This window comes from Chloroflexota bacterium (assembly GCA_026708035.1).
GTDB lineage: Bacteria > Chloroflexota > UBA11872 > UBA11872 > UBA11872 > JAJECS01.
In genome coordinates, this window is the sequence record JAPOVQ010000021.1 from 1 (window position 1) to 57384 (window position 57384).

Annotated in this window: 51 protein-coding genes and 2 tRNA genes (1 of these 53 only partly in view); 22 read left to right on the forward strand and 31 right to left on the reverse strand. The window is 68.8% G+C overall.

Translation table 11 applies throughout. The features are described from left to right. Positions 1–467: 467 nt before the first annotated feature. Positions 468–1931 carry a hypothetical protein gene (locus OXG33_09180; protein MCY4114092.1) on the reverse strand — a complete coding sequence of 488 codons (1464 nt, stop codon included), beginning with the start codon at positions 1929–1931 and terminating at the stop codon, positions 468–470. A gap of 255 nt (positions 1932–2186) precedes the next feature. Here OXG33_09180 and OXG33_09185 point away from each other — a divergent pair, with 255 nt between their 5' ends. Together OXG33_09185 and OXG33_09190 are read left to right on the forward strand one after the other, a co-directional pair. Further along, positions 2187–2609 (forward strand): CopG family transcriptional regulator, encoded by a 423-nt coding sequence (locus tag OXG33_09185; GenBank protein ID MCY4114093.1) that lies wholly within the window; start codon positions 2187–2189, stop codon positions 2607–2609. Next, positions 2606–2959: a DUF5615 family PIN-like protein gene (locus OXG33_09190; GenBank protein ID MCY4114094.1), complete on the forward strand. Its 354-nt coding sequence runs from the start codon at positions 2606–2608 to the stop codon at positions 2957–2959. Before OXG33_09185 ends, OXG33_09190 begins: the two co-directional genes overlap by 4 nt. Before the next feature lie 44 nt (positions 2960–3003). On the opposite strand, the gene leuS is transcribed toward OXG33_09190, so the two are convergent. From leuS to OXG33_09215, 5 genes are all read right to left on the reverse strand, one after another. Beyond that, entirely contained in the window at positions 3004–5655 is a 2652-nt protein-coding gene (gene leuS / locus OXG33_09195; GenBank protein MCY4114095.1) for a leucine--tRNA ligase, read from the reverse strand. Positions 5656–5828: 173 nt separating this feature from the next. Beyond that, the gene (locus OXG33_09200; protein MCY4114096.1) at positions 5829–7178 is read right to left on the reverse strand and encodes a HAMP domain-containing sensor histidine kinase; all 1350 of its coding nucleotides are present in this window, start codon (positions 7176–7178) and stop codon (positions 5829–5831) included. 2 nt (positions 7179–7180) lie between these two features. Further along, positions 7181–7864, reverse strand: a complete 684-nt coding sequence (locus tag OXG33_09205) for a response regulator transcription factor (GenBank protein ID MCY4114097.1) — start codon at positions 7862–7864, stop codon at positions 7181–7183. A gap of 77 nt (positions 7865–7941) precedes the next feature. Then, positions 7942–8748, reverse strand: coding sequence for a hypothetical protein (locus OXG33_09210; GenBank protein ID MCY4114098.1), 807 nt, complete (start codon positions 8746–8748; stop codon positions 7942–7944). Positions 8749–8941: 193 nt separating this feature from the next. Further along, positions 8942–10294 (reverse strand): MFS transporter, encoded by a 1353-nt coding sequence (locus tag OXG33_09215; protein ID MCY4114099.1) that lies wholly within the window; start codon positions 10292–10294, stop codon positions 8942–8944. A gap of 353 nt (positions 10295–10647) precedes the next feature. Between OXG33_09215 and OXG33_09220 the strand changes: the two genes are divergently transcribed. Beyond that, entirely contained in the window at positions 10648–11700 is a 1053-nt protein-coding gene (locus OXG33_09220; protein MCY4114100.1) for a Gfo/Idh/MocA family oxidoreductase, read from the forward strand. Between the two features lie 209 nt (positions 11701–11909). Here the strand turns inward: OXG33_09220 and OXG33_09225 are convergent, their stop codons facing one another. After that, positions 11910–12173, reverse strand: a complete 264-nt coding sequence (locus tag OXG33_09225; protein MCY4114101.1) for a type II toxin-antitoxin system RelB/DinJ family antitoxin — start codon at positions 12171–12173, stop codon at positions 11910–11912. 455 nt (positions 12174–12628) lie between these two features. Between OXG33_09225 and OXG33_09230 the strand changes: the two genes are divergently transcribed. After that, positions 12629–12838, forward strand: a complete 210-nt coding sequence (locus tag OXG33_09230) for a hypothetical protein (GenBank protein ID MCY4114102.1) — start codon at positions 12629–12631, stop codon at positions 12836–12838. Next, on the forward strand, positions 12825–13271 hold the full coding sequence (locus OXG33_09235) for a GNAT family N-acetyltransferase (protein MCY4114103.1): 447 nt from the start codon (positions 12825–12827) through the stop codon (positions 13269–13271). Before OXG33_09230 ends, OXG33_09235 begins: the two co-directional genes overlap by 14 nt. Positions 13272–13406: 135 nt before the next feature. Here OXG33_09235 and OXG33_09240 read toward each other — a convergent pair whose 3' ends face one another. From OXG33_09240 to OXG33_09265, 6 genes are all read right to left on the reverse strand, one after another. After that, positions 13407–13691, reverse strand: a complete 285-nt coding sequence (locus OXG33_09240; protein MCY4114104.1) for a hypothetical protein — start codon at positions 13689–13691, stop codon at positions 13407–13409. A 154-nt stretch (positions 13692–13845) separates the two neighbouring features. After that, a complete protein-coding gene (locus OXG33_09245; GenBank protein MCY4114105.1) occupies positions 13846–15306 on the reverse strand; it encodes a hypothetical protein in 1461 nt (486 codons plus the stop codon). After that, positions 15303–17144 (reverse strand): NAD(P)/FAD-dependent oxidoreductase, encoded by a 1842-nt coding sequence (locus tag OXG33_09250; GenBank protein ID MCY4114106.1) that lies wholly within the window; start codon positions 17142–17144, stop codon positions 15303–15305. The genes OXG33_09245 and OXG33_09250 overlap by 4 nt, the downstream gene beginning before the upstream one ends. A 1-nt stretch (position 17145) precedes the next feature. Continuing rightward, positions 17146–17907, reverse strand: coding sequence for a DM13 domain-containing protein (locus OXG33_09255; GenBank protein MCY4114107.1), 762 nt, complete (start codon positions 17905–17907; stop codon positions 17146–17148). Between the two features lie 261 nt (positions 17908–18168). Then, entirely contained in the window at positions 18169–18918 is a 750-nt protein-coding gene (locus OXG33_09260) for a glycerophosphodiester phosphodiesterase family protein (GenBank protein MCY4114108.1), read from the reverse strand. Positions 18919–18959: 41 nt separating this feature from the next. Continuing rightward, the gene (locus OXG33_09265; protein MCY4114109.1) at positions 18960–20420 is read right to left on the reverse strand and encodes a DEAD/DEAH box helicase; all 1461 of its coding nucleotides are present in this window, start codon (positions 20418–20420) and stop codon (positions 18960–18962) included. Between the two features lie 23 nt (positions 20421–20443). On the opposite strand from OXG33_09265, the gene OXG33_09270 reads away from it, so the two are divergent. Together OXG33_09270 and OXG33_09275 are read left to right on the forward strand one after the other, a co-directional pair. Next, the gene (locus OXG33_09270; GenBank protein ID MCY4114110.1) at positions 20444–20959 is read left to right on the forward strand and encodes a flavin reductase family protein; all 516 of its coding nucleotides are present in this window, start codon (positions 20444–20446) and stop codon (positions 20957–20959) included. A gap of 63 nt (positions 20960–21022) precedes the next feature. Next, entirely contained in the window at positions 21023–22810 is a 1788-nt protein-coding gene (locus OXG33_09275) for a family 10 glycosylhydrolase (GenBank protein MCY4114111.1), read from the forward strand. A gap of 73 nt (positions 22811–22883) precedes the next feature. Here the strand turns inward: OXG33_09275 and OXG33_09280 are convergent, their stop codons facing one another. Continuing rightward, positions 22884–24431, reverse strand: a complete 1548-nt coding sequence (locus OXG33_09280; protein ID MCY4114112.1) for a DUF2961 domain-containing protein — start codon at positions 24429–24431, stop codon at positions 22884–22886. 228 nt (positions 24432–24659) lie between these two features. Beyond that, the gene (locus OXG33_09285; GenBank protein MCY4114113.1) at positions 24660–25670 is read right to left on the reverse strand and encodes a Gfo/Idh/MocA family oxidoreductase; all 1011 of its coding nucleotides are present in this window, start codon (positions 25668–25670) and stop codon (positions 24660–24662) included. A 234-nt stretch (positions 25671–25904) separates the two neighbouring features. Between OXG33_09285 and pyrE the strand changes: the two genes are divergently transcribed. After that, positions 25905–26504, forward strand: a complete 600-nt coding sequence (gene pyrE / locus OXG33_09290) for an orotate phosphoribosyltransferase (protein ID MCY4114114.1) — start codon at positions 25905–25907, stop codon at positions 26502–26504. A 3-nt stretch (positions 26505–26507) separates the two neighbouring features. On the opposite strand, the gene OXG33_09295 is transcribed toward pyrE, so the two are convergent. After that, entirely contained in the window at positions 26508–27227 is a 720-nt protein-coding gene (locus tag OXG33_09295) for a methyltransferase domain-containing protein (protein MCY4114115.1), read from the reverse strand. A 181-nt stretch (positions 27228–27408) separates the two neighbouring features. Here OXG33_09295 and OXG33_09300 point away from each other — a divergent pair, with 181 nt between their 5' ends. From OXG33_09300 to OXG33_09315, 4 genes are all read left to right on the forward strand, one after another. Then, positions 27409–27906, forward strand: coding sequence for an AbrB/MazE/SpoVT family DNA-binding domain-containing protein (locus tag OXG33_09300; GenBank protein MCY4114116.1), 498 nt, complete (start codon positions 27409–27411; stop codon positions 27904–27906). Between the two features lie 8 nt (positions 27907–27914). After that, entirely contained in the window at positions 27915–28778 is an 864-nt protein-coding gene (locus OXG33_09305; GenBank protein MCY4114117.1) for a type II toxin-antitoxin system VapC family toxin, read from the forward strand. A 211-nt stretch (positions 28779–28989) separates the two neighbouring features. Then, positions 28990–30213: a phytanoyl-CoA dioxygenase family protein gene (locus tag OXG33_09310; protein MCY4114118.1), complete on the forward strand. Its 1224-nt coding sequence runs from the start codon at positions 28990–28992 to the stop codon at positions 30211–30213. 209 nt (positions 30214–30422) lie between these two features. Then, positions 30423–30503: transfer RNA gene (locus tag OXG33_09315), tRNA-Leu, on the forward strand. A gap of 10 nt (positions 30504–30513) precedes the next feature. On the opposite strand, the gene OXG33_09320 is transcribed toward OXG33_09315, so the two are convergent. After that, a complete protein-coding gene (locus tag OXG33_09320) occupies positions 30514–31251 on the reverse strand; it encodes a sugar phosphate nucleotidyltransferase (protein MCY4114119.1) in 738 nt (245 codons plus the stop codon). A 137-nt stretch (positions 31252–31388) separates the two neighbouring features. On the opposite strand from OXG33_09320, the gene OXG33_09325 reads away from it, so the two are divergent. Next, entirely contained in the window at positions 31389–31973 is a 585-nt protein-coding gene (locus OXG33_09325; GenBank protein ID MCY4114120.1) for a LysM peptidoglycan-binding domain-containing protein, read from the forward strand. A gap of 146 nt (positions 31974–32119) precedes the next feature. Further along, positions 32120–32521, forward strand: a complete 402-nt coding sequence (locus tag OXG33_09330) for a methylenetetrahydrofolate reductase C-terminal domain-containing protein (GenBank protein MCY4114121.1) — start codon at positions 32120–32122, stop codon at positions 32519–32521. 31 nt (positions 32522–32552) lie between these two features. Here the strand turns inward: OXG33_09330 and OXG33_09335 are convergent, their stop codons facing one another. From OXG33_09335 to OXG33_09370, 8 genes are all read right to left on the reverse strand, one after another. Beyond that, positions 32553–33191, reverse strand: a complete 639-nt coding sequence (locus OXG33_09335; protein ID MCY4114122.1) for a DedA family protein — start codon at positions 33189–33191, stop codon at positions 32553–32555. A gap of 261 nt (positions 33192–33452) precedes the next feature. Then, a complete protein-coding gene (locus OXG33_09340; GenBank protein ID MCY4114123.1) occupies positions 33453–34196 on the reverse strand; it encodes a glycosyltransferase family 2 protein in 744 nt (247 codons plus the stop codon). A 99-nt stretch (positions 34197–34295) separates the two neighbouring features. Continuing rightward, a complete protein-coding gene (locus OXG33_09345) occupies positions 34296–35969 on the reverse strand; it encodes an ATP-binding protein (protein ID MCY4114124.1) in 1674 nt (557 codons plus the stop codon). An 8-nt stretch (positions 35970–35977) separates the two neighbouring features. Continuing rightward, positions 35978–36544: a hypothetical protein gene (locus OXG33_09350; protein ID MCY4114125.1), complete on the reverse strand. Its 567-nt coding sequence runs from the start codon at positions 36542–36544 to the stop codon at positions 35978–35980. Positions 36545–36558: 14 nt separating this feature from the next. Next, the gene (locus OXG33_09355; GenBank protein ID MCY4114126.1) at positions 36559–37731 is read right to left on the reverse strand and encodes a DNA double-strand break repair nuclease NurA; all 1173 of its coding nucleotides are present in this window, start codon (positions 37729–37731) and stop codon (positions 36559–36561) included. Continuing rightward, complete coding sequence (locus OXG33_09360) at positions 37728–40661, reverse strand: SMC family ATPase (protein ID MCY4114127.1); 2934 nt, start codon at positions 40659–40661, stop codon at positions 37728–37730. Before OXG33_09360 ends, OXG33_09355 begins: the two co-directional genes overlap by 4 nt. A 1-nt stretch (position 40662) precedes the next feature. Further along, entirely contained in the window at positions 40663–41952 is a 1290-nt protein-coding gene (locus tag OXG33_09365) for an exonuclease SbcCD subunit D (protein ID MCY4114128.1), read from the reverse strand. A 99-nt stretch (positions 41953–42051) separates the two neighbouring features. Continuing rightward, positions 42052–42612 (reverse strand): superoxide dismutase family protein, encoded by a 561-nt coding sequence (locus tag OXG33_09370; protein MCY4114129.1) that lies wholly within the window; start codon positions 42610–42612, stop codon positions 42052–42054. Positions 42613–42741: 129 nt separating this feature from the next. Here OXG33_09370 and OXG33_09375 point away from each other — a divergent pair, with 129 nt between their 5' ends. Beyond that, a complete protein-coding gene (locus OXG33_09375; protein ID MCY4114130.1) occupies positions 42742–43515 on the forward strand; it encodes an isochorismatase family protein in 774 nt (257 codons plus the stop codon). Here OXG33_09375 and OXG33_09380 read toward each other — a convergent pair. From OXG33_09380 to OXG33_09400, 5 genes are all read right to left on the reverse strand, one after another. After that, positions 43512–44393: an oxaloacetate decarboxylase gene (locus tag OXG33_09380; protein MCY4114131.1), complete on the reverse strand. Its 882-nt coding sequence runs from the start codon at positions 44391–44393 to the stop codon at positions 43512–43514. The two genes, OXG33_09375 and OXG33_09380, sit on opposite strands and share 4 nt — an antisense overlap. 340 nt (positions 44394–44733) lie before the next feature. Then, positions 44734–46002 (reverse strand): ATP-dependent Clp protease ATP-binding subunit ClpX, encoded by a 1269-nt coding sequence (gene clpX / locus OXG33_09385; GenBank protein MCY4114132.1) that lies wholly within the window; start codon positions 46000–46002, stop codon positions 44734–44736. A gap of 42 nt (positions 46003–46044) precedes the next feature. Beyond that, entirely contained in the window at positions 46045–46671 is a 627-nt protein-coding gene (locus OXG33_09390) for an ATP-dependent Clp protease proteolytic subunit (protein MCY4114133.1), read from the reverse strand. Positions 46672–46698: 27 nt separating this feature from the next. Then, positions 46699–48108, reverse strand: coding sequence for a trigger factor (gene tig / locus OXG33_09395; protein MCY4114134.1), 1410 nt, complete (start codon positions 48106–48108; stop codon positions 46699–46701). A gap of 51 nt (positions 48109–48159) precedes the next feature. Next, positions 48160–48243: transfer RNA gene (locus OXG33_09400), tRNA-Leu, on the reverse strand. Between the two features lie 181 nt (positions 48244–48424). Between OXG33_09400 and OXG33_09405 the strand changes: the two genes are divergently transcribed. The 7 genes from OXG33_09405 (at position 48425) to OXG33_09435 (ending at position 56348) form a co-directional block, all read left to right on the forward strand. Then, positions 48425–49030, forward strand: a complete 606-nt coding sequence (locus OXG33_09405) for a superoxide dismutase (GenBank protein MCY4114135.1) — start codon at positions 48425–48427, stop codon at positions 49028–49030. Between the two features lie 115 nt (positions 49031–49145). Continuing rightward, a complete protein-coding gene (locus OXG33_09410; GenBank protein ID MCY4114136.1) occupies positions 49146–49958 on the forward strand; it encodes an SIMPL domain-containing protein in 813 nt (270 codons plus the stop codon). A 171-nt stretch (positions 49959–50129) separates the two neighbouring features. Further along, complete coding sequence (locus OXG33_09415) at positions 50130–51569, forward strand: Trk family potassium uptake protein (GenBank protein MCY4114137.1); 1440 nt, start codon at positions 50130–50132, stop codon at positions 51567–51569. A gap of 21 nt (positions 51570–51590) precedes the next feature. After that, entirely contained in the window at positions 51591–52244 is a 654-nt protein-coding gene (locus OXG33_09420; protein ID MCY4114138.1) for a TrkA family potassium uptake protein, read from the forward strand. 355 nt (positions 52245–52599) lie between these two features. Then, positions 52600–52932, forward strand: a complete 333-nt coding sequence (locus OXG33_09425) for a hypothetical protein (protein ID MCY4114139.1) — start codon at positions 52600–52602, stop codon at positions 52930–52932. Between the two features lie 120 nt (positions 52933–53052). Beyond that, complete coding sequence (locus OXG33_09430) at positions 53053–55698, forward strand: vitamin B12-dependent ribonucleotide reductase (protein MCY4114140.1); 2646 nt, start codon at positions 53053–53055, stop codon at positions 55696–55698. Positions 55699–55733: 35 nt separating this feature from the next. Next, positions 55734–56348, forward strand: coding sequence for a YIP1 family protein (locus OXG33_09435; GenBank protein ID MCY4114141.1), 615 nt, complete (start codon positions 55734–55736; stop codon positions 56346–56348). Between the two features lie 22 nt (positions 56349–56370). Here the strand turns inward: OXG33_09435 and pckA are convergent, their stop codons facing one another. Continuing rightward, positions 56371–57384, reverse strand: the 3' portion of a protein-coding gene (gene pckA / locus OXG33_09440; GenBank protein ID MCY4114142.1) for a phosphoenolpyruvate carboxykinase (ATP). The gene runs 594 nt beyond the window's last position; the window shows 1014 of its 1608 coding nt (coding positions 595–1608); its start codon lies off the right edge, out of view; the stop codon is at positions 56371–56373.

Genomic DNA, 57384 nt, shown 5'->3' on the forward strand with positions numbered 1-57384 from the left:
GGCGGTGCCGAGGCCCTTCCCCACGCGCCCCGCCCCCAATAATTCAAAGGTCTCCTCTGGGAGAGGGTCAGGGTGAGGGAATCCGGCGGCCCGCACCGCGTGCAGCGTGGGACCGCCACCCCCGCAACCGGCCGATGCATTCGATGTAGGGGCGCCCCCCGTGGGCGCCCGTTCCCCTCCGTTCGTGGTGAGCCCTTCGGCAAGCTCAGGGCAGGCTCCGTCGAACCACGTCTTTTGGATCGGGGCTAGCCGGACGTCCAAACGCCCTGTAGGGGCGTCCCTTGTGGGCGCCCGCTTTCTCCTCGTCGCCGCAAGCCGGCCTCTCTCTTGAAGAGATCCTCGCGAAACCACTTCGTCATTCCGGCGAAAGCCGGAATCCAGTCCGGTCAGGTCTGGAGGCGTTGGACCCTTGCCCGGTGGCCCGCGCAGGCTCCGACGGGGCAGGCTTCAAACCTGCCCCTGCCAACCTACGATCCCCCCGCGAACCACACCTCCACCCAGGTGCTCACGAACAGCGACCCGTCCGCCTCGCTCACGTCTCGCACCTCGATGCGCAGGCGTCCCGGCGCGGTCGTCCCCGTCACGGCGATCGACCGCGCAAACGTGCCCGGCCCGTCGAGATCGCCTTCCACCGTGATATAGCTCTCGCCCACCACCGTTCCGGCCTCGTCGTAGATGCGATATGTCAGGTTCTTCTCGAACGGCATCACGCTGATCCGCCCGCGAACCTCGATCTCCGTGCCCACCGTCGCGCCGCTCAGCGGCGCCTCCAGCACCAGCTCGCGCACCGGGCGGTCCATTTCCTCATCCGGCTGTGCGCCGTACATCGACGGAGTGGCCTCCAGGACCACCAGCACATTCGTCCGAGCCACCGCCGAACCGGCGCCTGCGTCCACGATCTCGATGCGTCCCGGTACACCCTCGCCCGCGATGAACTCCACCGGCGCGGCGAACGTCCCCAGAGAGCCCTCGAAGCCCTCGACCGGCAGCGTGCCCATGCCGATCACCCCGCCGCGAGCGTCATAGACCAGGTAGCGAAGGCCGTCGCCCGAAGGGCGCATGGTCGTCGTACCTCGAACCTCGAACCCGCTAGCAACGGTCTCGCCCGGCAGTGGGGACTCGACCACCAACGCCCGCCGCTCCGCCAGCTTGCCGTCCCGCAGAGCGAAGTCACGAGTGATTTCGAGCGTCGGGCAGCACAGTCCATCGCCGGCGCGGTGTGTCACCGTCTCGGCGACGATCCGTCCGCCGGCGATCGTCAGGCTCCGCACCGGCACCCGGTCTCCCAGGTACGTCCGCGCCGCCTGCACCGGCTCACCGTCCCGATCGAGTACGGCGACCAGATGCTTGAACGTGCCGCTGCCGCCGCCGGAGGTAAAGAGAACCACGGCCGCATCGGCGATCCCATCGCCATCGAGGTCGCCAAAGGCGACCGTGTCGTTGTCGATGCCCGTGTAGTCCCGTTCCGTCGCGCCCTCGCCATAGGCGATCGATCCCTCGCCGTCCTCGAGCCGGATGGGGGTGTTTTCCTCACCGAGAAGCGGCAGGCGGTATTCGGCGTTCCGCAGCTGCTCCAGCGTCAGCCGCTGCGTAGTCATGGTGGAAGCTATTGGGGATTCCCAATCGAAACGCTCGCTGTTCGGCCGCTGCTGCAATCCCTCCGGACCGTTAATCCAGGTGCGCGAACCGTCGGTGAACCCGGTCCAGTTATCGGACTTGCGCCAGATCAGCTCTCCGTTGCTCGTGGATTGCCGCGTCGTACCCGTTTCCGGATCGTGCCGCTCGTCCTCCAGGCAGTCGCCCACCACGTCCGGAATCAGGTCGCGCAGCGCCTTGAACCCCAGTTGAAACGAACAGTCCTGGGCCACAACCGGCTGAAACGAGAACAGCAGGGCGATCAGGGCCACCGCCAGCAAGAGCCTAGTCTTCATCGATCAGGCCTTCCCGCTCGTCCATGAGCGACGACTTGAAGGGATGCCTACGTTAGCAGCGTCCGGCTCAGGCCGCTGAGGACCTGCCCGACGACGAGATTGATCAGCCGTCCCTTGCGATAGAACACTCTGCGCACCTGGCAGCCGTTGAGGTGGGCGTGGGCGCCGCGGAGGCCCGTCCAGCCTCATACTCGCCGTGCGGCGGAGTCGTACTACACTGTGTGACGCCAGCATACGGACGAGGCGACCAGTGCGATGAGCCGGCATCTGTCGGTACGCGTGGGCGATGACCTGTTCGAGCAGTTGGAGACCCAGAGCCGGAGAAGCGGGCAGTCACGATCGGCGGTCGCCAAGCAGTTGCTCGATGAGGGCCTGCGCATGGAGCAACATCCCGGGATCGTCTTCCGCTCGGGCCCCGGGGGGCGCCGCCCGGGATTGATCGGCGGTCCGGACGTGTGGGAGGTGGTCGGCGCGCTTCGCGGAGCGGATGGCGGCGATATCGACAGTCTGGCAAGCATTGGCGAGCGGACCGGACTGACCGCCGATCAGGTGGGAACTGCCCTGCGCTACTACGCCGACTACACCGACGAAGTCGCCGCCTGGATTCGGCGAGTCGAGGAAGAGGCTGAACGAGCCGAGGCCCGCTGGCGACGGGAGCAAGCGCTGCTCGGCAGGTGAAGCTGCTGCTCGACGAGATGTGGGCGCCCGCGATCGCCGAGGCGCTGCGGGACCGCGGGCATGAGGTTGTGGCCGTGGCCGAACGGCGCGACCTTCGAGGCATGTCCGATGCGGCAATCTTCGATGCGGCGCAGGCGGAATCTTGGGTGATCGTGACGGAAAACGTCGTGGACTATCGACCGCTCGCGGCAGCCGCCATGCGCGCCGGTCGTGCCTCGCCGGCGCTCATTTACACCAGCAACCGAGCCTATCCGCGAGCCAATCGGCGGACGGCCGGGCGGCTGGTGGCGGCTCTGGACGCCTTGCTTACGACACGCGACGCGGTCGAGAGCGAGCACTGGCTCGAATAGCCAGGGATTGAGCCGGGGCTACGAAAGCGTCGAATCGCAGCCGATCATCCGACCACCAGGTTGATCAACCGCCCCTCGCGGTAAAAGACCCTGCGCACTTGGCGGCCGTTCAGATGGGCCTGGGCGCGCTCGCTGGCCAGCGCCAGTTCGCGCGCGCCGTTTTCGTCGATGGTCACCGGCGCCTCGATGCGGTCGCGCACCTTGCCGTTCACCTGCACCACTAGGGTGAAGGTCTCATCCGCCGCCAGGTCCGGGTCCCACTCCGGCCAGGGCTGCAGGTGGATGCTCTCCGTGTGACCGGTGCGCTCCCACAGCTCCTCGGCCATGAACACCGCGCTGGGCGCCAGCAGCACCAGGAAGGTCTCGATCGTCTCGGTCCAGATGGGCCGGGCGCGGAGCTCCTCGTCGCCCACCTCGACCAGGAAGTTCGTGAACTCCATCAGCGCCGCGATCATGGTGTTGAACTTGAGCCCGTCGATGTCCTGGCTCACGCGGCGGATTGTCTGGTGCAGGCGGCGGCGCAGCTCGACCTCGACATCGGCATATGCCGCGCGCCGCCGCTCGGTGTCGCCCACCGGCTGGTCGAGCACCACGTTCCAGACGCGGCCTAGCCAGCGCGAGACTCCCACCCGCCCCTGCTCGCTCCAGGGCAGCGTGCGATCGAACGGTCCAATGAACAGGACGTAGCAGCGCAGCGCGTCGCCGCCCGCGGCGGCGGCAACGTCGTCGGGTGACACGACGTTGCGCCAGGACTTGGACATCCGGGTCACGCGGAACTCGACCAAGGCCTGGCCGTTGCGCTGCGCGCGCTCGCCGGTCAGCTCGAAGCGGGCCTCCAGGGGAAAGCGGCGGAACGGCTGTGCCGACTCGGGGTGCTCGTAGGCGTCGGCCCCGTCGGCCGCGCCGATGCGCGCGCCGCCCTGGCTGTCGATCCGCAGGGCGGCCTCGTCCACCCAACCGCCCTGGGCCAGCAAGATGCCCTGGTGGCGCAGGGCCTTGAATGGCTCGGTGAGATCCACCACTCCGGCGTCGCGCAAGGCCTTGGTCCAGAAGCGGGCGTAGAGCAGGTGCATCACGCTGTGCTCGGCCCCGCCGACGTAGAGGTCCACCGGCATCCAGCGCCGGATCGCGTCGAGATCGAAGGCCTGGTCCTGCTGGTCCGGGCTGCAGAAGCGCAGGAAATACCAGCTCGAGCAGGCAAAGCCGCCCAGGGTGTCGGTTTCGCGCCGCCCCGCGCCGCCGCAGGACGGGCAGGCGGTGTTGACCCAGTCCTCGGCGGCATCGAGGGGCGCGCGCCCGCCCAGCTGCTGCGGGTCGATCTGGTCGAGATGCGGCAGCAGCACCGGCAGCTCGTCTTCCGGCACGGGGACCTCGCCGCAGTGGTCGCAGTGCACGATCGGGATCGGCGTGCCCCAGTACCGCTGGCGCGAAATCAGCCAGTCGCGCAGCTTGTAGTTGATGGCGAAATCGCCGGCGCCTTGGTCGCGCAGCCACTCCGTGACGGCACGGATGCCCTCGCCTGAGGGCAGGCCGTTGAACCGGCCCGAGTTGACCATCGCACCTTCACCCAGGAAGGCCTCGGTCAGCGCCTCGCCTTCCCATTCGGGGGGAGTGATGACGGTGCGGATCTCGATGCCGTAGCGCGTGGCGAAATCGAAGTCGCGCTGGTCGTGGGCCGGCACCGCCATGATGGCGCCCGAGCCGTAGGACATCAGCACGTAGTCGGCGATCCAGATAGGCAGGCGCTCGCCGTTGACCGGGTTGACCGCGTAGCCGCCGGTGAACACGCCCGTCTTGTCGTCGTCCAGCGCCACCCGCTCCAGCTCGGCCTTCCGCGCCGCGGCGGCCACGTAGGCAGTCACCTCGTCGGCGCGCTCCGGCGTGGTGACCTCGGCCACCAGCGGGTGCTCCGGCGCCAGAACCATGAAGGTGGCGCCGAACAGCGTGTCCGGCCGCGTGGTGAAGACCGGCATCTCGTCCCCGGCCTCGGTGGTGAACACCACGTCGGCGCCCTCGCTGCGGCCTATCCAGTTCACCTGCGCGCTGCAGGTTTCGTCAGGCCAATCCAGCCCTTCCAAGTCTTCGATCAGCTGGTCGGCGTAGTCGGTGATCTTGAAGAACCACTGCGTCAGCTCGCGCTGGCTGATGTCGGTGTGGCCGCGCCAGTCGGTGCCGTCGGCGTTGACCTCTTCGTTCGCCAGCGCGCCGCAGATCGGGCACCACCACTGCATGCCGGTGGCGCGATAGGCCAGCCCGCGCTCGTAGAGCTTGAGGAACATCCACTGGGTCCAGCGGTAGTACTCGGGATGCGTGGAGTTGATCTCCCGCGCCCAGTCGAAGGACGCGCCCGCTAGGTCCAGTTGCCGCTTGTAGTTGGCGCTCCACTCGCGCGTCAGATCGGCCGGGTGGCGCCCGGTCTCGATGGCGGCGTTCTCGGTGGGCAGGCCGAAGGCGTCCCAGCCCATGGGGTGCAGCACGTCGTAGCCCCGCATGCGCATCACGCGCGACAGCACGTCCGTGGGCACATAGTTGCGCAGGTGACCCACGCTGATGCCGTCCCCCGAGGGATAGGGGAAGAAATCCAGGCAGTAAAACGTGGGCCGATCCGAGGGCTCGGGCGTGCGGTAGAGGTCCTGCTCGGCCCAGCGCGCACGCCATTTGGGATCGATTTCGGCGGGAGAAAACTCGACAGTCACGGGTGCCTGCGGCGGATGGACGCGGACTTCATTCTAGGGCAGTCGGCGGTCGATGGTCCGGTAGGGGCAGGTTTCAAACCTGCCCGTTCGGGTGATGCGGTGTCTGGCGGGCGCCGGTCCGGTCCCCTCTCCCTCTGGGAGAGGGTTAGGGTGAGGGCGCCGGTCAAGGGCATCTAGTTCGCCGCCGGCAACTCAATCCGAAACGTCGAGCCCTCGCCCGGCGTGCTCGTCGCCGTCAGGCGGCCGTCCATGGCCTCGATCAGAGCCCGCGCAATCGCCAGACCGAGCCCGCTGCCGCGGGTCTTGCGGCCCGAGGCGTCCGTGCCGCGGTAGAACCGGTCGAAGATGTGCGGCAGGTCCTCGGCGGGGATGCCCTCGCCCGTATCCGTAACCTCGATCCAGCCGGCCCCTTCGTCCTGCGTGCCCGAGCGAACGCAGATCGCGCCGCCCGACGGCGTGTGGCGCACCGCGTTGTCGAGCAGATTGGCCAGCACCTGGCGCAGCCGCGCCTCGTCGGCCCGGGTCGTGCCCGGCGAAGACTCCGACTCCAGTGCCACGCCTTTGGCCTGCGCCTGGCTCCGCATCGCCGAGGCCGCGTCATTGAGCACGCGATCGAGGGAAACTTGCTCAATCGAGAGGTCCAGCTTGCCTACGTCCGCCAGTGAGAGATCGCGAATGTCTTCGACCAACCGGTGCAGCCCCTCGGCGCGGTCCAGCGTCGACCGCAGCGTCTCGTCCGAGCGGTCGTAGACGCCGTCCAGCATGGCCTGAAGATTGCCCTCGATCACGGTCACCGGCGTGCGCAGCTCGTGGGCGATATCGGCAAACAGGTTGCGGCGCGCGGCCTCCTGGGCCTGCAAGCCGGCCGCCATGTCGTCGAAGGCCGCGCCGACGGTGGCCAGTTCGTCCCGGCCGGCAAGCCCGCTGCGCGAGCGCAGATCGCCTGACGCCACGCCGCGCGCCGCCGCCGTCAGCCGCCGCAGCGGCCGGGTGATGCCGGCAGCGATGACAACACCGACCATGAGCGCCACGCCCACGGCGATTGCCAGGCCAATCAGCAACGACCGCACCGTCTCGTTGATGAAGGCTCGTTCCAGCACGGCGCGAGCGTCGGATCCGATGGGCAACGGCCCCGCCGGGCCCAGCGCTTGGGGCATGTGCAACTGGCCGATTTCTCGGCCCGCCGCTACTAGCGGCGTCGCCGGCCAGGCGGCGATGGCCAAGCGGGATCGGATGCCGCCTGGGCCCCAGACCAAGTCGCCCTCGGTGTCCACCACCGCCAGCGGCAACCCGCGCGGCTGGCCTCGGGAAAACACCTCGCGCGCCGCCTTCCGAAGATCGCCCGTGCGCTCGTAGGCCGCCGCGAGCCGGTCGGCCGTATGCTCGGCTTCGTGGTGGCGAACGTCTGACGCGAACCTCTCGAACCGGCTGGCCGTCGTCAGTCCCACCACCAGCGCGGCTGTGCCCACGGCCACCGCCGCCACCGCCACGAAGGCCAGCACCAGCCGCAGCGACAGCCGCATGGCTACGTGTCGCCCAGCCGGTAGCCGACCCCGGTGACGGTCACGACGTAGCGCGGCTCGCCGGGATCGGGTTCCACCTTGCGCCGCAGGTTGCGGATGTGGCTGTCGATCGAGCGCTCCAATGTGATGCTGTCCGGGCCCGCCACCGCGTCCAACAGGTCCGCGCGTGACAGCACCCGTCCGTCGGCACGCGCCAGCGTCGCCAGCAGATCGAATTCGGTGCGCGTCAGCGCCAGCAGATTTCCGTCGCGCCTGACCTGGCGGCGGTCGACGTCGATTTCCAGCGAGCCCACGCGCGTGGACGCGGCGACCGGCTCCGCTTGCGCTCGCCGCAGGATCGTATGCACGCGGGCCACCAGCTCACGCGGGTGAAACGGCTTCGTCACGTAGTCGTCGGCGCCCAACTCGAGGCCCAGCACGCGGTCCGTCACCTCATCTCGCGCCGTCAGCAGCACCACGGGCCGCGGTCCGCGTTCCCGGATCGTGCGCAGCACGTCGAGGCCGCCGATGCCCGGAAGCATCAAATCCAGCACCACGATGTCGGGCTGCTGCGTGGCCTCGTGCATCAGGGCGGTCTCGCCGTCCTCCGCCGTGATGACCTCCATGCCTTCGCGGCGGAGGTAGGCGCTCACCAGGCGGCGAATGTCGGGGTCGTCGTCCACCACGAGGACGCGCTGGTGTTTCACGGACAGTCTCCCGGAATCGTCACGGCGGCGGGAGCCGGCCGCCGACCGGCTCCCGCACACCGTACGCCTGGGGGAGGCTACAGAGCCAGCCGGCTCGCACTGGCGTCCGCCGGTGTCGATTTGGAGGAGTGGCAGCCGCCGTGCTTGCCGCCGGACTTCCCGTGGCCGAAGCCGCGGCCCCAGCCGTGACCCCGCCCCGGCTCGTCGGTGTTGGTCACGATGGATTCCACGCGATCCGCCAGCCCGTCCTTCATGGTCTGGGCGCGCTCCTCGCTCAGGCGTCCGGACTCGACCGCCGCGTCAATTGCCGCCGTTGCGCGGGAAACAAGCTCGGCAATGTAGGCGTCCTTGGTCACGCCGTTGGCCTCGCCGATGTCCGCCAGCGACGTACCCTCGACCCGGCCCGCACGGATCTCCTCGACCGAGAGGCCCGACAGCTCGCTGAGCACGACGACCGGCGACGGCTTGCCGTCGAGCTTGACGGCCCAACCGCGGCTCCGGCCGTGCCAGCCGGCCTCACTGGTGACCATGGCCGTCACCTTGTCGGTGAGACCCTCTTTGATCTCCGCGGCGCGATCGTCGGAGAGCTTGCCGTCGGCGACCGCGTCATCGATCGCCGTTGTGGCGGCCTCCACCACCGCCCCCACGTAGTCGTCGGTCGTGACGTCATTGGCCTCCGCGATGTCGGCCAGCGAGTCGCCGCTCTGCCGCGCGCCGCGGATTTCCTCGACCGAAACACCAGTCAGGTCGCTCAGGATCTCTACTGGTGAGACCCGCTTGCCGCCAAACCCGCCGCCCCCGTGCGCCAGCGCGAGGCTCACGGCCACCACCGACACCATGGCGGCGCCCGCTGCGGCGAGCGCCAGTTTCCTCCACCGACCCATCCACATCCTCCTTGCCGTCAGGCGAGGGCATCTGTTCACGAGATTGACGATAGAAACGGCCTGTCAACCCGCCCCGCAGACGCAATGCAGAGCGTGTGCAGTTTTCGGAGCCGTATTCCCGCCGCGCTGATCGGCCGGACGTAGGGGCGGTTCGCGAACCGCCCCCGCACCCGCGCCCGTTCGCTAGCAACCCTCAGTCGCGGGCGGTGGCCTCGGCTGCCGCGCGCTCGGGAGTGGAACTCGGCTGCTCGCCGGCCGCGTGCATCCCCGCCGCCGTGAGTCCCCACAGCTGGCGGCCCCACAGCGCCACGAACACCCCCACGCACAAGCTCAGGCTGCCGCCGATCGCCATGGCCACGGGCGTTCCCAGACGCTCGGCGGTCGCCGACAACGGCAGCAGGCCAAGCGGCATCAATCCCCAGTTGATCATCCACACCGCCATCACGCGCCCGCGCATATGCGCCGGCACCAGCAGCTGCACGATGGTCTGGGACAGCGCCATGTGAATTCCCTGAAACATGCCGACGCACGCCAGGACGAGCGCCACGAACGGGAGGAACCGCGTGAACGACAGGACCACGTACAACGCGCCGTTGATGACGATGGCGGCAATGGCCAGCCGGCCGGGACGGCGGACTTCCGGCGCCGCGACCAGGGCCAGTGCCCCGAGCACCGCGCCCGCACCCAGCGCGCTGGTTACCAGGCCCAGGTCTTGCACGCCGGCCTGCAGGTCCTGCTTCACGAAGGCCGGCAAGAGCATCGTGAGCGGGTAGCTGAACAACGCCGGCGCCAGGGTGAGCACCATGAGCGAGCGGATGGGCCCGTGACTCAGTACGTAGACGAATCCGGCGCGCAGGATCGCCACCGGCGATCCCTGCGCGCGCGGGCGCTGCTCGTCGGCGTCGATGCGCCGCACGTTCAGGATGCTCCAGATGTAGCCGCCGACCATGGTGAAATAGGCCGCCGCGATGCCGGCCGCGCCGACGATCAGGCCGGCCAGCGCGGGGCCGATCACCCGGGCCAGGTTCATCGTCGTCGCGTTCAGGGCCACGGCGTTGCGCACCAGCGCGCGGGGAACCGCCTCCGAGATCAGGGCGTAGCGGGCCGGAACGCTCAGGGCGAACATGGCGCCGGTCAGCGTGGCGCTTATCGCCAGATGCCATACGGCAATGGCGCCCGTGGCCACCAGGGCCCCAATGGTCAAGGCGGTCAGGCCGTTCACGCTCTGGGCCATCATCAGCAGCCGCGGTCGGCTCAGCCGGTCGGCCAGTAGTCCACCCACCGGCGACAGCACCAGCATGGGCAACGACATGAAGAAGGACAGCAGACCGAGCGTGAAGGGTGAATTCGTCAGCTCGACGACCAACCACCCTTGCGCCAGGAACTGCACGAAGTGAGCCGTCATCGCGCCCGCGTTGGCGCGCCAGAGCCGGCCGAAATTCGGGTGCGCAAACGACGGAAGGAAGCGCTCGCGGGTCGCCCGCCAGAGACGTGGCAGCGCCGCCGGCCGCGCGACGGGCGGGTCGGCGGCGTTCTCGCGGGTCATCGCGGGCACCTCCGGCGCAGCGCGTTCACCTGCCAAACCACAGGGACTCGGTGCAGCGCGCTGCCCTCACGATACTCCGACCGTGCTGGGGAGCGAACCTCGGCATTTGCTCCGACCTCTTCTCCCCTCGTGGAGACCCTTGGGTATTCCCTCCACATGGAGATGGGAGACCGGGCCTGGTCCCCTCTCCCTGGAAGGGAGAGGGTGAGGGTGATCCGTGGCTCCGGCGCGAGATGACGCTTCCTGGTGACGGAAGGCTTGCATCAAGGGTGTCCGGCGGATCGGAACCCGGCTGCCGGCCACGTCCGTGGCATCATGCGCCCGCGTCGATAGCCTCGGTAGTGAGGTCGGCAATGCCCTCAGACATCGTGCGAATCGGGATCGTGGGCGCCGGCGGGATCGTGCGGCAACGGCATATGCCGGGACTTCAGGCGATACCGGGAGTCGAGATAGTCTCCGTCTGCAACCGGCGCCGCGACTCGGCGGAGGCTTTCGCGGACGAATACGGCATCCCGCGAGTTGTCGACCATTGGCGCCAGGTCGTGGACGACCCGGACGTCGATGTCGTCTGGATCGGCACCACGCCCTACATGCACGCGCGCATTTCCATCGCCGCGCTCGACGCCGGCAAGCACGTGTTCTGCCAGGCGCGGATGGCGCGCAACCTGGCCGAGGCGCGGGCGATGGTCGCCGCCGCCGACCGGCATCCGGAGCTTGTCGTGGCCATTTGCCCGCCGCCATTTGGCATGGCCGGCGAAGCCACGATGAGGCGCCTGCTGCGCCGGGAGCGCGTCGTGGGCGACGTGCAGCAGGTGCGACTCACCATGCTCGCGGCGAGCCTGACCGCCGGCGAGCCCGAGCTGCACTGGCGCCAGGACATCGAGCAGAGCGGCAACAACGTGCTCACCGTTGGCATCTACGCCGAGGTCATGCACCGCTGGGTCGGCCGCGCCGTCGAGCTGCAAGCCCGCACCGACCTCTACACCCGCCAGCGCCGCGATCCGGCCACCGGCGAACTCGTCAACGTGCAGATTCCCGATTCCGTCAGCGTGATCGGTCAACTCGCCTCGGGCGCCGACTTCGTCTACCAGTGGTCCGGGGCGGCGCATCTCGGTCCCACCGGCGAACTGTGGATCTTTGGCGACGCCGGCACGCTCACCTACGACTTCGGCGCCGACCGCATCCGCCACGCCGCGCTCGACGACTCCGAGCTGCGCGACGTGCCGATTCCCGACCACGAGCGCGGCGGCTGGCAGGTCGAGGCGGACTTCATCCGCGCCGTTCGCGAAGGCGGCGACACCGGCCTGTCGCCCGACTTCACCACCGGCGAGCACTACATGGAGTTCCTCGAAGCACTCACCCACTCGGCCCGCCACGGCGAGCGCGTCTACCTGCCGCTGGCCTAGGAAGTCTGTGACCTAATTCCTTCCCCCTGGAAGGGGGAAGGCCAGGATGGGGGTCTTCGGCGGGCATCCCTATGCTCCGAGGAATGCACCGCCGCGCGCTGGCGCGCCCCAAATCCGTCATTCCCGCGAATGCGCGAATCCACGCGGCGACTCGGGGAGGCGCGTTCCGCGTCTGGTGTAGGGGCGGGTTTCAAACCCGCCCGTGCTGCTCACTCCGGCGCGTGCAGGTCGTCAAGCAACTCATCCACGCTGTCGAACTGCTGAAGACCGCCCGCGCGGGCTTCCCGCATCGCCGCGATCGTGGTGTCGTTGGGCGTCAGCGGCGCGAACGGCAGCGCCTTGTCGTGCGCCACCCGCGTCAGCAGCAGCCGCACCGCGTCAGACACGGTCAGGCCCATGGCGGCCAGCACCGCCGCCGCCTCTTCCTTCACCGCCCCGTCGATACGTGCCTGCACCAGCTTGTTGGCCGGCATCGATGCCCCTCGTCTGGGTGCGCCACCCAATAGTGTGAATGACGTTGTAATGCACATCGGCCCAGGCTGCGGTCCGCCTGGGGAAACTCAAGCGCGGCTGGTCCGGTCCCCTTGTATGTGCCAGGGCGCGCATGTTCCCAGGACTCCCGGAACGTCCGAGGGCAGACGCCGGGCCGGGACAGACCGATTAGCCCTGGGTCCCTTGCGAGACCGTGGGAGAGCGGGACCGCCCCGGCCCGTAGTGCTCTCCCATCCCAGGGAGAGGGGGTCGGAAGTTGCTCGACTCAGTTCGGGTTTGGTCCCTTCTCCCCCGGTGGGATAAGGCTAGGATGAGGGGGATTCGGGAATGGCCGAAGGGTTGCGCGCAGGCTTCCCTTTGTGGGAACGATGAAACGACCCGGCCGCCCACAGATGAGTCGCGAAACCCGCCGAGCGCCCACCGTCCGCGATCAATCGTGCTGGTGGTGGTGGACCAGTTGTCGGCGCGGTGGGTCGAGGAATGCCTGGCCGGCGCGGCGCCGCTGCCCAACCTCGCCCGCTTGCAGGCGCGCGACCCGGCCTGCGACGGCACGCGGCGCGACCTGCGCGACCGGCTGCTCGAGCTGCTGATCGAGCAGGACTACCCGCACTCGCCGCGAGGGAGGTTTGCCTATGGCGTGCCCTGACGGGCCGGCCGGGATCGAGTACCGCGACACCGCCGAGGGGCTGGAGGCGCGCCAGCTGGCGACGGGCTTCTTCGTCGATTGGCTGCGGCAGCCGACGCCCGAGGCGCATCTCGACATCCTGCGCGGGAGCGCAAACGTGGTGGTGGCGATCGACGAGGAGTCGGATCAGGTGGTCGGGTTTGTCACCGCCATCAGCGATGGGGTGCTGAGCGCCTACATCTCGCTGCTGGAAGTGCTGCCGGAGTATCAGGGCCGCGGGATCGGCTCCGAGCTGATGCGGCGGCTGCTGGAGCAACTCAAGGACCTCTACATGGTGGACACGCTCTGCGATGTGGACGTGCAGGCGTACTACGCGCGATTTGGCATGAAACGGGCGACGGGGATGCGCATCCGGCGGTATGACCGGATTCCGAGCGGGGAGACGGACGGATAGATCGGACGGGCCGGTTTGAAACCGGCCCCTACCGTCCAGCCGGCGCGCGTCACGACGCGGCGCAGCCCTGGACCAGAAATGCGGAGTCGGGTAGGGGCGGGTTTGAAACCCGCCCGTAAGTTTCAATCGTCTGCATCACGACGCGGAGTCTCCGTAGCACACAACCTCGACGCCATACTTCTCAGCCAAGGGCCCAAGAACTGCGTCGTTCCACTCGCACACGGCAACGGACATGACAGTCCTGGGTCGAAAGGCACGCATCAACTCCCTGGAGAACAACGCCTGTCCCAGCAGATACATCCCGAGCCTGCCCGTCTTGGTCTGGACGACGACTATGTCCTTGTCCCTGAGGTCCTGCTCAGCGTGTTCGGCCCGATCCAGAATCCGCTTTGGTCCGCCAAGAATGATCACCCCGTCCAAATCCCGATAGCCTTGTTGACCCCGCACCGCCCTGACTGCACGGAACTCCTCCATGAGTGTCCCGCCGACTGACTCCCAGTAGCGGCGAGTTAGCGGCGTCTCATACTTGCTAACCGGCGACCTCCCAAAGGCGTAGCTACCGAGTCGGTACAGCCTACGCCGGCGCTCCCAGGATCACAGGCAGGGTGAGGCCCACCACGAGCACCAGCGCCCAGAGGGCCGGGGCGGCGCTTTGGAGGGCCTCGCGGCGGCGCTCAAGGCGCGCCTCGTCGGCCTGGCGGCGGGCGATCCACCAGGGGTTGTGGCGGGTCTCGAACCAGTGATAGGTCAGCCCCAGCCCCGCGCCGTAGGCCAGGTGCCCGACCAGGCTCGCCGTCAATGAGGCGGCGCCGGCCGCCGACCACGCGGGCGTGGCGCCGAGCAGCATGGGCATGAGGATCTGCGGGCCGAGAATCCAGAGGAAGAAGCCGTAGGAGACTCCCCAGCCCACGGCTGAGCCCGCGTCGTAGCTCTGGCGGCGGAAGAGCAGGCCGTAGGCCGCGCCGAAGAGCATGGCGATGACGAGGTGGATCACCAGCCCTGCAATGTCGGACTCGCCGCCCATGAGTCCCGCCACGCCGCGCAGCGCGCCGACCTGGACCATGACGTAGGTGAAGAGCAGTCCGCCGACGACGCCGGCGGCAATGCCGCGTCCCAGGGCGCGCAGGCCGCGGGTCCCCACGCCTTCCTCGTCGTCCGAGCTGTCGACCTCATCGAAGAGGACGCGCCAGAGCCCGCGCAGCCATTGATAGCCCACGCCGAGAAAGCCGCCGAAGACGAGATAGCCGAGCAGCGCGGGGTAGGCGTCCGCGGCGGCGCCTGCCGACCAGGGGAGGCCACCCTCCAGGATGAGCGGGAGGACCGTCAGCCGCAGCACGACCCAGAGCAGGAAGCCGTACATCGCGCCGCGCACGAGTCCGGCCCCGGCGCTGTCGCTGGGGCGCTGGGCCAACGCCGCGAATCCCGCCCCGGCGACCGCGCCGACGATCAGCGCGGCCAGCCAGGCCGGCGCCCCGGCCGTGTCGGCCGGCAGCGCGGCGAACGTGGGCGTCTGCCCCTGGTCGTTCAGCAGGCCCGCCGCGATCGCCGCCGCCGCGAGTCCCGCGGCAGCCCCGAGACCGATCCCCGTGAGCGACGGCCGGTGCACCACCGGCCGGCTGAGGACCAGCAGCGCCAGGCCCGTCGTGGCGCCGAAGAGCAGGAAGCCGAGCAGCAGGTCGAACGACGACTGCGCGGCGGCCAGCGACCAGGTGACCGGCTGTCCGGAGGTGAGCGGGTAGAGCGTGAGGGGGTCGAGGAACCAGACGACCGCGCCGTAGGCGAGGCCCCAGAACACCAGGGCGTCGTTGCGGCGCGCCTGGTTGCGCACCAGGGCCGCGAACAGCACGCCGAACACCGCCGAGAGCGCGAAGTGCACCACCAGCCCGACACCCAGCGACTCGCGGGCGGTGACGATGAGCGCCATCGACGCCATCATCCCGAGCTCCAGCATGGCGAGGGCCAGCACCACGCCGCCCACCAGCCCGGCCAGCGCGCCGGTCAGCAACCATGCGCCGAGGCGATCGGAGCGGATCATGCGTCCCGCCCCACCGGCATCACCGGCTCGGGTGCGCGAGGGGTGTCGGCATCACCGTCACCAGCGCCAGCACTCGGCTCCGCCGCATCCGACGGCCCGGGCAGCAGCACGATGTCGCGCGGGAACAGCAGGTCGATGGCCCAGTCGAGCGCCACCCGCACCTTGCGGTCCATGCCCGGCAGCTTGGTGAAGTAGATCGTGCGCCACATGACCCAGGCGACGAATCCGGAGAACTTGCGGCCGGCCACTTCGGCGGCGGCGGTGCGAGACCCGAGCGCGACCAGCGATCCGATGGCGCGGTAGCTGAACGGCTTCGGCGCTTGCCCGCGGGCAACGGCCACGACGTTGTCGGCCACGGCCTTGCCCTGGCGGATCGCGTGCTGCGCGGTGGGCGGGTGAAAGGCGCCGGGCCGATTCACGTCGGGCACCTGCGCCCCGTCGCCCAAGGCCCACACGCCGTCGAGGCCCGGCACTTGCAGCGTGGGCTCGACGACAAGTTGACCGCGCCGGTTGCGTTCGCAGGGCATCCCGCGCAGCAGTGGGCTGGGCTGATTGCCAGCGGTCCAGACCAGCGTGCGCGTCGGAATCCGGGTGTCGTCGTCGAGGGTCACGCTCTCGGCATCGGCGGCGGCCACGCGCTGGCCCAGCACGAACTTGATCCCGCGGCGCTCCAGCTTTTCGCGGGCGTAGTCGCCGAGCTCGCGGCTGAGCTCGGGGATGATGCGGTCGCTCGAGTGCACCAGCACGAACCGTGGCTCGTCGCGCCCAATGCCGGGGTAGTAGCGGCGCACGCTGCGCACGAGGTCGAAGAGCTCGGCGACGGCTTCGGTGCCCGCGAACCCGCCACCGGCGACGACGAAGGTCAGCAGCCCTTGCCGCGCGGGCGCGTCGGCCTGCTGCTCCGCGGTCTCCAGCGCCGCGATGACGTGGTTGCGCAGGCGGGCGGCGTCTTCGAGGGTCTTGAGGGTGAAGGCGTGCTCGGCCAGCCCCGGGAGCCCGTAGAACGCCGGCACCGAGCCGACGGCCACAATCAAATGGTCGTAGGCGATCCGCTCCGTCCGATCGGAACCTATGGGGATCGCGGTGATGCACTTGGCGTCGGCGTCGACCGCCTGGACGTCGGCGTGGCGAAAGCGCGTGTGCGGGCATGCGACGCGGATTGGAGCCGAGATCGCCTGGGCGTCCAGGCCGCTCGACGCGACTTCCGCAAGCATCGGAGTGAAGAGCAGGAAGTTGCTGCGGCTCACCAGGGTCACGTCGAGACACACGTCTCTCCGGTGCAGCTCTTCGAGGCGCTGCGCGGCACCCATGCCGGCAAAGCCGCCGCCGAGGATTACCACGCGCACGGGTTGGCCGGCCGCGCGAGCGGACGTGGGCGACTCGGCGCCGTGGCCGACCCCGGCGCGAGCCGCCAAAGCCAGCAGCACGCCGAGCCCCCCGCCGAACATCAGATGCGCGATGAGGCTGGGGAAGTGCCGCGACGCGGCCTCGACCGACCACGTGGGCGCCGCGCCGTCCAGCGCCGGACCGATGGTGAGCGGACCGACGACCCAGAGGATTAGCCCCGTCATGAGCGCCAGCGTGATGCGCGAGGCGTGCTCGCCCTGCCGACGCAGCGGAATCACGCGCGCAAATGCCCCGCCCACCGCGCCGCCAATGACCAGGTGAACGGCAAGCAGCGCGCCTTCCACCGGCGATCCCAGCAAACCGTCGAACCCGCCCATGGGCGTCGCCGGAACCAGGAACACGAGCGCGGCCGCGGCTCCCGCCAGGGCGCCGATCGGCACAGGCTCACGCGCGATGCGCGTCACCAGGCGACCGGCGCGCCGGCGGCGCACGTTACGCGGGGAGGGTGGCGGTCGCGAACACGACGTGGAACGGCACGCAGTAGATGACGACGCTGTTGTACGCCGAAAGGTCGGTGCCGGCCGGGATCTCGTAGTTCTGGTTGCCGATGTTGCCCTTCAGCGCGCCCACGTCGATGTAGTCGCCCAGCTGCTGGCTCGACGCCGGCGCGGGCGACGACGACAGCAGCACGCTCAGCGCCGGACCGTTGGTGACCTTGAAGTCCGTCAGGCGCAGCACCAGCTTGTCGTCGGGCGTGCGGAAGATGGTGGCGGTTCCGGAGCCGCGGTGAAAGTCGTCGGCGCCGCGGAACTGGCCCTCGCGCAAGAGCTCAGGCTGCGGCGCGGGTTCCGGCTGCGGCGCGGGTTCCGGCTGCGGCGTGGCCTCCGGCTCGGGCGTGGCCTCCGGCTCGGGCGTGGCCTCCGGCTCGGGCATGGCGGGCATCGGCTCGTCCATCATGGTGTCGGGCATGGCGGCGGCCGCCTCCATCACCCGCTCCTGGACCACCATGCGGTCCGCTTCGGCGAGAGCCTCGATCTCCATCAATGTGGGCATGGCGGCCTCGAAGTCGGCGACCATCTCCTGCTTCTCTTCCTCGGTCATGGTCTCCATGGCCGCGGGTTCCGGAAGCTCGAAGGGGAACGCCTCGTCCACCACGGTGTCGCGAAAGAGCGGCGACACAAGCCACCAGGCAATCGCCACCGCCGCGATGATTCCGACTATTCCGCCGCCGATCAGCACTCGTCGTCGAGTCATATCAGCCTCCTTCGTACAGCCCTACGTGCGGCTGTCGAGGGCAGATTCAATTGGACGTAGTGTGTACCTCCGACACCATATGCCGCCAGTCGGTAGGAATCCTCTGAATGTGCCCGTGGGCCGCGCCCCAATCCGTTCGCCCTGAGCGAAGGCGAAGGGCCGTTCATGGTTCGACAAAGCCTGCCCTGAGCCTGCCGAACGGCGCACCGCGAACGGCAGGGGCACCTGTATGCCAAGGTCTCCTGCTTGTCCATAGCCGTCCTAGGCACTGCTGTCTCCCACCATAGGCAGCGCCAGATCGAGCCGAGACGTGGTGAACTGGTCCACGCCGCACTCGAGGGCTCGTTCGATGGCGGTCGCGTCGTTCACATTGGCTCCGTGCACCAGCATGCCCGCGCCGTGCAGCCGTCCGACGAGCCCCGCGTCGATCATGCCTATGGGCAGATGCGCGATGCGAGCGCCCGCAAGGGTCATCAGTTCAATGACCTGCCGGCGGCCCAATTCCGGTCCCATCCACTTCGGCCACGGTTCGACGAAGAACATGCCGATGGGAATGCGGGGCTCGCGGCGATGCATGTGCCACAGGAGCGGACGGTGCCCAGTCGTCAGTTCCACCGACGCAACGGCGTCGGCGGCGCGGACGGTGTCGAGCACCCGATCCAGGAACGCCAGCGTGGTCCCCTTGAGCTCGATCTCGAGGCGCACGCGCCCGCCGGCGAGGCCGAGCACATCCTCGAGGGTGGGAATGCGCTCGCCGGCGAACTTCTCGTCGAACCAAGAGCCCGCGTCCAGCGCCTGAAGCTCCGCCAGGGTGTAGTCGCCGACGAGCCCCGCGCCGTCGGTGGTGCGGTCGAGGTAGTAGTCGTGATGCACCACCAACGCTCCGTCCCGGCTCGGGTGGACGTCCAACTCGATGCCGTCCGCCCCGGCCTCGATCGCGGCGGCGAAGGCCGGCAGCGTGTTCTCCGGAGCCGCAACCGTGTCGCCGCGATGCGCGATGACCAGCGGCATGTGGGGTGCCATGCCCTCGCCGCCCGAGGCCCCCGCGACGGCTAGCGCCCGCCGCCCGCCTGAGCCCCCGCCTGGCGGGGACGACGCCGGCGACGGTTCGACCGAGGTTTGTGCCCATTCGCGCCGTTCGCTTTCGCCTTGCCGCCGCTCAGGCGTTCGCCGGGCATCACGCGTTGGCCGTTGGCGGCCGAGGCTGCTTCGGCGGGATCGTCGTCGACCGGCAGAAACTCGGTCTTGATTTCGTCCCAGTACCGACGCGGGATGCGGCGCTCGAGCGAATACTCGATCGAGGCCAGCCGGTCGAGGCCGGCGCCGCTGACCAGGGTGACGGAGCGCCCCGCGCGTCCCATGCGGCCGGTGCGTCCGGTGCGGTGGGTGAACATGTCGGGGTGGTCGGGGATGTCGTAGTTGATCACCTGGGCCAGACCCATGATGTCCAAGCCGCGGGCGGCGACGTCGGTGGCGATCAGCACATCGATCTCTTCCCGGCGGAACCGGTCCATCACGCGCTGCCGCGAGGGTTGGGGCATGCCGCCCTGGATGGCGTCCACCCGCAGGCCGCGGCGGCGCAATCGGTCGCGCAGGCGGTCGACCCCACGGCGGGTCCGGCCAAACACGATGGTCGGCACGCCGGGCGACTGCTGCAAGATGCCTTCGACGGCCGTGGCCTTTTCCATCTCGGGCACGACCCAGATCTCGTGGTCGATTTCGGGGAGGTCCTCGGGCCGGGTGTCCAGCGCCACGTGCTCGGGGTCGCGCAGATGCCGCAGCGTGAGCCGCGCCACCCAGCCCGGCACGGTGGCCGAGAACAGCGCCGTCTGCCGGGATGCCGGCGAATATCGCAGGATCGACTCGACCTGGGGCGCCATGCCGATGTCGAACATGCGGTCGGCCTCGTCGATGACGAGCATGCGTAGGTCGTCGACGTTCAGATCGCGGCTTTCGATCAGGTCCAGCACGCGTCCCGGCGTGCCCACCACGACCTGCGCGCCCTGGGCGAGCGCGCGGCGCTGCGGGGTGTAGCTGAGCCCGCCGACGATGCGCACCGAGGGCGGGGCGTCCGGACCGAGCAACGGATCGATGACGGTGCCGATCTGCTCGGCGAGCTCGCGGGTCGGCGCCAGCACCAGGGCCTGGACGCGCGGATGATCGGGGTCGAGTCCTTCAACGAGCGGGATGGCGTAGGCCAGGGTCTTGCCGGAGCCGGTTCGGGCTTGGCCGACGACGTCGCGGCCTTCAAGCAAGTGCGGAATGCAGGCGGCTTGGATGGGTGTGGGGCTGGTGATCTCGTCGGCCGCCAGCGCGTCGACGAGATCGGGTCGAACGCGCAGCGCGGTGAAACTCTCGATAGCGGGTGCCCTTCTGCTGCAACTGGCGCCCGCGGTGGGCCGATGATTGTCTGCGGCCCGCGCCCTACGTGGTGCGCTGGGCGCCTCTAGCTTTCTCAACCATACACAATCGCATGGCCGCCGCGCAGTAGTATCGTGGCACCGGCGCGCCACCCGACGGACGCGAGGGGCCTGCGATGACCGTGCCGCCAACGCCCGCGGCGGATGTTCAAGCGCTGTTCAAAGCCTCGATGGCGGCCCTGGCTTCCGGCGTGGCGGTGGTGACGGGCGCCGCCGCCGACGGATCGCCCCGGGGGCTCACCGTCACGTCGATTGCGTCGTACTCCGCCCATCCGCCGTCGGTGATCGTCTGCGTGGACGAGACGTGCAACAGCTATGCGGCGCTCACCACGGGGAGTCACTTTGCGGCGCATCTGCTGCAGGCGGAGCAGGCCGACGTGGCCACGCTCTTTGCCTCCAGCGCCATCGACAAGTTCGACCGCGTGTCGTGGACGCTGTGGGACGACCGGCTGCCCGTCCTCAGCGACGCGCTGGCGGTGGTGATCTGCCGCCGCATCAGCACGACGGTGCTCGGCGACCACGCGATCCTGGTGGGCGAGGTGGTGGATGGGTCGATGCAAGAAGCGCAGCCGCTGGTCTACTGGCGGCGTGGGTTCTACGAAGGGCCGGGCGCGCCGACGGACGGCGGCTAGGGGGATTCGCACGGGCAGCCACAAGGGTTGCCCCTACACGGACTTCAACGGGGAGCGGGAGCAATGGCCACGACAGCGCGCGATCTTCTGGCCGACCGGGGCTATGCGGCGGATCCGATCTATCTGACCGATCTGGATCGCGTCACCCCGGCGTCGGCGCTCGCGTCCGGGCTGCGTCCGCACACCTGGCAGACGCTGCCATACGAGACCGAACACCTGCGCGGCGTGCTGCTGTGGGCGGGATTCGAGTCGCAGGCGCCCGCGGTCAGCTATCCGCTCGAGCGGCGCGGCTGGCACGCCATCAGCGTGGGATTCCACCCGACCAATGAGGACCAGGGCTGGCTGGAGCAGGTGCTGGTCAAGCTGAGCGGCGACGACACCTACTCGATGCTGCGCTGGGAGCCGCCGCGCGGGCTGGACGGGCACATGCGCCGGCTCCGGTTCGAGGAGCTGTTCTGGCGCGTGGCCAAGCTCGACGGCCAGGACCTGGTGTTCGAGCAGATCACCCGGCGCCTGGCGGCGGGCGATGGCCCGGGGACGATTCAGGGCGAGTCGACCAAGATCGCCTACGTCAAGCTCGTGCCGCTCTCGGACGCCGAGGCGGCGGCGCATGAGCGGGACCTGCGCAACGCCTCCACCCGCCGGCTGTTCGGGCACAACGACGCGTTCTATCCCTACACCTATCGCACCACGACCGCCGAGGAGATCCGGCGCGAGGTGGAGCCCTACCGCGAGACGGACTTCGGGCGCATCTACTGGGAGGTCGGCGGCGGCGACAAGCTCTATTACGACACCACCGTGGGGCGCAATCCGGCCGATCTCGACCTGCAGGGCTACAGCCGGCTGGGTGAGCGCCTGCTGGTGGAGAGCTTTCGCGAGTTCCGGCGCAAGGGCATCGATCCGGTGGACGTGGCGTTGCGGCACACCCACGACCTGGGGATGGAGTTTCACGCCAGCTACCGGCTGGCGGCGTGGACCTACCCACCGACCACCATGGAGGGATTCTTCAAGGGCGGGTATTTCGAGCGGCACCCGGAGCTGCACTGCATCGACCGGCAGGGACGAGTCCTGCCGCGGCTCTCCTACGCATTCCCGGAAACCCAGGAATTTTGCCTTGCCGTGCTGCGCGAGATGGCGGCCTATCCGGTCGACGGCATTGCGCTGCTGTTCAACCGGCGACCGCCGTACCTGGACTACGAGGCGCCGCTGGTCGAGAGCTTCACCCGCGAGTACGGCGAGGACCCGCACGACCTGGACGAGCGCGATCCCCGCTGGCTGGCGCACCGCGCCGCCGTGCTCACGGCCTTCATGCGGCGGCTGCGCGCCGAAATGGACGCCGCCGGCGCCGCGCGCCAGGGCAAGCGGATCGACATTTCGGTGTGCGTGCTGGGCACCCAGGCCGACAACGACTTCTTCGGCCTAGACGTGGCCACGTGGGCGCGCGAGGGCCTGATCGACACGCTGATTCCCTACAGCCCGGCGCCGCTGGCCCTGCCGGTGGCCGAAGACACATGGATATCGGGCGAGCAGATCCAGCCGTTCGTGGAAGCTGTGCGCGGCACGCCGTGCCTGATGGCGCCGAACCTGATGCCGCGCGACCTGAGCGCGGACGACTACCGCCGCATGGCCTCGATGCTCTACGGCGCCGGGGCCGAGCATCTGTTCGTGTGGGACTGCGCGGGCTCGTGGTTCCGCGCCAACCACCAGGAGCCCTGGAACGCGCTGCGCCGGCTGGGTCACCGAGACGAGATCGAGGCCTGGCGGCAAGCGGGCGAGCCGAGCCTGGCGAACCCCACCATTCCCCTCCGCACCCTGGGCGGTTGGGACATGACCACGATCGCGCCGGGCTGAGCGGGGGAGGGGCGCTTCGCGAACCGCCCCCGTCCGTCATTCCGGCGGAAGCCGGAATCCAGATCGGATCCTGCTAGCCGCCCCGCTCCGGATGCAGCACGAGCTCCCGCCCGCGGTCGTCGATGGCGCGCAGCGCAAAAACCCAGGAGCCCCACGCGTGCCGGGCCAGCCCGTCGTCGGGGTTGTCGAGCTTGACCTGGAGCCGATTCCAGCCGGCCCGCAGCGCCAGCCGATGCTCCCGATGGCGGAAGTAGTCGTTTCGGCCCAACGACGCCCAGGGACCGTTGCCGATGCGCAGGCGCAGGTCGTTCACCCAACCGGCCTGCAGCGTGACGGCGGCATCCGCGTCGGAGTGCAGCCATGTTTGCGCCAGCCCAAGCGCCGGATAGGTGAGCGAATTCTCGGGACCAATGGGGCGGAAGGTCAGCGAGAAGTCCACGAAGCCGTTGATGTCGGCGGCCGGCGCCCAGCGGGCGACGTGCCGATCGCCCCGGCGCCAGGGCGAGTCGGGCGGGTAGCCCATTTCGGCGAAGCGCTCGGCGGCATCGGCACGGTCGGCGGCGGCGTCCAGCGCGGCTTCGTGATCCGGATGGAACGGCCCCATCAGTTGCCAGCGCGGTTCGGGGTCCGGCGCGCCCGTGGCGTCGAACGGCAGCTCGGAGCCGAGCAGCAGTTGATCCCAGTCCGGCATGCGGAAGAACGGCCGGTGCGGCGGTTCCTGATACCAGTAGGCCGTGCTGCAGATGTCGTTGGCCATCGATCCGAAGCGCACCTGGAGCGATTGGCCATAGGGGATGGCGTCCGCCTCGAAGAAGCGGTAGGCCGCCAGCGTGTGGCGGGCGAGGGCGGGACCGAGGTCTTCCTGGGCGTAGTAGGGCACGCCCTGGTCGAGATGCGTGGAGGGCCGGTGCAGCACGCCGCCGTTGGAGGCGCCAAAGGCGTCCTCGCCGCCCGCCCCGCGCAAATGGGCGAAAGGTCCCTCGGGCGCGTCGACGGGGTTCGTGACATAGATGTTCTCGGCGCCCGCGTGCGACCAGCGCGCCCGGTCGTCGCGCACGGCCACGCCGTAGTTGAAGCCCAGGAATCGACCGCGGCCGACCGCATCCAGCAGCAGGTAGTTGCGTCCGAAGGCCTCGCAGGGATTTTCGCGCCGGAATTGCGCGTGGAAGCGCAGCGGCTGCGTGAAGGATTCCGGTGGGTAGGCGTGCCAATCGGTCTGCAGCAGAATCCCGTCTTCGCCCACGTCCGGGCCTGCCACGGCCTCGATGCGCGCGCCCTCCCGAAACGGCATGGGAAACGTGGCCGTGTATCCCGCGTGAGCCTGCATGGTGAGGTAGCGCGAGTCGAGCGAGTAGGGCGGCAAGCCGTGGAGTTGGCCGAAGAAGTCGCCGAGCGGCGCCTCGACGGCAGGCGCGTCTGCGCCGTCCCAGAACATGCGCAGGACTATCTGGCGCTGGTGCGCGGGCGTGGGCTGGCGCACGGAGGCGGCCCAGATGCGGCGGATGCAGCCGGGGCCGTCAAGCTGGGCCAACGTGACGGGAGTGTCGGGCGGCAGGTCCTGGTAGGTCGTGACACGCGCTGGCCTGAAGTGCTCGGGCAAGGTGAGCCATGAAGGGTTCATCGGTGTCTCACTCCGTATCTCTGAATCGCCGGATCTCAGAGGCCGTGGGAGGGTTTGCTGGAGGGCCGGCGGGCCGGTCCGGCGCCTTCTCCCCTTGTGGGAGAAGGGTGGGATGAGGGGAATCCGGTGTCCGGTGGCCCAGACTGCGGGCAGCCTGGGAGTCGGAAGCGCTCACCGTCGCAGGCCGCACCCTCACCCATCGATGGAAAAAGGATCGGACGGGGCCGCTCACGCGGCGCCGTCGAAGGGGCCCTTGTGACCGGCATAGATGGCCTCGCAGAGCCGCATGGTCACCAGGCCGTCCTCCAGCGTGCTCCAGGGGCGGCGGCCGTTGAGGATGCAGTCGGCGAAGTGGCGCGTCTCGTTGAAATGCGGACCGCCCTCGGGCGCAAGGTCCAGCGGCGCCTCGTACGGATCGCCGTCGGCGAAGAGCTCGAAGGTGTCGGGACGGTGCGCCTCCTCGGGCGGACTCATGCGCGTGAGGTCCATGTAGGCCGAGAAGTCTTCGGCGTGCAGCTCGGCCCGCTGGATGCGGGTGCCCACGCCGAAGTGCGACATCAGCACCGCCCGTGCGCCGTTGGCGAAGGTGATCACGGCGTTGTGCCGCTCGCGCGCGGGGCTGGAGCGGTAGGTCTCGGCGTGGACGTGGGTGACGACGCCGGTCGTCTCCATCGTGTCCCCCGCCAGCCAGCGCAACAAATCGACGTGGTGGATCGAGTCGCAGACCAAAGCCGGCGGCATCAGGCCGCGACCCATGTTCTCGACCACGCGATCGCTCGGGTTCTTGTTGTAGGTGGCGGCGGCGTGCACGGGGCCGCCGCGGGCGAGCGCGAGTCGCTTGACGGCGAGAATCTGCGGGTAGTAGCGCCGGTTGAAGGAGACGATGGCCATGGCGCTGCTGGCGGCCTCGGCCTCGATCATGGCCGCGGTGTCGGCGCTGGTGTTGCCGGGCGACTTCTCGACCGAGGTGTGGATGCCGCGCTCCAGGCACTCGCGCACGATCGGCAGGAGCTGCCCGGGCAGGGTGACCACGTAGACCACGTCAGGGCGCGCGCGGTCGAGCATCTCGCGGTAGTCGGTGACGGCAACGTCGGGTTCGTGGGCCGCGGCCGCGGCCAGGCGCTGCTCGTCGAGGTCCGCCACGCCGACCAGCCGCATCTCGGGTTCGCCGGCAATCATCTGGAGATGACCGCTGCCGTGATTGCCGACGCCGATCACCGCCGCCTTGAGGGAGGCCATAGCGCTCGCTCCTCGTACCTAAAGGCCGTGTTGAAAGGCCATTGACGCATAATGGCGCGATTTGCGCCGCAGCGGCGCCCCTCCGCGTAGGGGCGCCCCTTGTGGGCGCCCGCCTGCAACCCGCGCCGGGGAGGCAAAACCGATGACCGACTCCGATCGCGAAGCGCCGCGCCTCTGTGTAGGGGCGTCCCTTGCGGTCGCCCGACTGCAGCCGGTATCTGGGAGTTGACGCCGATGGCAACAACTGATCGCGAGCGCCTGCGCCTCATGCTGCAGGAACGCTCCTTCATTTCGGGCACGTTCAAGCTCTCGTCCGGCCAAACCAGCTCCTATTTCTTCGACGGCAAGCAGGTCGTGCTGGACCCTGTCGGCGCGCACCTGGCCGGCAACGCGATGCTGGAGCTGATTCGGGAGCGGGCGCCCGACGCCAACGCCGTGGCGGGACCCACCGTCGGCGCGGACCCGATTGTCACCGCGGCCATGCTCCTGAGCGCCAGTACCAAGCAGCCGCTCGCCGGACTATTCGTCCGCAGCGAGCGCAAGGACCACGGCACGGAGCGAATCATCGAAGGCCCGCTGCAGCGCGGCATGCGGGTGGTCATCGTCGACGACGCCGCGACCACCGGCGGGTCGCTGGCCTACACGACACGCTGCCTGCGCGAAGCCGGCCTGGACCTCGAGGTCGTCCTGGCAATCACCCTCGTCGACCGCCTGGCCGGCTACGAGGCCGCCATGAATGAAATCGGCGTCCCCGCCGCCAGCGTGTTCACCCTCGACGACTTCACGCCGCCAGAGTCCGCGAAGACGCCTGAGCCCGCGGCAAGCGTCGGCTAAAGACTAAGCGGGCCGGCCGACGCAGACGTATCGGTTGGCGCTGAATAGGTAGTCGCCGCGGTCGGCGGCTTGCTGGAGATCGGCGCGCCAGTCGGCGAGCTCTTGGGCGGTTACGAGGGCTTTGGCTCGGAGCCATTCGTCGATGACTTGGACCTGCCAGAAGCCGAGGGCGCCGGGCTTGAAGATCTGCTCCGAGATCACGCGGACGTGAACCTGAACGTCGCGCAGGCCGGCCCGGCGCATCAGCGACGGGGCCATCCGCCCGATCCAGCCGTTGGGTCCCGAGTCGCAGAAGGCGCGGAGAATGCGGCGTCCCAGCACCGCGTCGCTGGCGGCGAACACGAGGGTGTCCCAGTCGGTGTCGTCCGACACGACCAGGCCGTCGGGCGTGCAGACGCGCGCGGCCTCGCGGAGCAGACGCACAGGATCGCGGACCCACTCGAGGGTCTCGGTTTCGACCACGAAATCGAAGGATCTGTCGGCGATGGGGAGCCTCATGCCATCCCCGACCACTCGCGCGATTGGATGGTCGGGGCTCCGGCCAGGAGGCTTGGGGTCAATCCCCACGATCCGCCCGCGCACAACGTCACGGGCCAGGCTCAGCAGTCGTCCCTGCCCCGCGCCGATATCGAGCAGGCGCGCGGGCGGCGCGCCTGACCGCGCCAGCAGCCACTGGTAGTGGTTTCGCAAGCTGGCCGGCAGTGGCGGGATCTGATCGTGCATCTCGATCCAGGCTAGCCGAGCGCCGGGCGTAGCAGGGCTGGCCGGCGTCCGTCGGCGCTGATTCGTGTTGCCCGAGACTGGACGCCGAGACAATCGCGCAACATGCACAAACTGTTTGCTTGACAGTAAATAGTTCATCTGACAATCTAACTATTTCCAATCGACTTTTGGAGCTTCGCTGATGGCAACGCACACCTATGACTACGATCGGCAGCCTGCGGAACAGGTCGTGGTCGGCCTGACGACCAAGTCCGACAAGATTCGGGCGCTGTTTCGCGCCGGATACAGCCGGTCGGAGATTGCCCAGAGTCTCGGCATCCGCTACCAGCATGTCCGCAACGTGCTGGTGCAGGCGGGCTATATGGAGACACAGCTGAGTCGACCCTTGCTGGACGAAGACGCGGCGGGCGCAGATTTGGCGCCGGAGCAGGTCAGAACCACCATCGGTCCGGGCGGTCGGGTGGTGATCCCGGCGGAGTTCCGCGCGGCCCTGGGGATCAAGGAGGGCGACGCCGTGATCATGCGGATGGAGGGCGAAGACCTCCACTTGGTCAGTGACGCGACCGAAACCCGTCGAATTCGTGAAATGATCGCCCGCTACGTGCCCGAGGGCGTGAGCCTGGTGGACGAGCTGATCAAAGAGCGCCGCCGTGAGGCCGCCGCCGAGGAATCCATGTGAGCCGCGCCGTGCTGGACGCGTCGGCGATGGTGGCATTCGTGCGCGATGAGCCCGGTGGAGAGATTGTGGACGGCTATCGCGGCGATGCGCTGGCCTCGGCGGTGAATGTCGCCGAGACCGCCGCCCGGCTCGTCGATCTTGGCCTGTCGCTGACCGAAATCCGACGCTCCATCGCCCACCTGTACGTGGACATCGTCCCTTTCGACGAAAAGCAGGCCCTTGCCACCGCCGCCTCCCGCCGCGCCACTCGCCACCGCGGACTCTCGCTGGGCGACCGGGCCTGTCTGGAATTGGCCGCGCGCCGTGGACTGCCGGCGGTGACGGCGGATCGGGCTTGGGCGGAGCTCGATGTCGATGTCGAGGTGCGGCTGATTCGGAGATTGAGGCGATTCGGCTGGTGTAGGGAGGTCCACCTGATGGATTGGGACTGGCGCGAGGACGTTAGATCGGCGCTGAGAGATTTCGCTACGGTGTCCGAACTAGCGGGAGAAAGAGTCGATCTTGGGTATGCAGACGCTGAGTTTCTAGACGCGCCCCATAAGCCGCGTGCTTTGCCGAAGGAAAAAATGGCGGTTTACGGCTTCTGGTTGGACGGCACGTGGCTAAAGGTCGGTAGGGCTGGAGAGAATTCGAATGCGCGGTACGTGTCCCAGCACTACACCGGAAGTGCCCCAAGCACGTTGGCAGGTTCGATCAGAAACGATGAGCGCATGCGGAGCATCTCCGGTCTTGATCGAAAGGCTCTCGCAGCGTGGATCAAGCGGGAGACGAGCCGGGTGAACATTTTGCTGCCTGCCACGACAAACAAGGCCCTCATGCCGTTGCTGGAATCGTTCTTGCACATGCGCCTTCAGCCGAGATACGAAGGCTGACGATCCAAGCTGCCAGTTGCGATTGGGTGGAAGGGCAAACGGGCAGGCACAAGGCCTGCCCCTACGCGGACCTTGCTATTCGCGGCCGAGGTCGACCGTCTGAGATTCCTCGCTGGCGCTCGGAATGACGAAAGAGGGCGCTCGGAGTGACGAAACGTGCGCACGGGTGCCACGATGGGGCTGTTCCCGGCGTAGCCCCGAGGTGAGGCCGATGTCGTCGAGCAATCGCGCGCAGCTGATGCGCGATGGATATCTGGTCAAGCGCGACGTGATCCCGGAGGGCCAGCTGGCGTCGCTGCGCGTGACCTTCGAGACGCTGCTCGATCGTCAGCGAGCGGTTTGGCGGCGCGAGCGGGGGCCCGACGACCCGCCGGGCGGCATCTGGGACAGCGCGATGCAACCGCGGCTGAGCAACACCGAGACGTTCATCGACGCGGATACGGCCGAAGCGGTGGAACTGTGGGTGTCGGAGCCGATTCGCGGTCTGGCCGCGGAGCTGCTCGACGACGAGGGCGCCGGGATCAGCGCGATGCAGATGATGTGCAACCCCACCTTCGACTACGGTCCGGCGCCGTGGCATCGCGACATCCACCCCATCGATATGGGACCGATGCAGTCGATGCAGGACAGCCTGGTGGAAGACGGGCCGAACTACATGCAGTGGAACATTCCGCTGTATGACGACAGCGTGTTTTGGATCGTTCCCGGCAGCCACACGCGGATCAACAGCGAGGCCGAGAATCGCAGCCTGCTGGAAAACGCCCGCGTGCCGGTTCCCGGAGGCGAGCAGGTCGAGCTGCGCGCGGGCGACGTGTTGGTCTACGTCAACTACCTGATCCACTGGGGCAGCCGCTACATGAGCGAGCCCAAGCGCCGCACCCTGCACGGCGGGCATACCATCTACCCCCACTGGGAGGACCTGGACTTCACGCGGCATCTCTCGGCGGAGGCTCGCGCCTGGTTCGAGCTGTGGGCCGCGCGCACGGCCAGGCTGAAGGACGACACCGAGCGCGCCCTGCGGGCGCTGCTGGACCGCGACGGGGACGCCTATGCGGACGCGCTGGAGGCGCTGCGGCCCGGCGCGGGCGCCGCCACCAAGCTGCAGCTGACGATCTGGCTCTGCAAGGCCGCCATGCACATCCACAACCTCAAGCGGCCGGACTACGCCAGCCTGCCGCCCGAGTTCCGCCGCCGCGCCGAATACAGCCACGGCATCTCGCTCAACTGGGGGCCGGAGTTTGCGGAGCGGTTCGGCAAACCCGAGGCGGACGCGATTTGGCAGCGGTTTGGCGCGCTGGAGGACCACCTGCTGGCGCCTGACGGCGAGGACTATGTGCCCGGCTACCAGTCGGGGCCGATTCCCTATTCCCTGGAGCGGATGCAGCGCGGCATCACCGTGGACGAGTTCATCGCCAGCTGGGAGCACGCGGCGTAGGGCCCTGCCAAATCTGGAGGCGGCGGGGGCAGCGCCAAGGTCTCCATGCGCGGTGATGTCGGTAGGGTGGATTCCCGCCTCCGCGGGAATGACGGACGGGCGGCCACAAGAGCCGCCCCGACAAGCGGCCGGGGACGTGCCATCGGACTGCCGCCAGGGCCGGTCCTACACGAAACCGAACCCGTGGCCGTACTCTGCAAGACATCCGTGCCGGGGTGGCGGAATGGCAGACGCACGGGACTTAAAATCCCGGGACTTCGGTCGTGTGGGTTCGACTCCCACCCCCGGCACCGCGGGCGCTCAGCCCGTTTCGCCGCCGAACTCGCGATTGACGCGCTCGTACTCGTCGGGGCTGCCGATGTCGAACCAGCGCCCGCGGAACACCTGGCCGATCACCGTGCGCCGGGTGTGCAGCCACTCCATCACCGACCCGAACTTGTCGGTACTGCCGCCGTCGGCCAGGTAGGCGTCGAAGTCGGCCAGGTTCGCGCGCGGGAATCCGTAGATACCGGTCCCGGCAAGCGTCGAACGGGGCGCCGCCGGCTTCTCCACAAACGAGACGATCCGATCATCGTCGTCCAGCTCGACGATGCCGTAGCGCGTCGCCAATTCCAACGACTCGACGTCGTACAGCCCCACCACAATGTTGCTGACGGCGCGCGCCGCCAGCGGCCGCAGGTCGAAGTCGAACACGTTGTCACCGAGCACGATGACGAGATCGTCGTCGGGGTGCGCGGTGTCCAGGAAATACTTGATGTCGCCGATCGAGCCCAGCTTGGTCGCTTCGCTGGTGGTCTGATCGTTGTGCAGCGTCAGGCGCGGTTCCTGCTCGTGCGCCGCGGCCCAGTCGACGAACTGGGGAAAGAAGACATCGTGGGTGATGACGTGGATCTGCTGCATGTCGTCGATGGCGGCCAGCCGCTCGACCGCAAAGTCCAAGCTGCAGCGCGCGCCGATGGGCAACAGGTGCTTGGGCGTGGCGCGGGCGAGATCGCCCATGCGCGTGGCCCAGCCGGCGGCGAGGATCAACGCTTGCATGCCGCCGATGATAGCGCCGGCCGCAAGGGCGGACGCGTGCGCCGCTATACTCGGCGACACCGCGAACGAGACTCCGCGCCGACATCCCGCTGCGGATCGGCAATGGGGATAAGCCGCCAGCCGGGAGAGTGGCGCGCGTGACCGATGCACGCCGTGAATTGATCTTCGGAGCGCTCGGCCTCGCCATTCTCGCGGTCGTGGCGGTGGTCCTGGTCACGCAGGCTTCCGACAGTTTCCCGGGTACCGGCGGCGACTCCCCGTCGGACACGGCCTCCCCCGGTGTGACGGTGCCGCCGCTGCCTTCGCCGACGCCCACACCCACCCGTGCCCCGACCCCCACGCCCACGCCGCTGCCGCAGACCTACACCGTGCAAAGCGGCGACACGCTGGCGCTGATCGCCGAGCGCTTCAATGTCACGATCGAGGACCTTGCCGCGAAGAACGGCATTCTGGATCCCAACAACATCTTCGCGGGGCAGAAGCTCGAGCTACCCCAGCCGGACGAGCGGGTGACGCCCGCGGCGCCAACGGGCTCCGACGACGAGGTCTACGTCGTGAAGGCCGGCGACACGCTGTTCGCCATTGCGCAGGAGCTGGGAGTGACCGTCGAAGACCTGGCCGATCTCAACGAGATCGCCGACCCGTCGCAGCTCTTCGTCGGCCGGCCGCTCAGGATTCCCGAGCGCCAGATCACGCCCCCCACGCCCCGCCCTTCGCCCTAGTCGCGCCGGCGGTGATGACGATTGGGGCCCAGCGCCGACATCCGCATGACGCGCGGAGCGCAAGCCGGGGCTGAACCGGTCCGCCGGTAGAGGATGAAGCGCCGCTCTCTATAATCGGGGGTTGCCCGATTCGCGCTGCCGAAACCATGTCAATCACCTCAACGGTCATCAAGCGCGCCGTCCGCCAAGCTCCGACGGAGGCGCTCACGCTCGTCGAGCGCGCGGTCAAGCGGCCGCTGTTCGGCTGCCAGATGTGCGGGCACTGCATCCTGCAGGACACGGCCTTCATCTGTCCGATGGCTTGCCCGAAGGGACTGCGCGACGGGCCATGCGGCGGGACCGACATGCATGGCATGTGCGAAACCGACCCGTCGATGCCCTGCGTGTGGCTGCGGATCTACGAGCGAGCGGAGCGCCTGGGGCGCGTCGACCGGCTGATGAAGCTGCAGGACGACTTGGACTGGCGCGGCCAGGGCACGTCGTCATGGGTGAGTCTGGTCAAGCGGGCGGCCGCGCGCATGCATCCGGAGGCGCGGGAGAAGTCGTAGCGGGCGGCCCGCGGCTTGCCGCGGGTCGGCGTCAGGTGCGGCGGAAGATGCGCCGCCGGAGTCGGAAGAGTGCGATGGCCAGGAGCACCGCCCCGGCGACAACCGCGATGCTGATCCCGATGCTCACGTTTTCCTCGATCGCTTCGACCAGAAGCTCGTACTCGTCGCCGAGCGCCCATCCAAGGCCCACGAAGATGCAGGCCCAGATGGTGGCGGAGATGGCCACCGAGGGCACGAACAGCCGGAAGTCCACCCGCGACACGCCGCACACCAGCGTCAAGATGACGCGAAATCCTGGGACCAGGCGAAGCAGGATCACCGCCCAAAACTGGTAGCGGCGGAGCCAGATCTCGATGCGCTCCTGGCGTTCATGGCTGAGGCGAAAGATGCCCCGCAGCCGGTTGATCAACCGAGTGCCGAAGTATCGTCCCAGCCAATATTGAATGGATGCCCCGAGGGTGGCCGATCCGACGGTGACCAGCAGCACGAGCAGCGGGTGCGCCTCGCCGCGGGATACCTGATAGCCCATGAGCACCAGCAAGGTATCGGCAGGCACCGGAAAGGGAACGCCAACCTCTTCGATGCCCACATACAGGGCCAAGCCCAGGTACTGGCTGACCCCCAGGAAGGCCGACAGGGCCTCGCGGAAGGCATCGAAGCCTTCACCCATTCAAGGCCCCAACCCGGCGAACGGGCGTCTCGGTCAGCATGGGCGCGCCAGGCGCCGACTCACAGCGGGCGCGGGCGCTTGAGCGGCGCCAACCGGCCGGGCTGCACTTCGATCTGATGTGTCACGGGCGGCGCCCAGCTCTTTCGAATTCCGCCACACCACGGGCGATCTCCTGCCATTGCGCGCGTGCACGGCGTCCGAGACGCACGCTGCTGAGGTGAGGCCGCCTAGTCTACGTGCGGCCGCCGCGACGGTGACATTCTAGGCGGCGCGGCCGGCCGCTCCATACCTGCCGAGGACGAACCGGAGCCGAATCCGCACCAGGTCCCGCAATACACCGAAGGCAACGAGCGAGGGCCGCAGGCGCGATCCGGGATGGTCGCGCCAGGCGACGGGGATCTGCGCCACGCGGTATCCGCGGTGCACGGCGAGCCGCAGCATTTCGACATCGAACACCCAGCGCTCGATCACCGTGCCACCGAACAGATCCTTGGCCGCTTCCCGACGACAGAACTTGAATCCGCATTGGCTATCGGGGAAGCCGCGCAGCCCGGCGATCGTGGGCGTGATGGCGCGGAACATCCGGGCGCCGACCCGCCGGCCCGCGGACTGAGCGCGGAGGGTGCGACTGCGAGGCATCGCACGCGAACCGATGACCACGTCGTAGCCGCGGTCGAAGGCTTCCAGCGCGCGGGGCAACTCGTCGAGCGGCGTCGACAAATCCGCGTCCACGAAACCGATGACGTCGGTATCCGCGGCCAGCATTCCGGCGCGGACGGCCGCGCCCTTGCCCCGCTGTCCTGGCAGCGTGATGACATCCACGGGCCGGTCCGACACCGCGTGACTCAAGGCGATGTCGACCGTGGCGTCGGTGCTGCCGTCATCCACCACGATGACGTGGGCGTCGATTCCGGCCTGCGACAGGTAGGCCGACAGCGCATCGAGAGTGCCGCCCAGGCGCCGCGCCTCGTTGTAGGCCGGGATGACGAGGGTCAGCTTGGGCATCAGCGCCCCGCCTTGGCGGAGCGCGCCTGGCTCGCAGCGGCCAGGAACGCAAAAGTGGTCGTGATCAATACCCTGCCTCAAGGCGCTGCGAGACCGCGCTCACTGTATCGAGCCGAACAATCGTTCCTCGGGCGTGCGCGCGGACTCCGGGTCAGCCGCCTCGAGCGAGCGATCGACAGGCGGCAATTGTGACCGCGCCCGCCGCCACGCGTCCACTACATCGGGCGACTCGCCGCCGTGAGGCGTGAGCCGCGGACGCACGCGACACAGCACCGTCGTATTGACCGCCGCGCCCGCCACTATCGCCTGTCCTTTGCTGAGCGCCGGCAGTTCGGCCAGCAGCTCGCGTCCGGCGCTCTCGACCGCGCCGGCGATGGCCTGCTGATCCACGGGGTTCACCACCCGCAGGATGCACTGGGTCATGCATTGGCTCAGCACGTCCTGGTCAAGCTTGCCGGGACGCTGTGAGATCAGTCCCACGGCAAACCCGAACTTTCGACCCTCGGCCAGGATCTGCTTGAGCAGGTTGGTGGTGGGCACCTCCTCGCCGGCCGGCGCGAAGTGGTGGGCTTCCTCAATGAGAGTGAACACCGGTGCCGGGAGATACCGCTCGTCGTCCGAGCCGATGCGCTGCTTGGCGGTGCCCACGCGACCGTCGAACGAGCGGCGCAGCAGCGTCGCGGCGATGACCTGCTGCTCCTCGCGCGGCACCTCGTTGAGCTGCACCACGGTGCACTGCCCGGGCCGAATCAGCTCCTGCAGCGACGTGTGCTCGTAGTCATCGAAGATGCCGTCCTGGCGGCCAAGGGTGGCGTTGAGGCGCCACATCAACGCGCGCTTGACGAGCATGTAGTCGGCGCCATCGTCGCCGGCGTTGCGCGGGCCGCCGCTCAGCTCGACGTCGTTGACGGCTTCCGTCAGTTGCCGATACGTCCAGCGGCGGCCGCGGTCGATGCCGACGGCTCGCAGCGCCAACCTGAGGACCTCGCGCTGCGGTCCGGATAGCCCGTGCGTGGAGCCGACGAGCTGATAGATGTCGCTCGGGTGCAGCAGGTCGCGGCGGATCTTGATCTGCTCCGGGCGCACGACCAGCGTCCGCGCGCGATAGCCGTCACCGCGGAAGCCGGGGTGGTTGGCGATCTCGTCGAGTGTGCCGTACTCCCCATGGGGATCGACGACCACCACCGCCGCGCCCACCGATGGCTGCATCAGCTCCTCGACGATCACGCCCGCGAGGTAGCTCTTGCCGGCGCCGGTGCCCGCGATGATGGCCAAGTGCGTGCTGGCAAACTCGTTCACGTCGAGCGTGATGGGCACGCGATCCCTGGCGCGCGTGAGCAGACTGCCGATGTGCGCCGCGCCGGGTTTACCGTGCGGAATCCGCGAAAGCGCGTGCGCCAGGTCGTCGTCCGGGACCAGATAGACGGGCCGTCCAGCGCGGGGCGCCACCCGCGGATTCACGAAGCCCAGCGTGTCGTCGAAGTAGCCCAGGACAGCGACGTCGAACTCATACAGCTCCGGCGTCGCATGATCGAATCCGATCAGCCCGGCCACCCGGCTGGGCGCGACCTGCGGGTCGGCCATGAAGGCGTCCGGATAGAGCTTGAGCGGGCGGCGCGCGTCGATGCGGCCCAGCACGGAGCGCAACTCCCCATCGACCCGGGCGTCGTACGCCACGAACTCGCCGATCTTGAGCTGGTCGTCGGCGTCCGGAGCGACCAGGGTGTAGGTATGCGGGGACTCGCCAGGCCCCTTGGTGGTGCCAACGGGCACGGCCCCGCTCATCCGGCCGCCTCGATGCGCGTGCGCCAGGCGATGGAGTCCCGCAGCACGGCCACCGCGCCCGCGTGCGCGGGAAACGCCTCGACCAGGCGCTGGGTGATCGCCAGCGCCAGCTCCGAGGTCAGCGGGTGTCCGTGGGCCAGCAGCAGCGGCAGATAGGCCGCCCGCAGCCCGTCGTCGGCGCTATGGAAGGCCTCGAACTCGGCATCGACCAGCCGGTGAACCGCGTCCCCGACGCTGAGGGCATGGGCCACCACGCCCTGCGTCACCTCGCCGCCAGCGGACCGTGAGCCGAGGAGCAGCACGCCGATCAGGGTCGCGGTCTCGGGCAACTGGTCGGGAGCGAGCGTTTGCAGCTCGGTGCTGGTGGTCAACCGGGGACCGAGCGCGCCGAACTCCGGGTTGACGAGCGTGGCGTCGAAGACGACGCCGATGGCCGAGTCGCCGGCGGACCGCGGAACGGCGACGAAGGTGCCAAAGGCGTAGTCGCCGGGCTCGGGCGCGACATCGACCTCGCCGGGGCGATCAACCTGCGCCACGTACTCCACGTGCGAGTTGGATTTCACGATCCTCGCGAGCCTCATCGGCGCCGCCGCTTGCTCGCCGATTTCCCGGAGAGATGGGCGTCCAGGCCATTGCGCTCGGCGAAGTCCTGGAACAGCGCGTGGAATCGGTCACGGTCGGCCTGGGTCAGCACCGCCAGCGCGTCGGCCGTCTCGGCGGCGTAGGGATAGCCATCGGCCTGGGCGACGACTTCGGCGCGAACGACGTCGGTCATCCATTCGGTGCGGCCGGCCTCGACCACCCAGCGTGGGAATTCGAGCCGCGCCGGCCGGCGGCGGGACGAGGCGCGCAAATAGAGAAAGGCGACCGAGCGCGCGTGCTCGCCGTAGCCTTCCAGGCCCGTGCCTCGCGCGCTGATGAACGCCGGCGTGCGCGCGCCCCACGGGGCCGGCGGCAGCCAGACGCCATCGGTGACGCGACGCGGGGGGTCGGTGTGGCGCACCGCCGCCACCATGACGCCGAGGTCCCGCGCGCGGCTGGCGTCGATATAGCCCACGACCGGCACCGCATGCGATTCAGAGGCCACCAGCAGGCGCACCACCGCCGCCACGTAGCGCTGGCGTAGGTCGGGGTTCCTGACGAATGAGGCGATCAGACTGCCGTCGAAGATCGCCACTCGCTCAGTCTCTGCGTCGGAGTCTTCGATCCACTCGGTGAGGGCCGCGCACTCGGCCTGGAAGCGCCGCAGGTCCACAAGCTCGCGCGGATGGCTCTCTTGGTTGTCGGCGCCGTAGAGGTCCGTGGCCGGGATGGCCTCGAAGTGCAGGTCCTTGGAGTAGGCGTCCTTGGCGTGACCGTTGACGAAGCGGCCGATCTGCACCGCCCCCACGTCGATCGACCACTCGGACGACGGATAGATCTGGCTCCCGTCCACGGCGCAGGTGGTGACGCCCGTGAGCGTGCGCATGGCCCAGGCGCGCCAGGATTCATGGGTGTCGCCGGCGTTGGCCGTGAATGGCCGCCACCACGCGCCGTCCGGCGTCGTGTCCCACTCGTCGGTGGGAAAAGCCCCTTCGGCGTGGTCGAGACCGCCGAGTGCATCGCGGAGCGCCTGGGCCGTGAGGCCGCGCATAACTCTTGCACCGCGGCGCAGGCCGTCGAGCTCGCGCGCGAACGCCTGGTCAAGGGTGAGGAAGTCATCGCGCCGGCTTTCCAGCGCCTCGATCACCTTGGTCCGCGACAGCGTCATGCGACCTCGACCCGGCTCTCGCCGTTGACCTTGCGCACGTGAATCACGTGGTCGAGCATCCGCTCGAAGCTGTCGTCGTGGGTGATAACCACAAGCTGCTTGAAGCCACGCACGTGGAGAATCTGCTCGGCGAGGTTGGTGCGGCGGGTGTCGTCGAGATTCTGCGTCGGCTCGTCGAAGAATGCGACGTCAATGTGGAGCAGCTCGCGCAGCAGCGCCAGCCGCACCGCCAGCGCGGCGGTCATCTGCTCGCCCCCGGAAAGCTGGGTGAAGCTGCGGGTGTGACCGCCGCGCTCGAGGACGATGTCGTAGTCGGGGGTCCAGCGAAGGCGACCGGCGCGGTCGCCGAGCACCTCGCCGAAGATCTCGTCCGCCGCCTCGCTCACGTCGGCTAGCAGCGCCTCGGTGACGAGCGGCCCGGCGGCTCGCAGCACCCCCCGCATGAGCTCCGTGCGCTCGCGCAGGGCTTTCGCTCGGGCGACCGCACGGTTTTCGGCGTCGAGGCGGCCCGCAACCTCCGCGAGTTCGTCCAGTTCCTTCCGCCGCTCAGCGATCCGCGCATCTTGGGCCTCGGCGCGGGTGTCGAGCTCGGTCTTGCACGCGATGGCCGCGTTGCGAGCCTCGTGCGCCTCATCTCGCGCCGCGCGATCCGCCGCGGCTCCCAACCTAGCCGCCAAGCCCCAGGCGTCCGCTGTCGTTGTCACAGCGTCCCGGACCTGCGCCTGGACGACTTGCAGACGCTCGGCGCGTTGCTCCGTCTCGGACGCCAGGCGCTCGTGCTGGAGATAGCGCTCGTGGCCGGCGCGAGATTCGTCCAGCTTCCGCTGGGCGGCCTGGACTTCGGCGAGGCGCGGTTCGAGGTCGCGCATTGTGACGTCGGCAGCGGCCCGCGCGGCGGCGGCGCGCTCGGCGTCTGCGACCGCTTGGCGCGCGGCCTGTGCTCGGGCGTCCTGCTCGTCGGCCAGCGCCTGGGCCTGGACCAGCCTGCCGCCGGCGCCGACGTGGGGTTGCAGGGCCTGCTCGGCCTCCTGAATCTGCCCGTTTAACCGCGCAGCGTCGCCGGCGGCTTGCCGCGATTCGGCCAGGGATTCAAGCGCACCGACCAGGCGCCGGGCCATGCCGATGAGGTGATCGGGCCGCGCCTCGGGCGGCAACTCGGCCTCGGCCGAGTCGATAGCGGCGTTGAGCGCCTTGGCGTCCTCGCCCTGCGCCGCCGTCGACACCGGGTGCATGCCCTCGAGCACCGCCCGCGCCGCGAGGTGCTCGCTTTTTGCGGCTTCCAGGGCATCGTGGCGCGCCGGCAAATCGCCCATGCGCCGTTGGGCATCCTCGGCCTCACGCAGCGCCGTCTGCGCCGTGGCCTCACCGTTCGCCAGCTGCTCGACGTGACGCTGGTGGCTCGAGGCGCGCTGCTCGAAGACCAGCGCCACATCCGGAACATCGGCCAGATTGCGGCATTCGGAGTCGAAGAAGGGACAGACTTTCGTTTGCTCCAGCAGGGCCGCGGCCTCGTCGTCAGCCGCCATGACCGCTGTGACACTGGCGCGCTGCGTCTGTAGATCTCGCAGGGCCTGACCACGCGAGTCGAGCTGGTCAACCAGGGGCCGTAACGCGGACGCCGCTTCCCAATCGGCTTCGAGTTGCCGGACCCGCGCTCCAGCTGCCTCGACATCTGCGGCGCATCGCTGGTATCCGTCGGCGAAATCCCGCCGCGCTCCCGCAACCTGCGTTTGCGCGCGGTCGGCGCTTTCCGCGGTCGCCCTCGCAACCGCAAGGCGGCCGTTCAACTCTTGGACGGCTACCACCGCTTCCGTCTCCGCAGCCGCCGCGTCGGCAAGCTTCCCGAGCCCTTCTGCGGCCGCCTTGGCCTCCGCCAGCGTCTGCCGCGCTTGGTCCCGGGCAACGGCGGCGCGGGTCTCGTCCGCCTGCAGCGACGACAGCCGTTCGCGCAGAACATCGCGCTCGCCGCTCACGTCTCCCAGCTTCTTGATCTCGTCCTGTGCCGCGGCATACGCTTCATGGTCGGCGCGGGTCTCGTCGACTTCGTCCGCCGCGCGTTTTGCCTCGGCCACCTGGCTCTCGGCGTCGCGCGCGGCCTGCTGGAGCGTCAGCAGCTGCGAGTCGGCGAGTTTGGCCGCCGTAAGGGCCGCGTCGGCGGCCTGCGCTTCCGCGTCATGCCGCTGCGCGGCCGCAACCGCCTGATCCAGCTTGGCTTGCGCCGCGATGCGGTCCTGCGCGATCTCGTGGGCCTCGCGCCGGGCTTCGGCGAGCGCCGCTTCAGCGGCGGGCTGCGCCTCCAACCGGTGCGCGAGCTCATTGGCCGTCGATTCATGCGCCACCCGCTGCTTGTCAAAGTGGTTGAGTAGCGGGCGGAGGTCATCGACCGCCCGCTTGAACTCGTCGACGCGCAGGATGGGATCGAAGCGCTCGCGGCGCAGGCTCGGGGTATCCAGGAAGTCCGCGGTGAGGCGGCCCTGCGGCACGCCGACGACTCGGTCGAACACCTCGTCGGGTCCGGTGAATCCGGCGACGCCCAGGTGCTGCGCCAGAAAGGCCTCGACATCGTCGGCGCGTTCCTCGAACACGCGTCGTTGCTCGACGTCGAAGATCTCCGAGTCCATCGACGCCTGGGGCGAGAGCGCCCCGGTGCCGCGGGCGCGGGTGCGGTGCAGCTTGCGCGTGACGCGGTAGCGCCGCTCGTCCAGCCCTGAGGTGAACTCGATCGCCACCGACGCATCCGTTGCGCCGTGTCGCATGACGCTCGCGAGGGGGCGTGGGCGGGCGTCGAACACGCCCAATCCGATGGCCTGGAGGATCGCCGTCTTGCCCGCGCCGTTGTCGCCCACGATGGCGGTGAGGCCGGGCGCCATGTCGATGGCAGCGGTAGCAAAGCTCTTGAAATTGGTGATTTCGATGCGGTGGATCAGCATGTCAGGGCAGCGCGGCCTCCACGATCGAGGCCAGGGCCGCCTCGTCTTGCCCCTCGAGGACCGATCGCTTGAGCTCGAGCGTGCGCTCGGCCAGCGTCTCGGCTTGGGCCGCGACCGCCGGCTCCTGGGCCAGCAACTCGCGCACCACATCGCGCTCGATCTGCTCCCGCGACCCGCTGCGGACGCGCACGCCGGCCCCCAGCGTGCGCTCCACCTCCACGGTCACGCGGGCGTGCAGTGGATCGTAATGCTCCTGGACGAGCTCTAGCAGCGCCGGCTGATCCAGCGAGGCCCGCTCGAATTCAAGCGCGCCGCGCAGCACGATCTCCACCATCGGACGAGGTCCCGAGGCCGCCGACGGCGGGTCGAGCGCAGCGGCTACTTTTTCCCGCAGCGCCGCGAAGCTCTCCGTGCCGGTGACGTCGATGGCGAGACGCACGAACGGCCGGCGTTCGACCACGTCGTCGAGAAACCGCGCCTTGATTCGCGGCGCGGCTTCGAGGTGCACTGTGACGTCGTACAACCCGCGCTCGCGCCCCGCGCCGGCCAGACCGGGTTCACCGATCAGCCCTTCCGTGATGCTGTGGGCCTCGAGCGCGCCGGGATTGAAGATCCAGGGCTCCTGGATGGGCACCTCGTAGCGGTAGTGGATATGTCCCAGCGCCAGGTAGTCGGCGACGCCACGCAGTTGCAGCAGGTCGGCCGCGCCCACGCCGCCCTGCCCGCCTGGCGACTCCTCATCCACGCCCGTGTGCAGCACGCCGATCTGGAACTGCACGCCGTCCGCGGGCGCCGCCTGCGCCGCCTCGATCACCCGGGGCAGGTGGTCGGCCAAACGCGCGCCCAGATACTCCACGCCGAAGATGCGCACCGGCCCGATGTCCGTATAGGCCCCGTGGCCGCGCTCGGCGGTCCAGGGCCGCCACGCCAATCCTTCGCGCTCGGGGTCGATCTGCTGGAGCAAGCGGAGCCGGTTGCTCCGGCTGAGCTGCCAGAGCCAGGAGCGCTCGCCGCGGCGAAACCAACGCTCGTGATTGCCCTCGACGGCGACCACCGGAATCCCGTCCTGCGCCAGCAGGGCCAGGCCGGCGTCGGCGTCAGCGTAGGTGCGGGGATCGATGGACTTGGAGTCGAACAGATCGCCCGCCAGGATCACGAAGTCCGGCCGCACCCGGCGGCAATAGGTCATGACGCTGCCAAAGGCGCGGGTGAAGTCCTCGGCGCGTTCGGTCAGGCCGTATTGCTTGAAGCCCAAGTGCGCGTCGGCGAAATGGACGAAGCGAACCTGCATCACGCGTTACGGTATCACGCCGAACATAAAACGAACGCAGCACCGCAGGGTGCACGCCGACAGCCGCCTAGACTCCCGGCGAAGGCCGGACTCAGGGTACTAGCTGCGGTTGATGACGCCGCAGGCGACGCGGTCGCCGGCGCCTGGGTCTTGGCCATAGCTGTCTGGCTTGGCGTGCACGATGATGGCCGAACCGTCGTCGTCCAAGATGGACTTCAGCGACGCCTGGGTGTTGAAGACGTTGGCGCGCGCGATTCCGCCGGCCCCGGCGTAGATGTTGGGCATGTCACCAGGATGGTTGGGGCCGTGGAGAAATCCGTGCCCCTTGTCGTCGGGACTCAGGTGGCCGCCCGCCGCCGAGAAGTCTGGCTCGCAACTGCCGGTCTCGTGGATGTGGAAGCCGTGCCAGCCCTCGGTCAAGCCGGTCAGGTCGGCCGAGACCAGCATGCCGTTCGGCCCCTGCGTCAGCGCGACGGTTCCCATGGAAACGCCGTCGGGCCCTGCCATCGTGGCGACCACGGTGACACCGAGGTCCGCCTCGTCCACCGACTGGCCGTCGCAGGCAGTCAGCGCCAGCAGCGCGATGCCCAGGGCGAGGACGAACCAAGCGCCATGGCAGGCTCGGGGCTGTTTCCGCCGGTCACCAGTTGCGTGACTCATGTCCATATCCGCTTCGCGCACCGCCCGCGGGCGACTCTCAATGACCAGTCTAAGTTGCCGGTCGGAGTCGGTTCGGGATTAGGCGTATGCTGCGCGGCGTGAGGGGCCGGCCGCCGGTGGGAGAAGGCCATGCAGCTACCCGTGCGCTATCACGTGATGGAGAGCAGTGGCCCCGATGACAACTCCGAGGCCAACATCGCGCACGCGGCCGCCACCGTCGAATTGGACGTGGCCGAGGTCGCCATCGTGCTGGTGGACACCTGGGCAGGGCATCCGATGCCGTCGCACCTGGAGCGCACGGGAGAGATCTGCCGCACGCGCATTCGTCCCGTGCTGGACGCGGCGCGGGCCGCCGGCGCGACGGTGATCTACGCCCCGTCGCCTCGGGTCGCGCCCGACTTCGAAGCCCTTCGCCACGACAGCCGCGAGACCGGGCCGCCGTCACCGCCCGTCGACGACTGGCCGCCCCAGGACTACCGCGACACGACAGGGGGCTACAGCTCGCTGCGGAAGCGCCCCGGGGAGCTCCCGGAGAACTACGACGGGCCCATTCCCGACTGGTTCCCCATTCACGGCATCGACCCGTCGATCCCGCCGACGCCGGGAGACGTGGTGGTGGCGACCGGCGCGGAGCTTCACGCGGCCTGCAAGGCCCGCGGCCTGGTGCACCTGATCTACGCGGGCTTCGCCACCAACATCTGCATCCGGTTCCGCGACTACGGCCTGCACGCCATGCGCGACCGCGGCTATGCGCCGATCCTGCTGCGCGACGCCACCAGCGCCATCGAGACGCGGGCCACGATCGGCAGCCTCAGTCTCACGCGCGCCGTGATCCTCGACCTCGAACGCTGGTTCTACACCGCCCTGACCGACGACCTGATCGCGGCCTTCGGCGACGCTTAGCCCGTATCTCCGTTCGAGGCGAATTCGGCTTCGAGCGCGTTGAACCGGTCGAGTCCGATGAGCGTCTTGAACTCCTCGAGACCCGTCATCGGCCCCGCGCCCGTGGTCGTGCCGGTGACGTGCAGCGCGTCGAAGACGCCGCGCATCACGGCGGCGCTGGCGAACAGCCCGGACAGCGGATAGACCACCATGCGAAAGCCGAGGTCTTGCAGCTCGGACGCCGACAGGAACGGCGTCGCGCCATCCTCGATCATGTTGGCGAAGAGCGGGACCTTGGATGGGAACGCGTCGCGAATGGCGCGCAGCTCGTCGCGCGAGCGCGGCGCCTCGATGAATACCACGTCGGCCCCGGCGGCGTGGTAGGCGCGGCCGCGGTCGATGGCGTCGTCCATGTCGTTGACCGCGCGGGCGTCGGTGCGCGCGATGATGACCAGATCGTCGTCGCCGCGGGCATGCACGGCGGCGCGCAGCTTCTGCACATGGTCGTCGCGCGGGATGACGCGCTTGCCTTCCAGGTGACCGCAGCGCTTGGGCCACTCCTGGTCCTCCAGGATGACGCCGGCGATGTCGCCCTGCACGCACTCCGTCACGGTGCGAATCACGTTGAGCGGGTTGCCGTAACCGGTGTCCATGTCGGCCACCAGGGGAATGTCAACGACGCTGGCGATGCGCCGGGCGCGCTCGATGATCTCCGTCTGCGTCAGCAGCCCGATATCGGGCACGCCGAGGGTGCTCGCGGCCAGGCCAAACCCGGTGGTGAAGAACTGCTCGAATCCGGCCTGCTCGATCAGGGTGGCCGAGAGCGCGTCGTAGGCGCCCGGCAGCACGATGATCTCGTCGCGGTCGAGTCGCCGGCGCAGGCGGGTGGAACGACGCATGCTGGTCTCCGGTCGGGGGAGCGGCTGTTGCGCCGATTGTGCCGGACGGGCGCCGGGGAGTGCCGCAGGGGCGACGCATGCGTCGCCCCTGCGCGACGTCTCCCCAGCGCGCGGGGCTTGATCCCAGGCGGCACGCGGGCTGGGCCATCGGATTCGAAGCCTGGACCACCGAGCCGATCCGTCATTCCGGCGAAGAGCCTGCCCCATACTCGATACGGGGCCGGAATCCAGGCCCGTGCTGCAATCGAACAGTCCGCCACCCGAGATCGAACGTCTTAGATTCCTCGCTGCGCTCGGAATGACATTTGGGGTCGATTGGCCGGACGTCGGGCGCTGCCGGCTAGGCCGTTTCCTCGGCAGCGCGTGCTGGCTCGGGGGCCTGGGTGACGCGGATAAGCTCGGCGTCGTCGTTCACCGCCTCGGGCGTCACGACGACGGTGCGGACGTCGCGCTCGGAGGGCAGGCTGAACATGGTGTCCAGCAGCAGCTCCTCCAGCGTCGTGCGGAGGCCGCGCGCGCCCGTCTTGCTCTCCAGGGCGCGTTCGGCGATGGCCTCCAGCGCCGGGTCGGTGAACTGCAGCTCGACCTTGTCCATTGAGAACAGCTTCTGGTATTGCCGCACCAGCGAAGTCTTGGGCTCGGTGAGGATCCGGACCAGGTCCTCCTTGTCGAGCGCGTCGAGCGCCGCGGCAACGGGGAGCCTGCCGACGAACTCGGGGATGAGGCCGTACTTGAGCAGGTCGTCGGCGATCACCTCGTGCACCACGCTTTCGGCCTCGCCGTACTTATCGCCGTCGGCGTAGCCGATCCGCGGTCCGCGACCGAGCCGCCGGCTGATGATGCGATCCAGGCCTTCGAAGGCGCCGCCGCAGATGAACAGGATGTCGCGCGTGTCGATTTGAATAAAGTCCTGGTGCGGGTGCTTGCGCCCGCCCTGCGGCGGCACGTTGACCACCGCGCCTTCGATGATCTTGAGCAAGGCCTGCTGCACGCCCTCGCCGGACACGTCCCGCGTGATCGACGGGTTGTCGGCCTTGCGCGCGACCTTGTCGATCTCGTCCACGTAGATGATGCCCGTCTGGGCGCGCGCAATGTCGTAGTCGGCGGTCTGAATCAGCCGCAGGAGGATGTTCTCCACGTCCTCGCCCACGTACCCCGCCTCGGTGAGCGCGGTGGCGTCCGTGATGCAGAAGGGCACGTTGAGGATGCGGGCCAGGGTGCGCGCGATCTCGGTCTTGCCGACGCCCGTCGGCCCGACGAGCAGCACGTTGGTCTTCTGCAGCTCGACGTCGTCCGCCATGGGGCCGGCGGCCACGCGCTTGTAGTGGTTGTAGACGGCGACCGAGACGATTTTCTTGGCGCGGTCCTGCCCGATGACGTATTCGCTCAGCTGCTCGAAGATGCGCTCCGGCGTGGGAATCCCGCCGGCGAGCGGTCGCGGGCCGGGCGTGCGCGCCTGCTCGTCGTTGATGATGCTGGTGCAGAAGTCCACGCACTCGTTGCAGATGTAGACGCCGGCGGACCCGGTGATCAGGCGGCGCACCTGCTCCTGGGTCTTGCCGCAGAAGGAGCAGCTATAGCTGGTGCGGGGCGAGCGGCCGCGGGCCATCAGAGTTTCCCGTGCGGCCGAGGGGCGCGCCTCGGCGATGCGCTATTCGGCACCGTCGACGGAAGGCTCGGCGGCGGCTTCGCGCGGCGCCATGATGTCATCGATGATCCCGTACTCAACGGCCTCGGGCGCTGTCAGGTAGTAGTCCCGGTCGGTGTCCTGGTGGATGCGCTCCTTGGGCTGCCCGGTGGCCTCGACCAGGATGTTTTCCAGCCGTTCACGCACCTTGATGATCTCGCGCGTGCGGATTTCCAGATCGGTGGCCTGCACGAAACCCTCGATGCCCTGCGCGGGCTGATGGAGCAGCATGGTGCTGTTTGGCAGCGCGTAACGCTTGCCCTTGGCGCCGCCCGCCAGAATCACGCACCCCATGCTGGCGGCCAGGCCGATGCAGTAGGTGGAAACCTGGTTCGGCACATGCTGCATGGTGTCGTAGATGGCGAGGCCGGCCGCCACGCTGCCGCCCGGCGAGTTGATGTACATGTAGATATCGGCCTCGGAGTCCTCGCTGGTCAGCAGCAGCAATTGGGCGATGACCGTGTTCGCCACCGCGTCGTCGATCGGCGTCCCGAGGAAGATGATCCGGTCGCGGAGCAGGCGCGAGTAGATGTCCATGCCGCGCTCGCCGCGGTCGGTGGTCTCGATGACGTAGGGGACGAGAAAACCCATTCCGGTGACTCTTTCTGTTGCCGTTGGCTAGGGTGTCGCGGATTCCGACTCGGCGGCTTCGCTCGGTTCGGCTTCCGCCGCCGCGGCGTCCGCCACCGCTGCAACGTCGGGGTCCGGCTCGTGCGCCGACTGATGGTCGTGCGCGGGCCCGGCCTGGCCGGTGACCGCCTCCACAAGCTTAGCTAACGCCTTGCGATTTCGAACGGCGGATTCGATACGCGCTCGACCCTCATCGCGGGCCAGCGAGCGGCGCACGGTGTCGCGTCGCGCCTCCGGGTAGCTGGCCGCCACGCGATCGGTTTCCTCGGCGACTTCGTCGTCGTCCGCCTGAATCTCCTCGGCGTCGGCGTAGTGCTCCAGCACGATGCCGCGATTCACGCGCAATTCGGCCTGCTCGCGCCAGTTCTCTTCCCATTCAGCACGGGTCTGGCCGATCGAGCCAAGGTAGGTATCGACCGCGATCCCGCGCGACACCATGGCCTGCGTCTCCCGTTCCAGGAGCGCCCCGTGCTCCTGCTCCACGAGCACGGCCGGCACCTCGAAGGTGGAGGCCTCGACGAGCGCGTCGAGCACGTCGTCTTCGAGCTTGGCCTGGGCCGCGAGGCGGCGTTGCTCCAACAGCCGCTCGCGAATGTCGCCGCGCAGCGCGTCCATGGAGTCGAGCCCCGCCATGGTCTGGGCGAAGGCATCGTCCAGGTCCGGCAGGCGCGCCTCGCTGACGCTCTGCACGGCGCCACTGAACGTCACGCGCTGCCCGCGCAGGTCCGGGTTGGGATCGTCGAGCGGAATCTCGCTTTCGAAGGCGAACTCGTCACCCGCCGACTTGCCGGTGAGCTCTTGGTCGAACTCGGCCGGAAAGCCGTTTTGGCCCAGCCGCACGGAGTAGACCTGGGGTTCGCTTTCGGGGACTCCGGCGGCGTTGATGGAAATCTCGACGCCGACCACGTCCTCGAGTTGCGACGGCCGCTCGACGGGGTCCCAGGTGGTGCGCATCTCCTGCAACTCCGCCACCTGGGTTTCAACGTCCTCGTCGGACACCTCGGGCATTTCGGCCTCGACCTCGAGGGCGGACACGTCGCCCAACTCGACCTCGGGCGCGACCGCGACCTCGGCGGAGAACACGAGCGGCGCGTCCAGCGACGGCACGTCCGGCAGATCGAGCTCCGGCTGATCGAGCGGCTCGACGCCCGTTTGCTCCACGGCGTCGGTGTAGGCCCGCGGAACCACGTGCTCCACCATCTCGCGCATGACCGCCTCGGCGCCGACGTAGCTCTCCACGATCGGGCGCGGGGCCTTGCCGCGGCGGAAGCCGGGAATGCTCACCCGACCCGAGACGCGACGAATGGCGCGCGCATATTCCCGCTGGAGGTCCTCGGGGCCTACCTCGACGTCGAGCCGGACGCGACTGCCTTCAAGCTTGCTGGCGGTGGCCTGCATGGGTGCTCACACGCTCCAAGGCGCCCCGCGACGGGCGGCGGGGCACTCAGGTGGGGAAGGAGAGACTCGAACTCTCACGGAGAAATCTCCACGTGATCCTAAATCACGCTCGTCTACCAGTTCCGACACTTCCCCGCTCCACCGGAGCCGCACGAGGGCTGGATTCTGGACCGGGGCGTGTGCACGGCACCGCGGCAAGTATACGGACGCCGCGCAAGTTTTCGTGCATCTGTAAACGGCAGGCTACGATTGGACACCATTCTCACCGCATCCGACCCGCTTTGGGTCCACGTGCCCGCCTGGCGAGGAGTCCCGCATGGCCTATGAACTGCCGCCGCTGCCGTACGCCTTCGACGCGCTGGAGCCGCATATCGACGCGCGGACGATGGAGATCCATCACGACCGGCACCACGCGACCTACATCATGAACGCGAACAACGCGCTGGCCGACCACCCGGACCTGGCCGCGATGAGCGCGGAGGACCTGATTGCCGACCTGAGCGCGGTGCCGGAAGGCATCCGCACCGCCGTGCGCAACAACGCGGGCGGGCACGCCAACCACAGCCTCTTCTGGACGGTGCTGAGCCCGGACGGCGGCGCCCCCAGCGGCGCCCTTGCCGCGGCCATCGACAGCGCCTTCGGGAGCTTGGACGCGTTCAAGGAAGAGTTTGCTCAGGCCGCGACGACCCGTTTCGGCTCCGGCTGGGCCTGGCTCGTCAAGCAGGCGGACGGCTCGCTGGCCGTCACCAGCACGCCCAACCAGGACAGCCCGCTGATGGACGGCTCCGGCACGCCGATCCTGGGGCTGGACGTGTGGGAGCACGCCTACTACCTCAACTACCAGAACAAGCGGCCGGACTACATCGCGGCGTGGTGGAACGTCGTGAACTGGGACGAGGCCGCTCGCCGCTTCGGCGGCTGAGGCGGACGTTCGGCGGCGCGGGGGCAACATCATCAGTTGCCCCCGCGCGCCGCGCCTTTCTATGCTCGCCGCGCGGCGCCGGCCGCCTTCGCCCCTGAATCGACAGGCCTAGCCCGTGTTTGCGCTGTTTCGGCGGCTTCCGTGGATCTACCAGATCGGCCTCATCGTCGTGCTGGTGGCCGCGCTCGTGGTATTGGGATTTCTGGCGCTGCAGCAGTTCCAGGCGGGTGCGGCACCCGAGGAAGAGGAAGTCTCGGCAACCGTCGATGTCGGCGGACTGCCGCAGTTCTTGCCGCCGGAGCAGCCGCAGGGCGTGCACGTCATCGGCGTGGGGGAGTTGGTGCGCACGCCGGACCTGGCCATCGTCGTCTTGGGCGTCGAGGCCAGTGCGGCCACGGCCGCGGATGCGGCGGCCAATGCGGAAGAGGCCGCCGGGGCCGTGGTGGAGGCCGTCAGAGACCTTGACGACCTCGGCCTCAACGACCATGACGTGCAGATCGGCGGCGTCACACTTGCGCCCACCTATCAGGCCGGGGAACGCGCGGGCACGCCGGCCGGCTACACCGCCACAATGACGATCAGGATCCGCGTCGCGAAGCTCGATCGCGCGGCGGAAGTGGTGGACGCGGGATTCGCGGCCGGCGCCGAGGCCTTGCACTCGCTCACCTACGCCCTGGCCGACGAGGGGGCGCACACCGAGGACGCGCTGCGCCTGGCAACCATCGCCGCCGCCAAAAAGGCCCGGGCCATTGCCGAGGCGCTGCAGGGCCGGGTGGCGGGATTGATCAATATTCAAGAAGAGGTCGGTGTATTCCCGGCAATTGCCAAGAAGGTGGACCCGGCGCAGGCGAAGCTCGCCGCCTTCGCGGCTCCTCCAGGCCAGGTGATCATCCGGGCCGTGGTGCGGGCCAACTTCGCCTTCGAGTAGACCGCGCACCGTCCCAACGCCGTTCGCACCGCAGCCATAGCGACCGCACCGTAGCGCTCCCTGGTCCACGGGTTGCGCCGCGCGTCAAACGGCGCATCATGGTCCGGCGCGAGACATCATGCGGACGGTGACGGCCGCTACCCTGCGTCGGATTTTGGGGGTGGGATGAGCATGAGCCGTCGCGGCGCGCCGGGGATCCCCGAGCCCCTGGGGCTGTCGGACCGCGTGGTCACGCTGCGTCGCCGGGCGACGCAACGCCTGCAAGGGGGCAAGCGCGCCCGCGCGCCCGGCACCGCGCGGCCGGGCGTGACCCTGGCCGCGGGCTTTGCGGGCTTGATCACCGTCGGCACCATCTTGCTGATGCTGCCCTTCGCCAGCGAGAGCGGCGGCACCGATTTCATCACGGCGCTCTTCACGGCCACCTCGGCCGTATGCGTGACGGGTTTGACCGTCGTATCCACCGCGGACCATTGGACCGCGTTCGGCGAGGGCGTGATCCTGGCGCTGATCCAGGTCGGTGCGCTCGGATTCGTGACCGGCGCGGTGGTGATCCTGACGCTGGCCGGGCGGCGCACCTCGTCGCGCGAGCATCTCCTCTTCGGCCAGCCATTGGGCCTGGACCAGCCCGGCGGCCTGCTGGGGCTGATCTGGCGCGTGGCCGCGTTGACGCTGTTCGCCGAGGCCGTCGGGTTCGGATTCGTGCTGTGGTACGCGACTGGCGACACGGCCATCGAGAATCCCCTGTGGTGGTCGGCGTTCCACGCGATTTCGGCCTTCACCAATGCCGGGTTCAACGTGGAGCCCGGCACCGCCAGCATGGGCCGGCTGGTGGACGCCACCAACATCCTGGCGACGTTTGGCGTTCTCAGCGTCCTCGGCGGCGTGGGGTTCACGGTGATCTTCGACGGGCTGCGCCGGCGCTCGTGGCGCCGCCTTTCCCTGGAGAGCAAGCTCGTGCTCACCACCATGCTCGTCGTGTCGCTGGTCGGGTTCGTGGTCTTGTGGATTCTCACGCCGACATTTGGCGGCGCGATCGCGGACGACGACCTGGGCGGGCGGACGGTCACGGCCGCCTTTCACACCATCAACCGCACCGCGGGCCTGACGACGGTCGACCTGGGCGCGCTGGGACTGGACGCGTGGACCGCGATCATGCTGCTGATGTTCATCGGCGGGGCCTCGGCGTCGGTGGCCGGCGGCGTCACGCTCAACACGGTCGGCGTGCTGGCCGTGGCCGCCGTCTCCCACATTCGGGGGCACCGCTCACCCACGGCGTTCGGCAGAACCATTGCCACGGTCTCGGTGACCCGAGCGCTCACCGTGGTGCTGCTGTCGGCGATGGCCGTGTTCCTCGCCACGCTGGTGATGAGCGTGGCCGAGCGCGAGTCGGGCCACCCGCTGGGCAACCTCCTCTTCGAGTCGATCTCGGCCTTTGCGGTAGTGGGATACTCCACCGGAATCACGCCCGACCTCTCGGTCGTCTCGAAAACGGTGCTCGTGATCGCCATGTTCGTCGGCCGGCTGGGCGCGCTGACCCTGGCGCAGGCGCTGGTGACGCGCGAGCGGCCCGAGCTGATCCGGTTTCCCGAGGAAACGATCAAAGTTGGCTAGCCACCCGCGAGCGGCATTCGCATGCACATTCTCGTAGCCGGCCTGGGGCGATTCGGCCGCAACCTGGCCATCAACCTGACGCGCCTGGGCCACGACGTGATCGCAATCGACCAGGACCAGGGGGAGGTGCAAGACATCGCCCCGGATATCGAGTCCGCGGTCACCGGCGACGCCACCGACGAGGACGTCCTGCTTGAGATCGGGGCGCCCGACGTGCAGCTGGCGATCGTGGCCATGGCGGAGGTCGAGGCCAGCGTGCTGATCACGACCCACCTCAAGAATCTCAACGTGCCGATGGTGTTCGCCAAGGCGTCGAGCGACGTGCACCGCACCATTCTGGAGCGGGTCGGCGCGGACCGCGTGATTTTCCCCGAGCAGGAGATGGCCGTGCGCCTGGCCCAGTCCGTCGAGGCCCCGCGCGCGATGGACTATTTCGAGCTGCTGCCGCACCTGGGCATCGCCCAGATTCCGGCCGCGGCCTTCGCCGGCCGCACGCTGGCCAGCATGGACCTGCGCGGGCGGTACAACGCCGCCGTGCTGGCGATCAAGCGCGGCAACGAGCTGGTGGTGATGCCGGAGCTGACCGACCGGGTACAGGACGACGACGTGCTCGTGGTGGTGGGTCGCGACGATCAACTCGCACAGATCGTGGACGCCAGCGCCGGCGACGACTAGGTCTTCCGGCCTGTGGATAGTCCGTGGAGAGCCCTGGACGGGCTATACCGCGCCTAGTCGCGCGGGCGGGCGCGGCTTCGAGTCCGAAGCGAGCGTCCCGGGGATCGCTTGCCTGAAACTCCCAGTCTGCTGTTCATTCGCACCTATCCACAGGGTGAATCGAGCGCGAATCGCCTACCACATGTTGGCTGCAAAAACAAAGCGCCCCAAGATGTTGTGCACTATTGGCCGAAGGCTGTAGCATACGCCCTACCGAGTCGCATCTTGCGGCCGGCGCGGGGGGCAGTCGCGCCGTAGGCGTAGAGAAAGGCGTAGGTGCTCGTCTCGGGCATGCAGCCGGGACGTCGGGGCAACCATGATTCAGATCATCGGGGAGATGCACAAAACTCGCGACGGGCGATCCTTCTTCATCGATTACGCCGAGTTCATTCCGGAGGCCGGGGCCTATGACCTGGTGCTCTTCGGGCTGCGGCGGGATGAGCAGGATTTCTCGATGACGGTGGCATTTCCCGAAGAATCGATGAGCGCGTGGGGCGCGCGCGACTTCCTCGTGCGCGAGGGACTGGCGCACGTCCGCGCCCAACTGGACCACGGGGTCGAAGAGGACGGCTCGTTGATCGAGGCGCCCTCCGCGGCCAGCGGACCGACGTACCGGATTTCCATGCCGCGACGCCCGCACCGGGCGTAGTTCGTCATTCGGTAAGGGCGCTGCGGAGGCAGCGCCTTTGTTGTCCACAATGAAGTACAAGGAAGCGAGCGTCGCTTCCGCTGGAGCAGGGTCTCCGGTCGAACGGGGGAGAGGGAAAGGATGCTAGAGACAAGGGCTACCGCTGCGACCACGCCGCAGAGCGCCGCGGCCTGGCCGGCCTTGTCCGACAACGCCCTTGCGGTGCTGAAAAAGCGCTATTTCCTGAAGGATCGCGTGGACCATCCCATCGAAGACGTCGACCAGTTTTTCGAGCGCGTGACGCGCGGCGTGATCGACATCGAGCGCGAGCGGGACTGGGTGGACGACGCCGGCCATCGCGAGCTCTTCGACGACATGTACGGGCTGCTGCGCGGGCTGCGGTTCGTGCCCAACAGCCCCTGCCTGATGAACGCGGGCAAGCCCGGCGGCTACGCCCAGCTCGCGGCGTGCTTCGTGCTGCCGATCGACGACGACCTGCGCAGCATCAAGACCACGGACATGAACGCCGCAATCATTCACCAGACGGGCGGCGGCACGGGCTTCAACTTCTCGCGCATCCGGCCGCGTGGCGACTTCGTGCGCAGCTCGGGTGGCGTGGCCAGCGGGCCGGTGAGCTTCATGTCCATGATCGACTACTCCTGCGGCGAGATTAAGCAGGGGGGCACGCGCCGGGGCGCCAACATGGGCATCCTCAACGTCGATCACCCCGACATCGAAGACTTCATTCGCTGCAAGACCAGCGACGGGCGGATTGCGAACTTCAACATTTCGGTTGGCGTGACCGACGCCTTCATGTCGGCGGTGGAAGCCGGCGGGGACTACGACCTGGTGAATCCGCGCACGGGCGCGACCCACGTGGACCCGGCCACTGAGACTCCCGCCCGCGCCAGCGCACCGGACATCTGGGAAAAGCTGGTGGACGGCGCCTGGCTGAACGGCGAACCCGGCATGATCTTCCTGGACCGGCTGGAGCGCACCAATCCCACGCCGTCGGTCGCGCGGCAGGACACCACGAATCCCTGCGGCGAGCAGCCGCTGCTGCCCTATGAGGCGTGCGTGCTCGGCAGCCTGAATCTCTCCAAGCACCTGACCGCCGACGGCGCCGCGATCGACTGGAGCGCGCTGCGCCGCGACGTGCGGCTGGCCATTCGCTTCCTGGACGACATGGTCGAGGCCTCGAACTTCCCGCTGGAGGACATCGACGCCATCGTCAAGCACGGCAACCGCCGCGTGGGCCTGGGAATCATGGGCTGGGCGGACATTCTGTTCACCCTGGGCATCGCCTACGACAGCCCCGAAGCGGAGGAGCTGGGCGAGCGGGTGATGCAGTGCATCAACGACGAAGGCCGGCGCGCCTCCGAGGCGCTGGCCGAAGCGCGCGGCGCGTTCCCGAACTTCGAGGGCTCGCTCTGGGACTCCCAGGGCCACGCCCCGCGCCGCAACGCCACCGTCACGACCATCGCGCCGACAGGCACCATCAGCATGATCGCGGACTGCTCCAGCGGCATCGAGCCGCTCTTCGCGCTGATCTTCTGGAAGAACGTGATGCGCGACGGCGACGACAACGCGGCCACCTCGCTGCGCTACGTCAACCCGCAGTTCGAGCAGTACGCCCGCGCGCGCGGGTTCTACAGCGACGCGCTGCTGGACGCCATCACCGACAACCACGGCAGCTTGCGCATCACCGAGCACACGCCGGACTCGGCGCGGCAGGCGCTGGAAACGGTCCCGGACGAGGCCCGCCAAATCTTCGTGACGGCGCACGACGTGACGCCGGATTGGCACATCCGGGTGCAGGCGGCGTTCCAGCGCCACACCGAGAACGCCGTGTCCAAGACCATCAACTTCCCGTACGAGGCGACGCGGGAGGACGTGGAGCGCGGCTATCGCCTCGCCTACACGCTGGGATGCAAGGGCGTGACGGTCTATCGCGACGGCAGCCGCGACTTGCAGGTGCTGACCACGAGCGACTCGGGCGATAAGACCCGGCGGGACGAGACCCCGGCCGAGGAGGCTCCGGCAGTCGTCGAGGCTGCCACGAACGGCCATGCCGCCGCGCCGGCCGAGGTAGCCAACGGGCATCCCGCGCCCGCACCGGCGCCAACGCCGCCGGCCGCCGCTCCCGAGCCGCTGCCGATGGTTGCGGCGCAGGAACGCGAGCGCCCGGATCAGATTCGCGGCACCACGACGCGCATCCGCACCGGGTGCGGACCGCTGTTCGTCACGGTGAACGACGACGAACGCGGGTCCCCGTTCGAGCTATTCGCCACGTTGGGCAAGGCTGGCGGGTGCGCGGCGGCGCAGACCGAGGCCATTGGGCGGCTCGTCTCGCTGGCGTTGCGCTCGGGCGCGCCGGTGGACGTCGTCCACAGCCACCTGCGCGGCATCACCTGCCACCGGCCGACCGGATTCGGGCCGACCCGTGTCCTGTCGTGCGGCGATGCGATCGCGCAAGTCGTCGCGCTGCGCATGAGCTCGCAGCCCGAGGGCTACGTGCCGATGGTCGACCTGCAGGGCGAAGGCACCTACGCCCCGCCGAGTGTGACGCTGGAGGGCGACCGGTCGGAGCACGTGCCGGTCGCCGCCGCCGCGCCGGCTCCGCAAGCGAGCGCGGCCTCCATGGGACACGCCGAGGCGCAGCCGACGATGTCGGCGGCGGCGGGGATGTCCTTCGCCGGCGCCTGCCCCTCCTGCGGCAGCAGCCACCTGGTGTCGGCGGAGGGATGCCTCAAGTGCATCTCATGCGGCTACAGCGACTGCGGCTGACCTCCGAGACGGGCCGCCGGACGGGAGCGTAATCGATGAATGACGCCCCACAAGGCCAGCTCGTCAATCGGATGATCCGCGCGGCGCGGCTCGACCGTGAGCTCTACGCCGAGGTGACGGCAGACACGACGGCCACGCAGCAGGCCACGTTCGCGGTGATCATTGCCGCCCTCGCGGCGGCTATCGGGGCCTTCATCGGCTTTCAGGTTGAGCCGCCGGATCCGGGAACATTTGCCACCGGAGACCAAGAGGCTGACGACGCGAACTTCGTCTGGCTCATCTTCACCCCGATTCTGAGCGTCATCGCCTGGCTCGCCTGGGCCGGGGTCGCGTGGTTCGCCGGAACGCGGCTGATCTCCACAGACGCGCAAGACGTAGGGTTCCTGCAGGTGGCGCGCGCACTAGGATTCGCACAAGCGCCGGGCGTGCTGAACGTCGCAACATTCATCCCGGGCCTTGGAGTCATCGTGCAGATCGGCGTATGGCTCTGGGCGCTGGCCACGAGCTTCTTCGCCATCCGCGAGTCGATGCGCTTGGCGAATGGTCAGGCTATCGCAACCATGATCCTCGGCTTCATTCCGGCCTTCATCATCGGTGTCGTGATTGGGAGCGTCTTGCTCGCGGGAGCGTACGCCGGGGCGGCAACCTAGCTCCCGGCGTCGACGCCGTCACTCAGGCGCCGGCCGGTGGCTCCGCCGCCAGCACCTCCGCCGACACGGTCGCGGCGAACGGCTGGAAGGCCTCGCGCATGCGTTTCGCCAACTGCACGGCCTGCGCGTCGTAGCGCGCCGGGTCGGCCCATTGGCCGCGTGAGTCGAGCAGGTCGCCGGGCACGTCGGGGCACGTCGCGGGCACGCGCAGTCCAAAGACCGGCTCGACGGCATCCGGCACGCCGTCCAGGGCGCCGCTGAGCGCGGCGCGGATCATGGCCCGGGTGTGCGGCAACTGCACGCGGTCGCTCTCACCGGCGGGGCCGCCCAGCCAGCCGGTGTTGACCAGCCACACCTGCGGCCGGTGCTGCTCGAGCCGCTGGCCCAGCATCGCGGCGTAGGTCGGCGGCGGCAGCGGCAAGAACGGCGCGCCGAAGCAGGCGCTGAAGGTCGCCTGCGGATCGGTGACCCCGCGCTCGGTGCCGGCCACGCGCGCGGTGTAGCCAAGCAGGAAGTGATACATCGCCTGCTCGGTAGTCAAGCGTGAAATCGGCGGCAGGACGCCGAACGCGTCGGCCGCCAGCAGCACGATATTGCGGGGATGTCCGGCCATGCCGCCGGGCACCACGTTCTGCAAGTGCGAGATCGGATAGGCCCCGCGCGTGTTCTCGGTGATCTCGTCCGAGTCGAGGTCGAGCCGGCGCGTTTCGGGGTCCAGGGGAAGATTCTCCAGCACCGTGCCGAAGCGCCGCGTGGTCTGGTAAATCTCCGGCTCGTTTTCGGCGGACAGGCGAATGGTCTTGGCGTAGCAGCCGCCCTCGAAATTGAAGATCCCCGTGTCGCTCCAGCCGTGCTCGTCGTCGCCGATCATCGGCCGCTCGGGGTCGGTGGAAAGCGTGGTCTTGCCCGTGCCGGAGAGTCCGAAGAACAGCGCCACGTCGCCCTCGGCGCCAACGTTGGCCGAGCAATGCATCGACAACACGCCGCGCTGCGGCAGCAGGTAGTTGAGGATGGTGAAGATGGATTTCTTCATCTC

Coding starts and splice junctions, on each gene's coding strand:
- OXG33_09180 (MCY4114092.1), bottom strand. CDS start 1,931: ATGAAGACTAGGCTCTTGCTGGCGGTGGCCCTGATCGCCCTGCTGTTC.
- OXG33_09185 (MCY4114093.1), top strand. CDS start 2,187: ATGAGCCGGCATCTGTCGGTACGCGTGGGCGATGACCTGTTCGAGCAG.
- OXG33_09200 (MCY4114096.1), bottom strand. CDS start 7,178: ATGCGGCTGTCGCTGCGGCTGGTGCTGGCCTTCGTGGCGGTGGCGGCG.
- OXG33_09210 (MCY4114098.1), bottom strand. CDS start 8,748: ATGGGTCGGTGGAGGAAACTGGCGCTCGCCGCAGCGGGCGCCGCCATG.
- OXG33_09215 (MCY4114099.1), bottom strand. CDS start 10,294: ATGACCCGCGAGAACGCCGCCGACCCGCCCGTCGCGCGGCCGGCGGCG.
- OXG33_09220 (MCY4114100.1), top strand. CDS start 10,648: ATGCCCTCAGACATCGTGCGAATCGGGATCGTGGGCGCCGGCGGGATC.
- OXG33_09225 (MCY4114101.1), bottom strand. CDS start 12,173: ATGCCGGCCAACAAGCTGGTGCAGGCACGTATCGACGGGGCGGTGAAG.
- OXG33_09235 (MCY4114103.1), top strand. CDS start 12,825: ATGGCGTGCCCTGACGGGCCGGCCGGGATCGAGTACCGCGACACCGCC.
- OXG33_09245 (MCY4114105.1), bottom strand. CDS start 15,306: ATGATCCGCTCCGATCGCCTCGGCGCATGGTTGCTGACCGGCGCGCTG.
- OXG33_09255 (MCY4114107.1), bottom strand. CDS start 17,907: ATGACTCGACGACGAGTGCTGATCGGCGGCGGAATAGTCGGAATCATC.
- OXG33_09260 (MCY4114108.1), bottom strand. CDS start 18,918: ATGCCGCTGGTCATCGCGCATCGCGGCGACACGGTTGCGGCTCCGGAG.
- OXG33_09270 (MCY4114110.1), top strand. CDS start 20,444: ATGACCGTGCCGCCAACGCCCGCGGCGGATGTTCAAGCGCTGTTCAAA.
- OXG33_09275 (MCY4114111.1), top strand. CDS start 21,023: ATGGCCACGACAGCGCGCGATCTTCTGGCCGACCGGGGCTATGCGGCG.
- OXG33_09280 (MCY4114112.1), bottom strand. CDS start 24,431: ATGAACCCTTCATGGCTCACCTTGCCCGAGCACTTCAGGCCAGCGCGT.
- OXG33_09285 (MCY4114113.1), bottom strand. CDS start 25,670: ATGGCCTCCCTCAAGGCGGCGGTGATCGGCGTCGGCAATCACGGCAGC.
- pyrE (MCY4114114.1), top strand. CDS start 25,905: ATGGCAACAACTGATCGCGAGCGCCTGCGCCTCATGCTGCAGGAACGC.
- OXG33_09295 (MCY4114115.1), bottom strand. CDS start 27,227: ATGCACGATCAGATCCCGCCACTGCCGGCCAGCTTGCGAAACCACTAC.
- OXG33_09300 (MCY4114116.1), top strand. CDS start 27,409: ATGGCAACGCACACCTATGACTACGATCGGCAGCCTGCGGAACAGGTC.
- OXG33_09310 (MCY4114118.1), top strand. CDS start 28,990: ATGTCGTCGAGCAATCGCGCGCAGCTGATGCGCGATGGATATCTGGTC.
- OXG33_09320 (MCY4114119.1), bottom strand. CDS start 31,251: ATGCAAGCGTTGATCCTCGCCGCCGGCTGGGCCACGCGCATGGGCGAT.
- OXG33_09330 (MCY4114121.1), top strand. CDS start 32,120: ATGTCAATCACCTCAACGGTCATCAAGCGCGCCGTCCGCCAAGCTCCG.
- OXG33_09335 (MCY4114122.1), bottom strand. CDS start 33,191: ATGGGTGAAGGCTTCGATGCCTTCCGCGAGGCCCTGTCGGCCTTCCTG.
- OXG33_09340 (MCY4114123.1), bottom strand. CDS start 34,196: ATGCCCAAGCTGACCCTCGTCATCCCGGCCTACAACGAGGCGCGGCGC.
- OXG33_09355 (MCY4114126.1), bottom strand. CDS start 37,731: ATGACGCTGTCGCGGACCAAGGTGATCGAGGCGCTGGAAAGCCGGCGC.
- OXG33_09360 (MCY4114127.1), bottom strand. CDS start 40,661: ATGCTGATCCACCGCATCGAAATCACCAATTTCAAGAGCTTTGCTACC.
- OXG33_09365 (MCY4114128.1), bottom strand. CDS start 41,952: ATGCAGGTTCGCTTCGTCCATTTCGCCGACGCGCACTTGGGCTTCAAG.
- OXG33_09370 (MCY4114129.1), bottom strand. CDS start 42,612: ATGAGTCACGCAACTGGTGACCGGCGGAAACAGCCCCGAGCCTGCCAT.
- OXG33_09375 (MCY4114130.1), top strand. CDS start 42,742: ATGCAGCTACCCGTGCGCTATCACGTGATGGAGAGCAGTGGCCCCGAT.
- OXG33_09380 (MCY4114131.1), bottom strand. CDS start 44,393: ATGCGTCGTTCCACCCGCCTGCGCCGGCGACTCGACCGCGACGAGATC.
- clpX (MCY4114132.1), bottom strand. CDS start 46,002: ATGGCCCGCGGCCGCTCGCCCCGCACCAGCTATAGCTGCTCCTTCTGC.
- OXG33_09390 (MCY4114133.1), bottom strand. CDS start 46,671: ATGGGTTTTCTCGTCCCCTACGTCATCGAGACCACCGACCGCGGCGAG.
- tig (MCY4114134.1), bottom strand. CDS start 48,108: ATGCAGGCCACCGCCAGCAAGCTTGAAGGCAGTCGCGTCCGGCTCGAC.
- OXG33_09405 (MCY4114135.1), top strand. CDS start 48,425: ATGGCCTATGAACTGCCGCCGCTGCCGTACGCCTTCGACGCGCTGGAG.
- OXG33_09415 (MCY4114137.1), top strand. CDS start 50,130: ATGAGCCGTCGCGGCGCGCCGGGGATCCCCGAGCCCCTGGGGCTGTCG.
- OXG33_09420 (MCY4114138.1), top strand. CDS start 51,591: ATGCACATTCTCGTAGCCGGCCTGGGGCGATTCGGCCGCAACCTGGCC.
- OXG33_09425 (MCY4114139.1), top strand. CDS start 52,600: ATGATTCAGATCATCGGGGAGATGCACAAAACTCGCGACGGGCGATCC.
- OXG33_09430 (MCY4114140.1), top strand. CDS start 53,053: ATGCTAGAGACAAGGGCTACCGCTGCGACCACGCCGCAGAGCGCCGCG.
- OXG33_09435 (MCY4114141.1), top strand. CDS start 55,734: ATGAATGACGCCCCACAAGGCCAGCTCGTCAATCGGATGATCCGCGCG.